53 protein-coding genes and 1 riboswitch (1 of these 54 running past the window's edge) are annotated in these 56,423 nt (G+C 53.7%); of the genes, 18 read left to right on the top strand and 35 right to left on the bottom strand.

Annotated features, from left to right (window positions below; all coding sequences use genetic code 11):
* Window positions 1-862: 862 nt before the first annotated feature.
* Window positions 863-1,096, bottom strand: coding sequence for a glycerophosphodiester phosphodiesterase family protein (locus BMZ81_RS14380; protein WP_091128768.1), 234 nt, complete (start codon window positions 1,094-1,096; stop codon window positions 863-865).
* Window positions 1,097-1,464: 368 nt separating this feature from the next.
* On the opposite strand from BMZ81_RS14380, the gene BMZ81_RS03705 reads away from it, so the two are divergent.
* Window positions 1,465-2,757, top strand: a complete 1,293-nt coding sequence (locus tag BMZ81_RS03705; RefSeq protein WP_091128766.1) for an IS30 family transposase — start codon at window positions 1,465-1,467, stop codon at window positions 2,755-2,757.
* A 241-nt stretch (window positions 2,758-2,998) separates the two neighbouring features.
* Window positions 2,999-3,787 carry a hypothetical protein gene (locus BMZ81_RS14215; protein ID WP_242942558.1) on the top strand — a complete coding sequence of 263 codons (789 nt, stop codon included), beginning with the start codon at window positions 2,999-3,001 and terminating at the stop codon, window positions 3,785-3,787.
* A gap of 603 nt (window positions 3,788-4,390) precedes the next feature.
* Here the strand turns inward: BMZ81_RS14215 and BMZ81_RS03695 are convergent.
* Complete coding sequence (locus tag BMZ81_RS03695; RefSeq protein WP_091128761.1) at window positions 4,391-5,755, bottom strand: vWA domain-containing protein; 1,365 nt, start codon at window positions 5,753-5,755, stop codon at window positions 4,391-4,393.
* A gap of 289 nt (window positions 5,756-6,044) precedes the next feature.
* Here BMZ81_RS03695 and BMZ81_RS03690 point away from each other — a divergent pair, with 289 nt between their 5' ends.
* The 5 genes from BMZ81_RS03690 (at window position 6,045) to larA (ending at window position 11,978) form a co-directional block, all read left to right on the top strand.
* Window positions 6,045-6,779: a hypothetical protein gene (locus BMZ81_RS03690; protein WP_091128759.1), complete on the top strand. Its 735-nt coding sequence runs from the start codon at window positions 6,045-6,047 to the stop codon at window positions 6,777-6,779.
* A 225-nt stretch (window positions 6,780-7,004) separates the two neighbouring features.
* The gene (locus tag BMZ81_RS03685) at window positions 7,005-8,282 is read left to right on the top strand and encodes an FAD-dependent oxidoreductase (protein ID WP_347498046.1); all 1,278 of its coding nucleotides are present in this window, start codon (window positions 7,005-7,007) and stop codon (window positions 8,280-8,282) included.
* 636 nt (window positions 8,283-8,918) lie between these two features.
* On the top strand, window positions 8,919-9,050 hold the full coding sequence (locus BMZ81_RS14360) for a hypothetical protein (RefSeq protein ID WP_278308869.1): 132 nt from the start codon (window positions 8,919-8,921) through the stop codon (window positions 9,048-9,050).
* A 559-nt stretch (window positions 9,051-9,609) separates the two neighbouring features.
* A complete protein-coding gene (locus tag BMZ81_RS03675; RefSeq protein WP_091128751.1) occupies window positions 9,610-10,710 on the top strand; it encodes a C45 family autoproteolytic acyltransferase/hydolase in 1,101 nt (366 codons plus the stop codon).
* 11 nt (window positions 10,711-10,721) lie between these two features.
* Entirely contained in the window at window positions 10,722-11,978 is a 1,257-nt protein-coding gene (gene larA / locus BMZ81_RS03670; protein ID WP_091128746.1) for a nickel-dependent malate racemase, LarAH6 family, read from the top strand.
* A gap of 51 nt (window positions 11,979-12,029) precedes the next feature.
* Here the strand turns inward: larA and BMZ81_RS03665 are convergent, their stop codons facing one another.
* A complete protein-coding gene (locus BMZ81_RS03665) occupies window positions 12,030-13,703 on the bottom strand; it encodes a formate--tetrahydrofolate ligase (RefSeq protein WP_207645604.1) in 1,674 nt (557 codons plus the stop codon).
* A gap of 363 nt (window positions 13,704-14,066) precedes the next feature.
* Window positions 14,067-14,636 (bottom strand): DUF3793 family protein, encoded by a 570-nt coding sequence (locus tag BMZ81_RS03660; RefSeq protein WP_091128744.1) that lies wholly within the window; start codon window positions 14,634-14,636, stop codon window positions 14,067-14,069.
* Window positions 14,637-14,848: 212 nt separating this feature from the next.
* Here BMZ81_RS03660 and BMZ81_RS03655 point away from each other — a divergent pair, with 212 nt between their 5' ends.
* Entirely contained in the window at window positions 14,849-15,316 is a 468-nt protein-coding gene (locus BMZ81_RS03655; protein ID WP_091128742.1) for a metallophosphoesterase family protein, read from the top strand.
* 85 nt (window positions 15,317-15,401) lie between these two features.
* The gene (locus tag BMZ81_RS03650) at window positions 15,402-15,827 is read left to right on the top strand and encodes a hypothetical protein (protein ID WP_091128739.1); all 426 of its coding nucleotides are present in this window, start codon (window positions 15,402-15,404) and stop codon (window positions 15,825-15,827) included.
* A gap of 102 nt (window positions 15,828-15,929) precedes the next feature.
* Here BMZ81_RS03650 and nifU read toward each other — a convergent pair whose 3' ends face one another.
* The 7 genes from nifU to dapA form a co-directional block, all read right to left on the bottom strand.
* Window positions 15,930-16,373: a Fe-S cluster assembly scaffold protein NifU gene (gene nifU, locus BMZ81_RS03645; RefSeq protein WP_091128737.1), complete on the bottom strand. Its 444-nt coding sequence runs from the start codon at window positions 16,371-16,373 to the stop codon at window positions 15,930-15,932.
* A 13-nt stretch (window positions 16,374-16,386) separates the two neighbouring features.
* The gene (locus tag BMZ81_RS03640; protein WP_091128735.1) at window positions 16,387-17,574 is read right to left on the bottom strand and encodes a cysteine desulfurase family protein; all 1,188 of its coding nucleotides are present in this window, start codon (window positions 17,572-17,574) and stop codon (window positions 16,387-16,389) included.
* Window positions 17,575-17,756: 182 nt separating this feature from the next.
* The gene (locus BMZ81_RS03635; RefSeq protein ID WP_091128733.1) at window positions 17,757-18,572 is read right to left on the bottom strand and encodes a M15 family metallopeptidase; all 816 of its coding nucleotides are present in this window, start codon (window positions 18,570-18,572) and stop codon (window positions 17,757-17,759) included.
* Window positions 18,573-18,696: 124 nt separating this feature from the next.
* Window positions 18,697-19,647, bottom strand: a complete 951-nt coding sequence (locus BMZ81_RS03630) for a ComEC/Rec2 family competence protein (RefSeq protein WP_091128730.1) — start codon at window positions 19,645-19,647, stop codon at window positions 18,697-18,699.
* 163 nt (window positions 19,648-19,810) lie between these two features.
* Window positions 19,811-20,506 carry a 2,3,4,5-tetrahydropyridine-2,6-dicarboxylate N-acetyltransferase gene (gene dapD / locus BMZ81_RS03625; protein WP_091128728.1) on the bottom strand — a complete coding sequence of 232 codons (696 nt, stop codon included), beginning with the start codon at window positions 20,504-20,506 and terminating at the stop codon, window positions 19,811-19,813.
* A 16-nt stretch (window positions 20,507-20,522) separates the two neighbouring features.
* On the bottom strand, window positions 20,523-21,242 hold the full coding sequence (gene dapB, locus BMZ81_RS03620) for a 4-hydroxy-tetrahydrodipicolinate reductase (protein ID WP_091128725.1): 720 nt from the start codon (window positions 21,240-21,242) through the stop codon (window positions 20,523-20,525).
* Window positions 21,239-22,126 (bottom strand): 4-hydroxy-tetrahydrodipicolinate synthase, encoded by an 888-nt coding sequence (gene dapA, locus BMZ81_RS03615; RefSeq protein WP_091128724.1) that lies wholly within the window; start codon window positions 22,124-22,126, stop codon window positions 21,239-21,241. The genes dapB and dapA overlap by 4 nt, the downstream gene beginning before the upstream one ends.
* Window positions 22,127-22,232: 106 nt before the next feature.
* A riboswitch (Lysine riboswitch) is annotated at window positions 22,233-22,402 on the bottom strand.
* A gap of 175 nt (window positions 22,403-22,577) precedes the next feature.
* On the opposite strand from dapA, the gene BMZ81_RS03605 reads away from it, so the two are divergent.
* On the top strand, window positions 22,578-23,678 hold the full coding sequence (locus BMZ81_RS03605; protein WP_091128720.1) for an amidohydrolase: 1,101 nt from the start codon (window positions 22,578-22,580) through the stop codon (window positions 23,676-23,678).
* Window positions 23,679-23,860: 182 nt separating this feature from the next.
* On the opposite strand, the gene BMZ81_RS03600 is transcribed toward BMZ81_RS03605, so the two are convergent.
* From BMZ81_RS03600 to BMZ81_RS03575, 6 genes are all read right to left on the bottom strand, one after another.
* Complete coding sequence (locus tag BMZ81_RS03600) at window positions 23,861-24,997, bottom strand: pyridoxal phosphate-dependent aminotransferase (protein ID WP_091128718.1); 1,137 nt, start codon at window positions 24,995-24,997, stop codon at window positions 23,861-23,863.
* A gap of 169 nt (window positions 24,998-25,166) precedes the next feature.
* Entirely contained in the window at window positions 25,167-27,173 is a 2,007-nt protein-coding gene (locus tag BMZ81_RS03595; RefSeq protein ID WP_091128715.1) for a molybdopterin-containing oxidoreductase family protein, read from the bottom strand.
* A gap of 75 nt (window positions 27,174-27,248) precedes the next feature.
* A complete protein-coding gene (locus tag BMZ81_RS03590; RefSeq protein WP_242942557.1) occupies window positions 27,249-29,096 on the bottom strand; it encodes a CvpA family protein in 1,848 nt (615 codons plus the stop codon).
* 289 nt (window positions 29,097-29,385) lie between these two features.
* Window positions 29,386-31,842: an ATP-dependent Clp protease ATP-binding subunit gene (locus BMZ81_RS03585; protein ID WP_091128713.1), complete on the bottom strand. Its 2,457-nt coding sequence runs from the start codon at window positions 31,840-31,842 to the stop codon at window positions 29,386-29,388.
* 36 nt (window positions 31,843-31,878) lie between these two features.
* Window positions 31,879-32,388: a UvrB/UvrC motif-containing protein gene (locus BMZ81_RS03580; protein ID WP_091128710.1), complete on the bottom strand. Its 510-nt coding sequence runs from the start codon at window positions 32,386-32,388 to the stop codon at window positions 31,879-31,881.
* A 182-nt stretch (window positions 32,389-32,570) separates the two neighbouring features.
* Window positions 32,571-33,023 (bottom strand): CtsR family transcriptional regulator, encoded by a 453-nt coding sequence (locus BMZ81_RS03575; RefSeq protein WP_091128709.1) that lies wholly within the window; start codon window positions 33,021-33,023, stop codon window positions 32,571-32,573.
* Window positions 33,024-33,301: 278 nt separating this feature from the next.
* Between BMZ81_RS03575 and BMZ81_RS03570 the strand changes: the two genes are divergently transcribed.
* From BMZ81_RS03570 to BMZ81_RS14355, 4 genes are all read left to right on the top strand, one after another.
* On the top strand, window positions 33,302-33,475 hold the full coding sequence (locus BMZ81_RS03570; protein WP_091128706.1) for a DUF362 domain-containing protein: 174 nt from the start codon (window positions 33,302-33,304) through the stop codon (window positions 33,473-33,475).
* 97 nt (window positions 33,476-33,572) lie between these two features.
* Window positions 33,573-34,307: a tRNA1(Val) (adenine(37)-N6)-methyltransferase gene (locus tag BMZ81_RS03565; protein ID WP_091128704.1), complete on the top strand. Its 735-nt coding sequence runs from the start codon at window positions 33,573-33,575 to the stop codon at window positions 34,305-34,307.
* Window positions 34,304-35,134: a 16S rRNA (cytidine(1402)-2'-O)-methyltransferase gene (gene rsmI / locus BMZ81_RS03560; RefSeq protein ID WP_091128702.1), complete on the top strand. Its 831-nt coding sequence runs from the start codon at window positions 34,304-34,306 to the stop codon at window positions 35,132-35,134. The genes BMZ81_RS03565 and rsmI overlap by 4 nt, the downstream gene beginning before the upstream one ends.
* Window positions 35,135-35,146: 12 nt before the next feature.
* The gene (locus BMZ81_RS14355; RefSeq protein ID WP_278308868.1) at window positions 35,147-35,272 is read left to right on the top strand and encodes a hypothetical protein; all 126 of its coding nucleotides are present in this window, start codon (window positions 35,147-35,149) and stop codon (window positions 35,270-35,272) included.
* A 401-nt stretch (window positions 35,273-35,673) separates the two neighbouring features.
* On the opposite strand, the gene BMZ81_RS03555 is transcribed toward BMZ81_RS14355, so the two are convergent.
* On the bottom strand, window positions 35,674-35,916 hold the full coding sequence (locus tag BMZ81_RS03555; protein WP_091128700.1) for an AbrB/MazE/SpoVT family DNA-binding domain-containing protein: 243 nt from the start codon (window positions 35,914-35,916) through the stop codon (window positions 35,674-35,676).
* Between the two features lie 171 nt (window positions 35,917-36,087).
* Here BMZ81_RS03555 and BMZ81_RS03550 point away from each other — a divergent pair, with 171 nt between their 5' ends.
* Together BMZ81_RS03550 and BMZ81_RS03545 are read left to right on the top strand one after the other, a co-directional pair.
* Window positions 36,088-36,672, top strand: coding sequence for a spore maturation protein A (locus BMZ81_RS03550; protein ID WP_091128697.1), 585 nt, complete (start codon window positions 36,088-36,090; stop codon window positions 36,670-36,672).
* Entirely contained in the window at window positions 36,669-37,190 is a 522-nt protein-coding gene (locus BMZ81_RS03545; protein WP_091128694.1) for a spore maturation protein, read from the top strand. The genes BMZ81_RS03550 and BMZ81_RS03545 overlap by 4 nt, the downstream gene beginning before the upstream one ends.
* A gap of 43 nt (window positions 37,191-37,233) precedes the next feature.
* On the opposite strand, the gene BMZ81_RS03540 is transcribed toward BMZ81_RS03545, so the two are convergent.
* The 4 genes from BMZ81_RS03540 to BMZ81_RS03525 form a co-directional block, all read right to left on the bottom strand.
* A complete protein-coding gene (locus BMZ81_RS03540) occupies window positions 37,234-38,142 on the bottom strand; it encodes a GerMN domain-containing protein (RefSeq protein ID WP_091128692.1) in 909 nt (302 codons plus the stop codon).
* Complete coding sequence (locus BMZ81_RS03535; protein WP_091128690.1) at window positions 38,139-39,491, bottom strand: sensor histidine kinase; 1,353 nt, start codon at window positions 39,489-39,491, stop codon at window positions 38,139-38,141. Before BMZ81_RS03535 ends, BMZ81_RS03540 begins: the two co-directional genes overlap by 4 nt.
* A gap of 64 nt (window positions 39,492-39,555) precedes the next feature.
* Complete coding sequence (locus tag BMZ81_RS03530) at window positions 39,556-40,230, bottom strand: response regulator transcription factor (RefSeq protein WP_091128688.1); 675 nt, start codon at window positions 40,228-40,230, stop codon at window positions 39,556-39,558.
* On the bottom strand, window positions 40,227-40,610 hold the full coding sequence (locus BMZ81_RS03525) for a ComEA family DNA-binding protein (protein ID WP_207645603.1): 384 nt from the start codon (window positions 40,608-40,610) through the stop codon (window positions 40,227-40,229). Before BMZ81_RS03525 ends, BMZ81_RS03530 begins: the two co-directional genes overlap by 4 nt.
* Window positions 40,611-40,728: 118 nt before the next feature.
* Here BMZ81_RS03525 and BMZ81_RS03520 point away from each other — a divergent pair, with 118 nt between their 5' ends.
* The gene (locus tag BMZ81_RS03520; RefSeq protein WP_091128683.1) at window positions 40,729-42,105 is read left to right on the top strand and encodes a D-alanyl-D-alanine carboxypeptidase family protein; all 1,377 of its coding nucleotides are present in this window, start codon (window positions 40,729-40,731) and stop codon (window positions 42,103-42,105) included.
* Window positions 42,106-42,154: 49 nt separating this feature from the next.
* Here the strand turns inward: BMZ81_RS03520 and BMZ81_RS03515 are convergent, their stop codons facing one another.
* The 5 genes from BMZ81_RS03515 to spo0A form a co-directional block, all read right to left on the bottom strand.
* Window positions 42,155-42,703 (bottom strand): hypothetical protein, encoded by a 549-nt coding sequence (locus BMZ81_RS03515; RefSeq protein ID WP_091128682.1) that lies wholly within the window; start codon window positions 42,701-42,703, stop codon window positions 42,155-42,157.
* Between the two features lie 12 nt (window positions 42,704-42,715).
* On the bottom strand, window positions 42,716-43,156 hold the full coding sequence (locus BMZ81_RS03510; RefSeq protein ID WP_091128679.1) for a cell wall hydrolase: 441 nt from the start codon (window positions 43,154-43,156) through the stop codon (window positions 42,716-42,718).
* Between the two features lie 324 nt (window positions 43,157-43,480).
* Window positions 43,481-44,617: a glycosyltransferase gene (locus BMZ81_RS03505; RefSeq protein WP_091128677.1), complete on the bottom strand. Its 1,137-nt coding sequence runs from the start codon at window positions 44,615-44,617 to the stop codon at window positions 43,481-43,483.
* A gap of 207 nt (window positions 44,618-44,824) precedes the next feature.
* Entirely contained in the window at window positions 44,825-45,106 is a 282-nt protein-coding gene (locus BMZ81_RS03500) for a TIGR03905 family TSCPD domain-containing protein (RefSeq protein WP_091128674.1), read from the bottom strand.
* Window positions 45,107-45,610: 504 nt separating this feature from the next.
* Window positions 45,611-46,381: a sporulation transcription factor Spo0A gene (spo0A, locus tag BMZ81_RS03495; protein ID WP_091128801.1), complete on the bottom strand. Its 771-nt coding sequence runs from the start codon at window positions 46,379-46,381 to the stop codon at window positions 45,611-45,613.
* 315 nt (window positions 46,382-46,696) lie between these two features.
* Between spo0A and BMZ81_RS03490 the strand changes: the two genes are divergently transcribed.
* Window positions 46,697-47,260, top strand: a complete 564-nt coding sequence (locus BMZ81_RS03490; RefSeq protein WP_091128673.1) for an NUDIX hydrolase — start codon at window positions 46,697-46,699, stop codon at window positions 47,258-47,260.
* A gap of 41 nt (window positions 47,261-47,301) precedes the next feature.
* Here the strand turns inward: BMZ81_RS03490 and spoIVB are convergent, their stop codons facing one another.
* From spoIVB to BMZ81_RS03450, 8 genes are all read right to left on the bottom strand, one after another.
* A complete protein-coding gene (gene spoIVB / locus BMZ81_RS03485) occupies window positions 47,302-48,360 on the bottom strand; it encodes a SpoIVB peptidase (protein WP_091128670.1) in 1,059 nt (352 codons plus the stop codon).
* A 189-nt stretch (window positions 48,361-48,549) separates the two neighbouring features.
* Window positions 48,550-49,698, bottom strand: a complete 1,149-nt coding sequence (ftsZ, locus tag BMZ81_RS03480) for a cell division protein FtsZ (protein WP_091128668.1) — start codon at window positions 49,696-49,698, stop codon at window positions 48,550-48,552.
* Between the two features lie 185 nt (window positions 49,699-49,883).
* Complete coding sequence (locus BMZ81_RS03475; protein ID WP_091128667.1) at window positions 49,884-50,648, bottom strand: cell division protein FtsQ/DivIB; 765 nt, start codon at window positions 50,646-50,648, stop codon at window positions 49,884-49,886.
* 39 nt (window positions 50,649-50,687) lie between these two features.
* Entirely contained in the window at window positions 50,688-51,977 is a 1,290-nt protein-coding gene (murA, locus tag BMZ81_RS03470) for a UDP-N-acetylglucosamine 1-carboxyvinyltransferase (protein WP_091128664.1), read from the bottom strand.
* Between the two features lie 65 nt (window positions 51,978-52,042).
* Complete coding sequence (gene murG / locus BMZ81_RS03465) at window positions 52,043-53,182, bottom strand: undecaprenyldiphospho-muramoylpentapeptide beta-N-acetylglucosaminyltransferase (protein ID WP_091128662.1); 1,140 nt, start codon at window positions 53,180-53,182, stop codon at window positions 52,043-52,045.
* A 45-nt stretch (window positions 53,183-53,227) separates the two neighbouring features.
* Complete coding sequence (gene ftsW, locus BMZ81_RS03460) at window positions 53,228-54,451, bottom strand: putative lipid II flippase FtsW (protein ID WP_177187183.1); 1,224 nt, start codon at window positions 54,449-54,451, stop codon at window positions 53,228-53,230.
* Window positions 54,452-54,510: 59 nt separating this feature from the next.
* A complete protein-coding gene (mraY, locus tag BMZ81_RS03455; RefSeq protein WP_091128660.1) occupies window positions 54,511-55,497 on the bottom strand; it encodes a phospho-N-acetylmuramoyl-pentapeptide-transferase in 987 nt (328 codons plus the stop codon).
* Between the two features lie 136 nt (window positions 55,498-55,633).
* Window positions 55,634-56,423 carry the 3' portion of a UDP-N-acetylmuramoyl-L-alanyl-D-glutamate--2,6-diaminopimelate ligase gene (locus BMZ81_RS03450; RefSeq protein ID WP_091128658.1) on the bottom strand. The gene runs 659 nt beyond the window's last position, so 790 of the gene's 1,449 nt are visible here — the last part of the coding sequence; its start codon lies off the right edge, out of view; the stop codon is at window positions 55,634-55,636.

Below are 56,423 nucleotides of genomic sequence, written 5' to 3'. Positions count from 1 at the left end.
AACAACAGCGCTTTATAGGGGCGGAAGACTTTCAGAACTGGAGAAGAATACGGAATGGCGTTGAAGCGGTTCCTTCCATTTTGCGCAACTGCTATCATGTTGACGATATGCCGGTACGGGGGAAGATCCCTGGTAAATTCTTCTTTGGAGCCAAAATTTCAGCAATCAATTTTAGAAAGCTGCTTCGGCAACGAAGGGGCTTCTATTGTTGTACCTGCAACCCACTTCTCACATAGAGTACGGCGAAAAGGCCCCCAAAAACACGCCGAAGATTTGACTGCTTTCGTATTTAGAGGCGGTCATTTTTTGTTTTATAGCTCCTGATGGTGAAAATACTTACTTTTGACCCCAACATCAAATTATTATACCAAACCTAATTGTTCCATTCAATAAAAAAGTGATAGATACAAAATCTCTTGCTGACAGCCTGCAAACCATTGATTCTTCCGAGTTTTGTCAGATCCTATAATTACTTAAAAAGACCGTCGACGTTTGTCGACGGTCTTTTTAATCTGGAAGCATACGTGCATATTGGACGGGTGACCCAAGAGTGGGACTATACCGTACAAAAATGGCTGGCAGAGGCCAGCATGGACAAGCCATGAAAAAAGCCCTTCCCGGTTTGGGCAATGTCATTGAGTCAAGCTATTGAGCGTATGCGAAAGGGCCCTCCCGTTTTGAGGGGGCGGCTCTTTGAATATATAGCTTATCGTGCTTTATGCGGATCTGCTCGATAAATCTTATTTCGAATTTCAAAAAGTCAGGTATACAGATGTTTGACAAATCTCGAATTGTAGACACCCCCTAGTCCAATGCAGCGCACTACGCAAAATGCTCATTTTATTCGTGACATATTCCTCCATTATTTTACATTCTCATCAAAAAAGATTTTGCGGATCGCATTTAACAGCCGGCTATCCCATCTCTGCATGGCGTACTGCTTAACCAGTTTTGGGTTGTCCGCGACAATGCCGTCGACCCCGCACCGCAAATTTTTCTCAATGGTTTCTAGCGAATTCGCCGTCCAGCCACATATCTCTTTTCCTTGACTATGAACCAGTGCAACCATTTCTCTAGTAAGCACAGTCGTCTCCACGCTGAATGCGTCAACAAAATCAATATTATACTGGTTGGCTCAATAGAAAAACTAAATTCCGGTTGGAAGGTCGGTCGGGCTGAAGTTAATTTTGCAAAAAGATTCCCGGAAGTAACTCTTGCAAACATTTCCACAGCCCTTGACGTGGTTCCAACGGTACCTTACAATACAAATGCTTTACCTATGCGCAGGATAGGGCAACGCTGAGGAGCGACCTGAGCGGCACATAGGGTTTGCGGGAAGGCAGCATCTTAACGGGTGCTGTCTTTTTGCTGCCTTCCCGGAAACAAAAACGATAAACCTCGGGGTTTAAGGGGCAGAGCCCCTTCGTCTTCTCCGGATGACAGCAGCGGAAAATGGAGAAAACCATGGCCAAGAATACACATTTGACCCTCAGCGACCGGATCGCTATTGGGGTTGGGCTCAGAGGGCGAAAGAGCTTTTCTTTCATTGCCACAGAACTTGGAAAAGATCCTACAACCATTTCCAAAGAAGTCCGCACACACATCAAGTTGAAGCAGGCTGGAGGATACAACCCGTGTGTTGTCCGCAAGGATTGTAAGCACTACGGCGATTTGTGCAACCCCTGCAAATTCGCTTATGGGAAGCCATGTCACTCCTGCTACAAGGCCAAATGTTTCGAGGCCTGCCCAGACTTTCAACCGACCCAATGCGCCAAACTGAGCAAGCCTCCGTATGTCTGCAACGGCTGCCAGCAGCGCACCAGCTGCAAATTGGAGCGTCATGTTTATGAAGCAAAATTTGCTCAGGAAGAATACGAAGCCACTCGCAGCGAGTCCAGGCAAGCCTTTGCCGTAACACCAGCTGAGCTTGACCGAATCGACCGCATCATCTCACCGTCCATTAAACAGGGGCAATCCATTCACCAGCTCTGCGTGAACAATGCCGACGAAATCATGCTGGATGAGAGAACCATCTACAACTATGTGGATGCCAGACTTCTATCCGTTGGGAATATTGATTTGCCCAGGAAGGTGCGCTACAAGGTGCGTAAGAAAAAGCCGGCAATACGGGTAGACAAGCAGTGCCATCTGGGCAGAACCTATGAAGATTTTCTGGAATACACCGCAGTCAATCCGGATATTCCGGTCGTGGAAATTGATTCCGTAGAGGGGCGCAAAGGCGGCAAGGTGCTGCTGACGGTGTTCTTCCGCAGCTCGAACCTTATGCTGGCGTTTTTAAGAGACCGAAACACCGCACGGTCTGTCACAGAGGTTTTTGAATGGTTGTATGAGACACTTGGTCATGAACAGTATTGCTGTCTGTCCCCAATTATTCTGACGGACAGAGGAAGCGAATTCACTGACCCTGTGTCCATTGAATGTACCGAATTTGGAGAGGTGCGAAGCAGAGTTTTTTATTGCGATCCCCAGCGTTCCGACCAAAAGGGCGGATGTGAGGTTACTCATGAATTTATCCGCCGGATTCTTCCGAAGGGTACATCCTTTGACTCTTTGCAGCAAAGCGACATCCTGCTCATGATGAGCCACATGAACTCCTATACGAGAAAGAAGCTGAATAACCAGTCTGCACACCGGTTGTTCAGCTTCTTATACGGCGAAACCATTCTGCCGTCCCTCGGCATTCAGGAGATCCCCGCAAACGATATTAACCTGACACCCCGCCTGCTCAAGAAGTAAAAACAAGCTGCCGTTATTCGGAATATATCCGGTTTCAGGGGTGGAAGTAACTTTTGCAATCCACCTCGTACTTGACGGCCCCGCTTTTTCTTTTGCCTTGCTTGCTTATGCCGCTCCTTTTAGAGAATTGATGCTGCAGGCGCGCGAATGTTTAAGGACAGCGCAGTCGAGCTTCAAACCGGATAGTCATGCCGCCGAAGCAATCAATGTCACAGGAAAGATTTGAGAAGTGTACCATGAGGTGAGCGAGATCGGACTTCTCCGGAATGCCGCAGAAAATTATGCTATCCTCAAAGAACCTGATTCTTTTTTCTCCGTCTCTGTTAAGATATCTTATGGCAATGCCGAACCTAACGATAATGATGCACCCGTAATCGGTTTCAAAGCAATCCACACCTCTATGGTAGACGTAGTAATATCTGATCCGTTTGAAGTCCGCTATGCAAAGCCGCTTTTGTACGCATTGGGAAATACAATCGTTTTCCAGTGTCACAACCCACGGAGTGCTCTTCGCGCAAAGTGCGAGTTTACCAGCGCGGCACTTTGCGCTTGCTGTGTTGATGAACGCAGTCACCGGACAACTCCTACAGGGCTCTATGCAAACAAGCAGAATAAACGCAATGGAATGGCTTTCGCCTGGATTGAGTGTCCCGATTGGAATCCCATCCTGTGGATTCTCATCAACTGCTTCTCCACCGTTTTTGACAGTGGAGCCTGGCTTATAGCAAAGCCCCTGAGGGACATTGTCGTATGCAACCACATCTGTGAGCGTCTCCTTTCCGGGATTGGATATGGTCACGGTATATTGGATTTCTTCACAGCGGCGGTACACGGAATTTTTATTGGCGCATTTTGTGACCGCAATCCTGGCATTGGCCGGAATTTGCCTGACAATGCAGCTTCGCAAGCCGCTCATGCCGTATTGGCAGCAGCCTCTGCAATCCGTATAGCAGTACCTGACGCGGGCACAGTTTACAAGCTGACAGGATGCGCCGAAATTGGCGATGACTGCATATGTCAAAACGCTTGACTGTCCAGCGCCCAAGCGCCCCAGAGAGATTCCGGTTTGCAGTGATTCACCCGGCCCCGGCGCCGGGTGAATCGAATCCGGTATCACGGCCGCCCCCTCCGGAATGTCATCAGAAATACAGACCATATCCAGCGAGACGGAAGAATGGTTCGTAAATGTCACCGTATAGGTAACTGTATCCCCGGCGCGGACGGCGGAGGGGTTTGCCTGCTTTTCCGTGCTGGTCCAAAGGCAACCAGGGAGGCAGCTGCTGCATCCACCAATTGCCCGGCAGGGTATCTCAACCGGAACGGACAGCCGTGCGGCCTCATAGTGCCTGCATGGTGGAAGGGTGATTGTGGATACAGGGCAGACGCAAGCAAGGCCACTGTCGTCCATCACAGTTCCCGGAGATAAGGATAACCCTCCACTCCACTGGGTGACGTCATGCATGCAGGGCTTCCCTGTGGGCAGCAGTGTGATTTTATAGCACAAATTAGCAGCCCCAGCGTTGCTGCAAGTTTCGGAATGATTCCATGGAACGTTGTTTGACAAGCGTATTGACCTCCTTTCAGAAAAGGGAACGGGATATCCCGTTCCCTTCTCCGCGTTTTCCAATCAGGATTATTCCTGCGCAGCCACCACAGCAGCGGGACAGCAGGAAAAGTCGTTATCGATATAGTGCGCCATAAACTTTGCCTGCAGCTCACGCTCCGCACAAGGCTCTCTTCCGTCATCCGGCAGGATAAAACGGATGCAGGTGACAAGCACATCGGAGCAAGTTTGACGCGTGTGGGCCGGAATGGTAAATGTCTTCATGCCCCGTGGGACCGTTACGCCGTTTTCCACTTCCGTCAGCACCACTGCCAGCGCAACCCGCCTGCCAGGGCAGATGTTCAGGAGGTTGACATCCAGCTGTAAAATGCGCCCGGTATCCTCCAGAGTCAAGTCACTTGCGTCAAACTCCACGAAGTCCTCGCAGCCTTCTACGGTGACATTCACAGGCTCCGGGCAGACATCGGCCGGGAAGGTCGGCTCACAGCTCACAAACACAGCCGGGTTGCCAAAGGTGACCGCGTTCCCCTCTGTATCCGTGTAGGTGAGGGCCTGATCCACATTCTTTGTGCCCGTTGTGTCGGCGATATGCTGGATGGGGAAGGTCACGGTCGCGCTCTCGGTGGCGGTGGCGCCAAGCTGATCGATGGACCAGCGGAAAGACGTTCCCGTCAGCAGCGAAATCGTTCCCACCGAGGCAACCGGCGTACCTGTAATCACAAAATCCGGATTGAGCGCCTCATTGATGACGATATTTGTCGCCCCGGGAACGGTGATATTGGCCGCCAGATCGGCAAAGATCTGGTCAAGTTCTGCGCTGGTCGGCGCAATAGCCACGTGAGTGATATCCGGGTCGGTGGCCCAGTCTCTGAGCGCATTCTCGTCGATTCCCGTATCGCCGATAAGACCGATCACGTAAATGGTAATGCCCATGGCTCTGGCTGCCGCTGCAATGTGCGCAGGATCCGGCCCCGCTGTGGTCACACCATCGGTAAACATCACCATAACGCGGTTATTCGTGGAACCGCTCAGCAGGTTTGTTGCCTGTGTGAAGGCGTCTCCATGGTTCGTCGATCCGTCGGCCACCAGCGCGCCCGCGGCTGCCTTGAGTGTTGCCACCGACGTGATGAGGCCAGTATCCTGTGTTGCCGTCCCGTCAAAGCTGACGATTCCGATATGGCTTCCAGAGCCAATCTGATCGGGTGCTCCGCCGGTCGCACCGGCAATAATATCAATAAAGGTGTCTACGCCGCTCTTCAAGTCAGTGAGGGGTTGCCCCGCCATACTGCCGGAACGGTCCAGAATCAGCACAATGTCTGTGGGATTGCTCACAATGTCCGGCGCCGCGGTCATGCCAATCGTCACATTCAAAGAGCCGCGGCAGGGAATGGTGGTAATGCCGCCGATGGACTTGTTTGAGCTGATAATACCCATATATCGAAAACCTCTTTCGCATTGATTCGAGCGTTGCCGCTCAGTATCAATATACGCTTTACCGGATCTTTTGTTTCTTGTAAGGCCATGGGTAAGGTTCCATCCGAACTGTCAAATTTTATGCGCCGCAATTTTTGTGAGTTTTTTCGTTCCAATAAAGCATCAGGCGGCAGATATTCTCCGCCACCGTTTTATTTGACTTTTCCATTCGCTTTATCTATACTCATTTCAGGGAATAAAGAACATATGTCTTTGGGCAGGCACGCCCGGCTTTGAGAGGCTGATTTTATTGGAAGCACTTTGGATACCTAATGATTTTCTAAGTTGGCCAATTTTTTGTGAAGCAAGCTCCTCGGTAGATATACATATCTTAAATCGTGCCTATGAAATTTGGGAGCATGCCAAAACGCTTATCGAGCAAGGCCAAAACAGTTTCAGCATGAGCGATGGCATTTTGAATCTTAAGCGGTGCCTAAACCAAAGGATTCGGGCCATTAAAGCGCTCTATCCCATTGACAAAATTGAGTTTCCCGGAAAGCTAAAAGGCGATTTTGAGTTATTTGAGTTTTATGGGCTTGCAAAGCCGTTTTTGCTCAAAAATCTCTTGGATATTCGGAATGCTATTGAGCATAGTGATGCTCCACCGCCGTCTTGGGAACGGTGTCGGGAGTTGCTGGATATTGTTTGGTATTTCCTGAAGTCCACGGATGGACTAGTGCGCAGCGTAAAAACTGATTTCTATTTTGAAGAATACTTTGAGTCCCCATATTCTATTATTTTTGAGATGGATTACCAGCCACATCGACAATTTGCATTTTGGGGATGGTTCCCGGCCGATCAGGTTTTCAGAGAATATGCCGTCAGCCGAGTCCCAATAAACGCGCATTCTGTTCGGACTGCAGAACAATTATCCAATAAATTTCAGAAAAACCGCTTAGATACGGATTTGTGTATTGATGGTTTCTTTAAGATGGATGGTCTTCTTTATTCCAGAATCATTAAACGCTGCTTCAATGCGTATTGAACGTTCCATCATTATCTGTCATTATTTGAATTTGTTTTCAATTTGTCTTTTTGCGAGATATGCCTGCGTATTTGCAAAGGAGTCCGTGAAGGGCTCCTTTTTCAACATGCAGTCTCTTTTTCCTCTTCATTATTTTGGTTTCTGTCATCATAATTTTTCTCCATCCGCACATACTGATTTACGGTGATGAATATGGTAAATTCTCTATGGGCGGACACCGTGTCAATGCCGGCTTTTCCACACCTGGAACATGATACGAAAACAGATGTACTGGTTATCGGGGGTGGATTGGCCGGACTTTTATGCGCCTATACGCTGGCACAACGCAGCATGAACTATTTGCTTATCGAATCGGACACGATATGCAGTGGGATCTCCCGAAATACAACCGCAAAGATCACATCCCAGCATGGGTTGATTTACAACAAGCTAATTCAAAATTTCGGGGTGGACCTTGCCCGTATGTACTGGGAGGCAAACCAGGCAGCACTTGAAAGATACCGCCATCTTTCTAAAGCGTTTCCATGTGATTTTGAAGCCCAGCCGGCTTATGTGTACTCCATTAAGGAGGCGAATGTGCTAGAAAAAGAGATGCATGCTTTGGAACAGATTGGCGCAGGAGCCGAATACGTGGACACGCTGCCCCTCCCCCTTCCGGTTACTGGCGCTGTCAAATTTGAAAATCAGGCGCAATTCCATCCTCTGCAGCTTGCGGCGGGTATCTCCCGGAATCTGAACATTCGGGAGCACACAGCCGCCCGCGCTTTTGAGGGGAATGTTGTCCTCACCGATTACGGAAAGATCACCGCCTCCAAAATCATTGTGGCCACACACTTCCCTCTTATCAACAAGCATGGCGCTTATTTTATAAAAATGTACCAACATCGCTCCTATGTGCTCGCTTTGGAACATACGCCGGAATTGGATGGCATGTATGTAGACGAAGCAAAAACCGGCCTGTCTTTTCGCCGTTATCAGAACCTCCTGCTTCTTGGTGGAGGATCACACCGTACAGGAAAGCAAGGCGGAAACTGGACGGAATTGCAATCGTTTGCCCGAACTTATTACCCGGACGCACAAGAGCGATATCGCTGGTCTGCACAGGACTGCATGACATTGGATGCTGTCCCCTATATTGGGCAATACAGCAGAAATACTCCCAATCTTTATGTTGCAACAGGTTTTAACAAATGGGGCATGACCTCCTCCATGATTGCCGCCACGCTTTTAAGCGATATGGCCGAGGAAAAGGAAACGCCCTATGCGGCCGTTTTTTCTCCCTCCCGAACGGTTTTGCGCCCTCAGCTCCTGAGCAACGTTTCCTCCGCCGCCGTAAATTTGCTTTCCGTATCCAAGCACCGCTGTCCTCATATGGGATGTGCTTTAAAATGGAATCCGCAGGAACACTCTTGGGACTGTCCCTGTCACGGTTCGCGTTTTACGGAGGACGGAACGCTCTTGGATAATCCCGCCACGGATGATTTGAAGCGGAATGAATCATGAAAAGGAAGCAGGTACGAAGCCGCCATTGTTATGTCTGATCCAGAAGCTCCAGAACCTTTTGGTTTTGGAGCTTCTGGAATCATGCGATGTTCCAGCTGGCAGCCATGGAACGATTCCGTTCTTGGATGCACCCGGCAGTACTGGGTTAAGCCTTATCCGCCAGCGAAGACCGTCTTTCATTCATGGGCGGCTTTTTATTGCCTACGGCTTACTGTCACCAACAGAACCATCGCCCTTCAGCTTGTGATATACCTTTAGATCAGGTCCGTTTGTTCCGTTGATAATTGGCTTTACGGGTTCCTTCCCGTGCTTGGCCTTTCCCTGAATCTCCGGAACCGGTGGGACGTCATTTCTTGGCTTTGTATGCGTCCAGTCCGGCCGTGCCATTCCTCGTTTCGCCATGTTATCACCTCGAAGGCAGTTTGCCCGGTAAAAATGCTGATATGCGCTAACCACCTTCATATTCTCTTTTCAAGCAGAACGATGCAGCAGGAAGGCACCGCCGCATTCGAAGGGCGCCACAAAAGGGAAACCGCCCCCAAGTGAGGGCGGTCTGAAGCTGTCAGCGCCGGCCACGCGGCGGTCTAGATTCCGGACGTTCTTCCGGTAGGCGATCCATAGGCGGACGGCCTGCGGGTGGACGACCTGCGGGTGGACGGCCTGCGGGTGGACGACCTGCGGGTGGACGGCCTGTGGGTGGGCGACCTGCGGGCGGACGGCCTGCGGGTGGACGGCCTGCGGGTGGACGGCCTGCGGGTGGACGTATAACTGGTGGGCGTATGAGTGGCGGACGTATAACCGGTGGGCGTATAAGTGGCGGACGTATAACCGGTGGAAGCACCACTGGCGGAAGCGCAGTGGGTGGAATTACCTCCGGCGGCATCGAAGCAACACTGATTGCGCTGATCTGCGGTGGTATGCTGTTGGTCATGATGCCATTGTACCAAATGAGAATCAGTTCACCGGGATGGAACCAACGCGCATCCGGAGTATTCACAAGAACTCTTTTTCGGCTTTCCAAATCCAGTACGAGCAGCCGCTCCCACTGTACATCTATCACGACGGCTTGCATGAGCATATTTAGCACCTCCTATTGCACACTACAGCATATGCCGGTGGCCTGCAATCAGGGACTGTGCAGCGTATCGTCCTCCTTTCTCATCTCAATCCTTTCTCATGGCAGTTGCCGTCTTCTGGTTTTTCGGATCTACCTTGTGGAAAACTATTGAAATCTTTTTGTAAACGCGTTATTTTGAAAGTAGAAATTCTTTACTCCCCGGCTTCTGCTCTCGGCAGATGCGGACATTACAGATTAGGAGTGACCATTATGAATATCCCTCCCCCTTTCCCCATGATCCATGTCTCCGGTTCCCCCCATGACATCGGTTATCAGCACGGCAAGCTGGCTCAGCCGCAAGTTCAGGCATCTGTTGAAAATTACCAGCGGATGTTTCTTGACTACTCAAGCATCACCTGGGACACGGCAAAGGATTATGCCCTGTCCTTTATCCCTGCCATTGAAGCTTATGACCCCGATATTATGGAGGAAATCCGCGGCATCGCAGAGGGCTCTGGTTTCTCTCTTGCGGAAATTCTGTGTTTAAATGTCCGAAGTGAAATCGTTCTGCAGGGCGCGCAGGTTGCCTCACATCTGGATGGCGGCTGCACCTCCTGCGCATTCACGCCGTGGATCACTGCTCATCAGGAAACCCTGCTTGCACAGAACTGGGACTGGAAGCTGGCGGAAAAAGCAGGCTGCATTCTGCTGCATATTCAACAGGCGCATAAGCCGGATATTTTGATGATTACGGAGGCCGGTATTGTCGGCAAAATAGGATTTAACAGCGCCGGGGTCGGGGTCGGTCTGAACGCTTTGGCCTCCGATAAGCGGATAGATGCCCAGACAGTTCCCCTTCATATTGCATTGCGCGGTGTTTTAAACAGCCATACGCTGTCCGATGCCATCCAGGCAGCCGGGAAAATGCCGTTGGCCTGCTGTGCCAATTTTATCATGGCCAGTGCGGCCGGCCAGGCTGTCTCCATTGAAATCGGCCCGGGAGATATTGATGTCCTGTATCCGGAATCCGGCTGGATTGCCCATACCAATCACTTTTATGGCCCAAGAATGGCTGCTCTTCGGGATACCGGCCGTATTACCACGCCGGATACATACCTGCGGCTTGGCCGCATACAGGATCTGATTCGACACCGGGCCAGTGATGCGATCACAGCGAAGGATATCCAGGAAATGCTCCGGGATCACATGGGGTATCCGGACAGCATTTGCCGTCATGAGGATCTGACGGAGCCAGAGGAAAAGCGGATGAGCACAGTTTTTTCCGTGATTATGGATCTGGACCGCCGGGAAATGCTGTTCGCACCGGGCAATCCCTGCAGCTGTACCTACCAGTTGATCCGGCTTTCATGATGGCGGCCGATATGAAAATAGAACTCGGTTTCGGGGACGGCGTTCAGACCGTCTCCCTTCCCAGCGAAAATGTTCTGGGTATTCTGGCGCCTAAAGCAAGTTCTCCCGGCCTAACCGGTACGGAGGGGGTGCGCCGTGCCCTGCAGGCACCCATTGAAAGCAAGCCGCTCCACCAGCTGGTGCGGCCAGGGATGCGCATTACCATTGTCACCAGTGATATCACCCGCCCCTGCCCCAGCCATCAAATTCTGCCAGCTATTTTGGAGGAACTTTCCGCCGCCGGAGTTTCAGACGCGGACATCACTGTCATTTTTGCTTTGGGGAGCCACCGTCCGCAGACAGATGCGGAGCAGCGAAAACTCGTGGGCGATGCAATTTACACGCGCGTTCGCTGTATTGACAGTGATCCAAATGACTGCCTCCATCTGGGAATTACCTCCCGCGGCACGCCAGTTGACATCACCCGCACAGTTGCTGAGGCAGATTTCAGAATTTTGCTGGGCAATATCGAATACCATTACTTTGCCGGATACTCCGGCGGTGCAAAGGCAATTATGCCAGGCGTTTCTACCCGGGCCGCCATTCAGGCAAATCACTCCATGATGCTGCATCCAAACGCTTGTGCAGGGGTACTGGCGGGAAATCCGCTCCGGGAGGATATTGAAGAGGCAGCCGCCATGTGTGGCGTGGATTTTCTTGTAAATGTGGTATTGGATGCCCATAAACAAATTGTCCACGCCGTGGCCGGGAACGTCGTTGCCGCCCATCGGGTTGGCTGTGCTTTTTTGGACACTTTATACCGCGTGGAGATTCCAGCCCTTGCTGATATTGTCATCGCTTCTCAGGGCGGTGCTCCAAAAGACTTAAACCTTTACCAAACACAAAAAGCTCTGGACAATGCGATCCATGCGGTAAAACCCGGCGGAATCGTCATTTTGATGGGTTCCTGCCGGGAGGGCTTTGGCGAAGCAACCTTTGAGGATTGGATGCTGCGGGCCACCCGACCTGCGGATTTGATGCAGTGGGTACAGGAGCACTTTCAGCTTGGCGGTCATAAGGCTGCTGCAATTGCAATGGCGCTGCAGACCGCTGATATTTATCTGGTTTCCGATCTGTCCCCCGAGCTTGTCCATCGTATTTTCCTGCAGCCGTTTGCGCATGTACAGGCCGCAGTACAGGCTGCACTTGCTCAAAAGGGGCCGCATGCTTCCGTCCTAGTGATGCCATACGGCGGATCTACGCTTCCACAGTATTGCCCGGCCACATGAGAGAAGGGAAGGAGCCCCGCAGCGCTGCTGCGGGGCTCCTTCCCTTCTCCATTAAAAAAGTCCGGAGATCCTTCCGTTTTCATCCACATCGATTTTCTCTGCAGCAGGGACTTTGGGCAGGCCCGGCATGGTCATAATGTCGCCGGTCAGCGCTACCAGAAATCCCGCTCCGGCAGAAACTTTCAGGTTGCGCACAGTAATTTTGAACCCTCGCGGGGCCCCTAACTGTTTTGCATCATCCGAGAAGGAGTACTGGGTCTTGGCCATACAGATGGGCAGGCGATCAAAGCCCAAATCCTGCATTTGCTGGAGCTGCTTTTTTGCATTGGCTGTCAGAATAACGCCATCAGCATGGTAGATCTTTGTAGCGATGGCGTGGAGTTTTTTCTCAATCGATGCCTCTTCGTCATAGCAGTAGCGGAATGTGTTTGGCTCTTGGCACAAACGGATCACTTCTTTTGCCAAAGCCCTGCCGCCTTCACCGCCCTTTGCCCAAACCTCGGACAGCGCCACATTCACACCGAGCTGGCGGCATTTGTCCTCCACCAACTGCAATTCTGCCGCCGTATCAGACGGAAGTGCGTTGATAGCCACGACGCAAGGCAGGCCGTAGACCTTTGTCACATTCTCCACGTGCTGCAGCAGATTCGGAAGCCCCCGCTCCAAGGCCTCCAGATTTTCCGTATTCAGTGCATCCTTAGGAACTCCCCCGTGGTTTTTCAGTGCCCGTACAGTCGCTACCACAACAACGGCATCCGGATGGAAACCGGCAAAGCGGCATTTGATGTCCAAAAATTTCTCTGCACCCAAATCCGCACCAAAGCCCGCCTCGGTGACGGCATAGTCTCCCAGCCGCATCGCCATTCGAGTGGCAGTAATAGAGTTGCAGCCATGTGCAATATTGGCAAAGGGCCCGCCGTGAATCAGGGCCGGCGTTCCCTCCAGTGTCTGAACCAGATTGGGCTTCAGTGCATCCTTCAGCAGCGCTGTCATCGCACCCTCCGCATGAAGATCATGGGCCGTGACCGGCCGGCCGTCATAGGTATAGCCAACAATCATACGTCCCAGACGGGCCTTCATGTCCATCAGATCGCTGGACAGGCACAATACTGCCATCACCTCAGAGGCAACCGTAATGTCAAATCCATCCTCTCTCGGGCATCCGTTGACTCTTCCCCCAAGTCCGTCCACAATGAAACGCAGCTGGCGGTCATTCATGTCTACCGCACGCTTCCATGTAACGCGTTTTGTATCAATGCCAAGCGTATTTCCCTGCTGGATATGGTTATCCAGCATCGCCGCCAGCAGATTGTTGGCTGCGCCAATGGCGTGAAAGTCCCCGGTGAAGTGGAGGTTGATATCCTCCATGGGCACTACCTGCGCATACCCGCCGCCAGCAGCACCGCCTTTGACGCCGAACACAGGGCCCATGGAGGGTTCCCGCAGGGCTACCACCGCATTCTTGCCGAGCCGCCGCAGTGCGTCGGCCAGTCCCACTGTTGTAGTGGTCTTACCCTCGCCGGCAGGCGTTGGATTAATCGCTGTCACCAAAATCAGCTTTCCGTCAGGCCGTTTGTTCTCCCGCAGCAGCCGGTAATCGACTTTGGCCTTATAAGTTCCATACCGCTCCAGATAGTTCTCACTGATTCCGGCCGTTTCTGCAATCGCCGAAATGGGCTGCAACTGGCAGGACTGGGCAATTTCGATATCAGATGGAATATGCATCATGCCGCCTCCGTTTTTCGTTATCCTGAAATCCGGCCTAAGCCGGTCCAAACAACTTTATTTCCTTTTTAAGCCGTTTTCTATGAATATAGCACAAATTTTTACAGAAAGAAAGAGGCGCTTTCAAAAAAGTACTACCTTTAGAATGCTGTAGTTTTGTCGATAAGCACAAGATCGGGCTCTGTCGCAAATGCTGCGGGCTGTGAAGGGAAATTTTTCTCCCATTTCCCATTTCACTTGTGAATAGAGTTGGCCCTTGGGCGGCCGTGATGCCGTCCAAGGGCCATTCGGAAAAGGAGTATCCGTGAAAGCAAAAAAATTGAACAGCACTTCGAAACTGTCTGTCTCCCAAAACATTCCGTCTCAGGCAGCCACAACCAGCCGTGCCAGGGGAATGCCTTTTCGAATCCGCTCTTTGTAATCCGCCATACAACGGCGATAACATTCAAAGCGTTTCAGGGCCGCTGCAGGGTCGCCGTAGACCTTCCAATACCCACAGCAGACATAGTTCCGGCCCCGGTTTTCAATAAAGCCAACCACATCCTCCAGCGGATATCCTAAAAACACCCCGATTTCATGGGGGTATTCTCGTTCCATGCAAAGCCGGTCAGACAGCTGCCGGAGAATCCCATCTATGCCGCATTCCAGTCGATATCCCTGTTTTTGTAAAAACGCTTGGTTAGATGAATCTGCAAGAATCTGGTGAAGCCATTGGGCTCGATAGAGATAGAGCATATAGGCTCCTGTCTGCCCGCATACCCTTAGGATTCGGAGGGTAAGGCCGGAAGTGGCCAGATCCTTCCTTAGGCCGTCCACCGCTTCCTTGCCGGGCCGTTCCTCACCGGGTTGATAGCGGAACAGACTTGCAGGCTTCACGCCTGCCAGCGTCGGTGCACATTGTTCAACCAGTAATGTCTCCAGTGTCCGTTTCATAGTGTTCCTCCATCTCCGTTTTTAGTTAGCTTTAGCTAACCGCAAGGGTAAAAGTAACGGGCATTTGCACACCCTTGCAGTTAGTTTCATCTAACCACTTTTTATATTACCATCCCATTTCTGCTTTGTCAATTCTTTCTTCATTTTTCTTGTGATTGCGAAAATATTCCAAGCAGTGTATACTGAAACCATTCCAACAGGAGGCACTTTCTATGAAGCTTCTGATACTCTCTGATTCCCACGGCCATATTTCGCCCATGAAGCGGGCGGTGGAGCTGGTCTCTCCAAATCTGATTATCCATCTGGGGGACTGTTGGCGGGATGCAGAGGTTCTGCATGAGTGCTTCCCAGCCACGTCCTTGCTTCAGGTGCCTGGCAACTGTGACTACCGGCCGTCGGAAGCAGCCGAGAAGCTTCTTTGTCTGCAGGACAAGCGAATCCTTCTCTGTCACGGCCACACTTACGGTGTCAAGCAGTCCATGATGGCGGCGGGTTATGCGGCGGAGGAGCAATCTTTGGATTTATTTCTATTTGGCCATACCCACCGTCCTTTCTTGGATAAGCGCGGCAATTGTCTCTTTTTGAATCCCGGGAGTATCGGAGATTCTCTGCACCCCTCCTATGGACTCGTTACCCTCCTGGACGGAGTTTTGGACGCTCACCCCATGCCGTTGATCTGAACAGAGCCTTTGCTTGCCAAATGTGCGCAAACCGTGTATACTATTTCGTAGTTCCCTTTTCCTGCCGGTATAGAAGGAGGCTTATATGGCAATTTCTTACTTTTTTGGTGCGGCTGCAGGTGGTTTTGTACTGATGGCTGCCATCGGTATTCAAGCACTGGTGGCATTGTTTTCCTCTATACCCTTGGCCAGACGCCGAAAAAAAGAGTGCCCTGATTTTGATTTGAAGCGGGCATACCGCCGTATTACGCAGGTAACAATTTTGGTTTCCGTTCTCATCATCGTGATTACCGCACTGGTCATCCGCTTTACCTCCACTGCACCTGCTGTTGGATACCTCTTCGGCATGATTTTGGCCTTTGTCATGAGCTGGAAGCGCATGTCGCCCAATAACGCACAGAATCAAAAGGGATTTGAAGAGGCCTACGCCGACTGTTATCCCTCCTCCGATCGGAGTCCGGATGATGCATCTTTGGAAGACCCTGAGGACTCCGCCAATCAACATCAATAAATCGTAAGATTCCCCGGGGCGCTCCGCGCCCCGGGGAATCTTACGATTTATTATCCTTTCCGTCGGTGCACAGCTGTACGCCGCCATATATCCAGCGTTCTCTCATGCATCATGTCCACAGGTTTCACAGTGGCCTTCGCAGGCCTTCAGTTCATCGCCATAGGAAATTCCATTTTTGTCATAATAGTCCCTGACTGCCGCCCGAACAGCCTCTTCCGCTAGTACGGAACAGTGAATTTTGTGAGCAGGCAGCCCATCAAGCGCCTCTACTACCGCCTTGTTGGAAAGCTGCAGCGCTTCTGTAATCGGCTTACCTTTGATCAGCTCCGTGGCCATCGAACTGGTAGCAATGGCACTGCCGCAGCCAAAGGTATTGAATTTTACGTCCGTAATCACCTGGGTGTCCTTGTCCACCTTGATATACATTCGCATGATATCGCCGCATTTGGCATTGCCCACCTCGCCGATCCCGTCGGCATTCTCCATCTTTCCCACATTTCTCGGGTGTTGAAAATGATCCATCACTTTATCACTGTATAATGCCATCTTGATTCTCCTTTCAAATCAAATGGGGTTTCTGGCCCCGTTCCAGTTCATCCCACACCGGAGACATGTCCCGCAGATAAGAAACAATACCGGGCACTGTCTCCAAAATATAGTCAATCTCCTCCGGTCTGTTATATTCACTCAGGGAGAGGCGCAGCGATCCATGCGCGACCTCATGAGGCCGTCCCAGTGCCAGCAAAACATGGCTGGGATCCAGGGAACCAGATGTGCATGCAGAACCGGAAGATGCCGCAATTCCCTTTTCATCCAACAGCAAAAGGAGTGATTCTCCCTCGATTCCCTCAAAGCAGATGTTCACATTGCCCGGCAGGCGGCGCTTTGCATCTCCATTGAGGATGCTGTGTGGAATTTGCGTCAGGCCTGTAATCAGCTTGTCCCGCAGCGGCGTCAGGTAGGCCGCGTTTCTCTCCATATTGACACATGCCTCATCAAATGCGGCTGCTGCGCCGCAGATTCCCGGAATATTTTCTGTTCCGGCCCGCTTTCCGCGCTCTTGGGCGCCGCCATAAATGACGTTTACCAAAGGAATGCCTCTTTTCGCATACAGAACGCCTACTCCCTTTGGTCCATGAAACTTATGGGCTGAAATCGAAAGCATGTCAATCTGCATGGCCTCTACGTCAATGGGCAAATGCCCCGCAGCCTGCACAGCGTCTGTGTGAAACAGCACTCCCGCCGCACGGCAGACGGCACCGATTTCCGAAACAGGCTGAATCGTACCAATTTCATTGTTGGCAAACATAACACTCACCAAGCAGGTATCCGGCCGAATCGCCTCACGCACTTGTTCGGCCGTCACTACCCCGTCGGCCGGAATGTCCAGCAAGGTAACTTCAAATCCTTCCTTTTCCAAAGCCTGCAGCGTATGCAGAATTGCATGGTGCTCAAATTTTGTGGAGAGAATATGCTTTTTGCCCTTTTGGGCTCCCAGGGCGGCCGCTGACCGCAATGCCTGGTTATCCGCCTCGCTTCCGCCGGAGGTAAAGGTAATTCCCCGCGGGTCCGCATGCAAATGGTGGGCAAACAGTTCCCGGGCAGCCTCCAGCTTTTCCCCCGCCCGCTGGCCGGGCGTGTGAAGGCTGGATGGATTCCCGTAAATCTCCTGAAAGCAGGGCAGCATCGCAGCCAGTGCAGTGTCGCTGGCAGCGGTGGTGGCTGCGTTATCCGCATAGACGTTCATAGGTATCCTCCAATTCCCATTCGTTTACTATGATATAGTTATCTCACACGATTTCATAGTTGTCAAGTAGGAATTTGGATTTTTATGAGAAAACCACGGCAGAAGGTACCTGCCGCGGCTTCTGGTGGTTTTGATTTGTATCAGTCGCTCCCCGCAAACGGTTTTTCCTTTTGCGTCATCCCCTAGGAGGGCATCGTTTCCGGCAAAGCCACATTAGATTCTGTGCGCTCCTCCGTTGGGGCGCCCTCCCCCTCCTGTATCGGCGTTTGCAGATACTCCTCCAGGCACTGTCCACTTTCATGCATAGCGGCCGCCGCCTCTTTGCCCACATAACGATAGTGCCAGGGCTCATACCCAATGCCGGTAATTTTCCCCTTGTCAGAGGGATAACGAAGGATAAAGCCGTACCTCCAGCTGTTTTCCATCAGCCACTGCTGTTCCGCCGTCTGCTCTTGCTTCTCATCCAAAATTTGATAGGAACTGGCCACAATGTCCAAGGCCAGGCCCGTCTGGTGCTCGCTGGTGCCAGGAACCGCCACCCAGCGGCCAGCCTCTGTTTGTGCCTCCTCTTTTTTATATCCCACTGCCCACAGCCTGGCCACTTTATTGTTGTACAGCCGACTTTGGGTGGCCTGTGTACGGTAAGCAGAACAGACAATCGGATGCAGCCCTTCTGCCAGGCAATCCGAGAGCATATCATTCAGTTCCTCATAAATCCGGGCGTCCACCCGCATGCCATTTTTTAAAGAGGCCAGCTCCACTGTAAACTCCTCTGGCAGCGCATTCCACGGGTTCACCAGCAGCAACTGCCAATTTGTATCAGCAGCCTTTTCCGAAGAAGGCTCTGCCGCATGTTCAACCAATGCGGCGGAATCTGCCTGCGCAGGAACCTTCCCTATCGCTTCTGCAAACACCGTGGATGTCAACATTGCCCCTGCCAGCAGCAGTGCAGCGCCGTGTTTCATTACAACTCTGGACATAGCTTCCTTTCCAGCCATCCGGAAATGGCCACACTCCTCCAACAATTTCTTGTATGTTATCGTACAGGCTTTTCGCTGCGAAAACAAGGGCCTTTTTGTAAACAATACAAAAAGGCCGGCCTGAGGCCGGCTCTTAATATGCTCATTCAATCGTCAGACGGACTGTTTCGTGATAAACCGGATCCACTAGCCCGGGAAGGCTGACTGCATCAGTAAAATAAAGTTCAGGCACCATCTCCTGCAGCAAAGATACAATGTACGGATGCGGCCGTTCATCCGGTCGGCCGGCTGCCACGCAGACCACTGCCGTCTTTGGCTGCAGCAGCCGCAGCAGTTTCCGGGTGGTGGAAGAAAGGGATGCGTGGTGAGGGACTTTCAAAATATCGCAGGGGGTGGCGGTAGCTGTCTCCCACATGTGGGCATAAGCATCGCCGCCCAAAACAATCTCCCGGCCATGATAATACAGACGCTGGCGCAGACTGGAAACATTCATGGATTTTCCCCAGTGAATCAGATCATAGCCATTCCTTTCTCCCTGGAATGCACGGTCATAAACCAACTTCTGTCGGGGATAAAGAGCCGGTTCACCAAAGAGAATATCCATGGACAATTCCTCCGTCAGGCGAAGAGTTTCCGTCCGGTCACCCACCAGTTCCGTTACCTGTCCAATCCGGCCGGGATGCTCCCGCAGTGCCGCAGCATACATGTCCACACACCGCAGCAGGTTCCGTGCAGCCTTCACCAGTCCATTGTCCCCATCCGGGTTCAATGGAACAGCGTCCGCTGGTGGCACATAAGTTGTCAGCAGCTCTCCCACCGTCACAGCCTCCAGCACCCTGCTCAGACCTCCGATGTGGTCCCGGTGAAAGTGCGTCAGAAGCAGGGCATCCAGATGCGTAACTCCGTTTTGTTTCAGGAAATCCCCTGCATAGATGCGGCAGGATCGCTCGTCTTTCAATGGCGGATGGTCGTCCCGCTCCAGGCAGTCATGGCCGCAGTCCACCAACATAGCAAACAACTGGCGCTGTGCGTCCATTTCCCGAATTAGGATAGAGTCGCCATTGCCGACATTGATAAAGTCCAAAATCAGCATGCCCTCACCCCTTGCAAAATGGTTGGTATTACGATACCACACCTATTCCACCATAGCAATCAGAAATAACCGTTCTTTTCCACCAAATTTCAGGTTGAAATTTTGGTATCCGAAAAAATTCCCCGCCGCATGTCCAATGCGGCGGGGAATTCACTTTATTTGATTACAGTTTTCGCAGGGCGTCCACCAGAGCCGTTTTGCTCTCCGTCTTGGCGTCCTTCATCTTGACAATGCGGGCAGGGCTGCCCGCCACCACGGCATTTTCGGGCACATCCTCAATGACCACCGCGCCGGCGGCCACCACAGCATTTTTACCGATGTGCACACCCTCGATCACTACAGCGTTAGCACCAATCATCACACCGTCCTCCACTATAACGGGGGTTGCGGACGCTGGTTCCACTACACCAGCCAGCACCGTGCCGGCGCCAATGTGGCAGTGGTCTCCCACCATGGCCCGTCCGCCCAGGATTGTACCCATGTCAATCATCGTACCCTTGCCGATCACAGCGCCAATGTTGATCACAGCGCCCATCATAATAACGGCTCCTTCTCCAATCTCAACCTTCTCGCGGATAATGGCGCCCGGTTCGATGCGCGCCTTGACCTGTTTCAGATCCAGCAGGGGCACGCCGGAGTTGCGGCGGTCGTTCTCCACTACATAATCCACAATTTTGTCCGCATGGTCCTGCAGGACAGCCGCCAACTCTCCCCAGTCACCGAAGACTGTGAAGCTGTTGCCGCTCCCGAAAACCTTTGCCGAACCAAAATCCACAGGGCCTGTGGTATTTACATAGAGCTTGACAGGGGTTTTCTTCTCAGAATTTGCAATATAATTGATAATCTCCTGGGCGTTCATACGATTCTCCTAACGATTATTCTCCAAACAGGATCTTTTGCAGGTCATAGACCCCGTTGGGCCTTCCCGGCAGCAAACGGGCCATATGCAGTGCTCCGTTTACAAAAATCTGGCGGCTGGCAGCCCGGTGGGTGATTTCAAACTCCTCGTCCGGACCAAAAAAATGGACGGTATGCGTGCCGGCTACAGTGCCTCCACGGAGGGCATGGATCCCGATCTCCTCCTTATGCCGCTTTCCGCAGTTGCCCTCCCGACCGTAGACGGGGGTCAGCTCGTGGTGCGGGTCAATGGCCGTCAGCAAAAGCTTTGCCGTACCGCTGGGGGCATCCGCCTTCTGATTGTGATGGGTCTCTGTAATCTCAATATCAAAATCCGGCTTCAGCACCCCGGAAACTGCCTGAAGCGCCCGGACAAACACCGCCACACCCAAGGAGTAGTTTGCGCTCCAAAGTACAGGGGCACTGGTCCCCAATGCCTCCAGCTCTGCCTTCTCCTTCGCAGTGTATCCGGTGGTGCCGGAGAGAAGCGCTGTGCCGGTGCGGCGGATATAGGAGCAAATTTCCGGCAGGGCCTCCGGGCGTGAGAAATCAATGACCACGTCGGCCACCTTCCCCACTTTTCCAAGCTGATCCAAATCCTGATGCCCGAATGCAGCCACCACCTCGTCGCCGGCGGCCTGAGCCGTCTCCTGAATCAGTTTGCCCATTTTCCCGCGGCCAATGAGCAGGATTCTCATACCAGGCCAACCTCCTGCAGTGTGGCCCGCAGCACAGCTGCGTGCTCCCCGCTCATCTCACACAAGGGCAGACGCATGGGGCCAACATTCAATCCCATCATATTCATGGCGGCCTTTACCGGAATGGGATTCACTTCAATAAAAAGATCATTCATCAGCTTCAAATACTTCAGGTGGTTCGCCACTGCCCGGGCCTGGTTGCCGCCCAGGAAATCCTTCACAATCTCGTGGCACATCCGTGGCATCACATTGGCATAGACGGAGATCACGCCGCTGCCGCCAACACTCATCAGCGGTACGGTGATGTCGTCATTGCCAGAGTACAAAGCAAACTCCGGCCCGATGCAGTGGGCGATCTTCATGGCGTAGCTCATATCGCCGGAGGCCTCCTTGATGCCGGTGATATTGGGGTGCTGCGCCAGCTTTTCCACCACGCTGACCGGAATGGAGCAGCCGGTACGGCCGGGGACATTATACAGGATGCAGGGAATGTGAACCCGATCCGCTGTCTCGGCAAAATGGCGGTACATTCCCTCTGGGTTGGCTTTGTTGTAATAGGGAGCGATCAACAGCAGCCCATCCGCTCCCATGTCCTGGTACTGGATGCTCTTCTCTATTTGGGTGGCTGTGCAGTTGGATCCGCTGCCCACGATGACAGGCACCCGGCCGTTTACCACCTTAATGGTGTGGGCCACCACGGCCGCATCTTCTTCATGACTCATCGTGGGATATTCGCCAGTCGTACCCAGAGTCAGAATTCCATCCGTTCCCTCGGCAATCTGGCGCTCCAGCAGCTGGGTCAAAACCTCAAAGTTGACGCTTCCATCCTCGTGGAATGGGGTAATCATGGCGACGATGGATCCCTGCAGATGTTCGAATTTCATGTTGAGTGTCCTCCATACTTTTCGTTTTTCCGGTTTTAAAATAAAAAGTCGGTAGAGACACGCCCCTACCGACAGCCCTTTCACGCGAAAAACGTGGAGTTTTCTGTAAGCGGATAGCGCACCTGCGGCATCTTCACCGCAGACAGTCCCGTGGGTGTTTCCCACGGCCCCACCTTCCATCCACGCCTGGATGAAAAGTTCGGCGGACTTGCCCTCCCCACATTCACAGCCTGCCGGCTCCTGTGGTTCCATCGCATCCGCGCCTCTATCTCATTTTTGGTTATCATACCACCTTCCTCCTTCCGTTTCAAGAGACAATTTGAAAAAAACGGCAGTCTTTCCAGCAATTCTCTTGTTGAAAGCACCAAAAAAGTGAATTCCCCTCTGTTTCCCTGAGGCCAGCCGTGCTATAGTACAGTCAGTTATTGATTTACTGTCAGGAGGTCTTTTCATGTCTGCCGTTGTATACCGCCGTGCGCTGCACCAAATTCCGGAGCTGGACAACCAGCTGCCGGAGACTATTCGATATGTCAAATCCGTTTTGGAGCCGCTGGGCGGCAAAGCTTCCTCGCCTATTACCGGCAGCGTTTGCGTCTTCTTTGACGCCGGCCGCCCCGAAACCGTCGCCTTCCGGGCAGATATGGACGCTCTTCCGGTGGAGGAAGCCACTGGCCTGCCCTACGCCTCTGAACATCCGGGCTGCATGCATGCCTGCGGCCATGACGGCCATACCGCTATGGCGCTGGCGCTGGCAGAGTATGTCTCCCGGCACCTGCAGGAGCTGCCCCGAAACGTTCTCTTTCTCTTCCAGCCAGCCGAGGAAACAACCGGCGGTGCCAGGCAGCTGTGCGAATCCGGCATTCTGGAGCAGTACCGTACCCGTCGTATATTCGGATTGCACCTGTGGCCCGGTCTGGAGGCCGGAACCATTGCCTCCCGTCCTGGCCCCCTGATGGCCCGGTCCAACGAGGTCACTATTACGGTGGAGGGCAAAAGCGTTCACCTCTCCCGGGCAGCGGAGGGCCGGGATGCTCTGACGGCAGGCATCGCCTATCTCGAGCGCGCCTATACCATGATGGACGCCCTGCCGCTGGACCAGCCCCGGGTGCTGCGGTTCGGCAAGATGGTGTCCGGCACCGTCCGCAACGCCGTCAGCGGCCGCACGGTGCTGGAGGGAAGCCTGCGAACCTACCGGGAGGATATCTTCCGTTTCTGCCGCCAGCAGCTCAAGGACATCGGCAAGGCTCTGGCAGCGGAGACCGGCTGTGGAGTGGATGTACATTTGAGCGATGGGTATCCGGCGGTCTGGAACCATGAGGAACTCTATCAGACTGTCTGTACCCGGCTGGGAGATTCTGCCCCTCAGCTCTTGGACAGCCCCGCTCTTGCGGCGGAGGATTTCTCCTTCTATCAGCAATACGTCCCCGGTATCTTCTTCTTTTTGGGTGTTGGCGATACGTCGGAGCTTCACGCGCCGGACTTTTCCTTTGATGACGAGCTGGTACTCCCGCGCGGCGTTGCGTTTTTGAAGAAGCTGGCAATGCTTGGGTAATAAGGCGGCGTCCATTATGTTTGCGGGCAGGCGGTTTTCTCCTGCCCATTCTGATTGGGCTGACCACGCTCCTTCTGTAGGTTCTGGCTGTTGGGCTGCCTTCCGGCCCACCGCCTGATTCAAGCGTTGAAGTTCTCATAAAACAAGCGCTGTGCCAGTGGCACAGCGCTTGTTTTATGAAATCACAGTGTCTTGATGAACGTTTCCACCCGATCCAGGCCCTCTTTCAGGTCGGCGTCGGAATAGCAGTAGGAAAGCCGCACATACCCCTCGGTACCAAAGTAGATGCCGGGAATCAGACCCACCTTACCCTCCTGCAGCATCTTTTTGCAGAAGGTCTCAGAGTCCATGCCGTACTTGGCGATGTTGATGAACATGTAGAAGGCGCCCTCGGGTTCCTGCACCTCCAGACCCATGCTCCGGAGGCGGGGATAGACATAGTCCCGGCGCTTGCGGAAGGTGTCCCGCACGTCGCTGACGTCCTTTTGCAGGGCCGCCACGCAGGCGGGCTGGACGTAAGAGGGAGCGGACACCACACTGTGCTGGTGGAAAATCTGCATCCGGTCCCGAATCGGGGCATCCGCCATGCAGTATCCAAGCCGCCAGCCGGTCATGGCATAGGGCTTGGAGAAGCTCTGGATGACAATGATACGATCCCGCATGTCCTGGAACTCCGCAAAGCTGTGGTAGTCCTCTGTGTAAATCAACTCCCGATACACATCGTCGCAGAACACAAAAATGGGCTTGTCCTTCAGAACCTCATGAATCCAGTCCAGCGTCTCCTTCGTATAAATGCAGCCAGTTGGATTATTGGGCGAGGTCAACACAATGGCCTTCGTCTTTGGTGTAATCGCAGCCTTCAGCGCCTCCGGATCCACCTGAAAACGGTTGTGTTCCGTGGGCAGCGGCACCGGAACGCCCCGCAGCAGCCGGGCCATGGATTCATACAGGCCGAATGCCGGCGTGGGGATGATGATCTCGTCGCCGGGGTTCAAAACGGTGGACATGCCAATGAATAGTCCCTCAGTGGCACCGATGGTAAGAATGATCTCCTCGGGCGCATAGTGCAGGCCATGGCGCTCCGCCTCAAATTTGGAAAGTGCCTCCAGCATATAGGGATAGCCGTTTCCGGGGGGATAGTGGGTGTCATTGGCATCCAGCGCGGCCTTTGCCGCCTCTTTCACCACATCCGGGGTGTTGAAATCCGGTTCGCCGATGGTCAGCGCACAGGCACCGGGCGTATCCCGCACCAGATAGGTAAACTGCCGGATGCCGGTGATTTCCACACCCAAAACGGCACTGTTCAATGTCAAGTCCATAGGTTTCACGCTCCTTTTTCCTAATGGAATTCAGTATATCCGCCTGAAAAACCATTGTCAACCGCTGTTTCCCGCAAAATTGCGCTTGGCAGTCGGGGCGTTTTCACCGCGGAGATGGGGATGGCGCAAAGCGGCCGCGCAGGACAGCCTTTCCGCACCACCAGCCGTATCAATCCGCTTTTCTCACGTCGATGGTATTGTCGTTCAGCGTAGTGGCCGCCCCCATATCGGACAGCCGCTCATGGTGCAGGGCATTTACCAGCGTTCCTCCGTCAGCAGCCGTATAAATACCTGGTACAGCAGCGCTGCCCGCTGCCACAAGTTCGGTCACCTGCGCCTGGAAGGGCACCTCGGCCAAGTCGTTGAATGCCGTCACGCGGTCTCCATCCCGAATCCCCCGGGCAGATGCATCCCGGGGGTGCAGCAGCAGTATTGCAGCCCCCCGCTTTTCCACCAGTCTGTCCCGTTCCAGAAAAATGGAGTTCAGCGTATAACAGCTGGGAACTGCCACCAGATGCAGCGGAAATTCCCCGCCGTAGGGCGGAATATATCGGGGCACCGGATCCGGAAGCGCCTCGTTGACTATCATAATTTTTCCCGCTGGTGTTTGAAATCGGAGATGATCTGCAAACGGAAGGGAGATTGTGCCGCCCCGTCGGAGCGTCTCCCGCTGTTCCGGAGAAATGTCCTTCAGCCCCGGCGCAGGATGAGCCAGCAGTTCCTGCAGCACTTCTTCCTCCGTGCGGCGGAAATACGGCTCCTCATAGCCCATGGCCTGCGCCAACAGGCGGAAGGTATCCCAGTTACTCCTGCTCTCCCCCGCTGGCTCGATCAGCCTTTTTGCCGTTGCCAGCGTACAGTAGCCATAGGAAGTATAACAGTCCGTCTGCTCCACCGAGAAGGTGGCCGGCAGCAGAATGTCCGCATACCGGGCGGTATCCGTCAGGAACCGCTCGTGAACAACCGTAAACAGATCCTCCCGGACAAGCCCCTGAAGAAGCCCTGTCTGATTACAGACGGATCCTACCGGGTTGCTTCCATATACGTACAGGCTCTTTACCGGTCGCTCTGTCTGTGTACCGCAGAGTGCAGAGGCCAGACAGTTGATGTTCACCTTCCGTCCCGGTGTCCGGCGGAAATCCGGCCGGGTCACCAAGGTATCGTCTATGTAGTCGCCCCCAGTTGGATTGCAGCCACAGAAGCCGCCGCCCGGCCTGCTCCAGGCGCCGGTATAAGCGGAGAGGATGGTAATCAGTCTGGTGGTCATGCCGCCGTTTCCCATGCGGGAGAATCCGCTTCCCAGCAAAATCGCCGGGGCCTTTGCCGCGGCATATTCCTTCGCCAGAGCTTCAATCTGTGCCGCCGGAATCCTGGTAATTTTTTCGGCCCAGGCAGGGGAATACGCCGGAAGAGTCTTACGAAACATCTCATAACCATGGGCATATTTCCGTAAAAATGCTTCGTCCGCCAGGTGCTCCCGCTCCAAAACATGCATCATTGCCAAGGCCAGCGCCCCGTCTGTCCCCGGGTGGATCAGCAAAACCTCGTCGCAGTAAGGCGCCATATCCACAGCACAGGCCTCCACCAGCACCACCCGCTTGCCGTCCCGCCGGGCCTGCAGTACCATCGGCATGGTCTGGAGGCGGGTAGCCTTTACGTTGCTGCTCCAAATCAGGAGGAAGTCGCTGTCTGTCAGCTCCCGGGGATCCAGGCATCCGGTCTTCCCCATCACCGCCGCATAGCCAGCGCTCTTGGCAGAGGAGCAAAGTGTCTTCACCAAAGTACAGGCTCCCATGCGTCCAAAAAAGGCATCGCCGCACTTGCGTTGGATCACACTCATTACGCCGGAGTAGTACAGAGGCAGTATTGCATCTCCACCATCTTCCTGTAAAATCGTTTTCCACCGATCTGTGATCTCCCCGACAGCCGCCTCCCAGGAGATAGGTTCAAATTTCCCCTCCCCCTTTTTTCCTGTCCGGCGCATGGGTGTCAGAAGCCGCGCCGCCGAATGGACAGATGCCTCATACTCCCGCATTTTTTCACAAATTATGCCTTGATTTGCCGGGTGGTCCTGGTCGCCGCAGATGCGCAGGATTCGTGTTCCGTCCGTCTCAGCCATAAGGCCGCAGGCGGTTGGGCAGTCATAGGGACAGATGGTTTTCTGCACGGTTATCATGACAACTTCTCTCCTCGTAAAACGGCCCGGCGGCAAATGTGCCCCGGGCTGTTTTGATCATCATTTTTCAGTTGCTCAGGCCGCTGATTGAGCACCGGGCACTTCTTTCGCAGCCGTCTCGCGATCTGATTCCGACGGAGTCCCCCGCTCTGTAAGCGTAAGCTGGTCGTCGCCTTCCAGTCTTGGGAACCGGCTGATCCCAGTCCCCGTGAGAATGCTGCCGCTGTCGCCCGTACGGTAGGTGAGCACTACGCTGTCCCCCACGTTCAGAATCACAGCCTGCGGATTTTCCGCCGCACTGACGGCATAGAAAGTGTCGGCGTTCTCCAAGCGGAAGAAATAGAAGGTGTTGCCGTCCAGAACGGCACTGCGGATCTCCGCAACGATACCGCTGGTCTCCTCCTGGTCGCCGGGAATTACCTCGGCCTCACCGGTATCAATCAGCCCCTCATGGGCCAGAGACTGACGGTAATTGGCCTCGCACTCTGCCACAGTGCCGCCGGTTTCCACGATGTTATAGCGCTGAACATTCACCATTGCATACATCTTCACCAGGCCGTCCGCACCTTTTAATGACATGAAATACGTAGGCTGGTCAGCAATGTTCAGCAGCAGTGGGAAGGTGGCTTCGTACCGCATCTGCTGCACCTGGCTCTGGGCCGAGTCCATTGCAGAGGTTTCCGTAGCACCGGCAATCGTATAAAAATGCGTCTCTTTTGTCCGTTGGTTGGACAGGATAAAGCCGATGTTGGATTGATCTGAGGTCACTGAGGTAACACCGGTATACATATAGACGTCATCGTCGATGGCGATATAGTTCCAACCCTCTGTGGTCAGCGTCACATCCCTCTGGCCGAACATGGAGTTCAAAAAACCGTTATGGTACATACCATAATAGTCATACTGTTCCATAATAATGTCATAGGAGTACACCCGGTCCACCCAGTTGGGAACTTCCTCGTAATAGATGCTCTCTCCGGTGACGGCGTTTACCAGTACCGCGCCCTTGATATCTGTGCCGCCGAAGAGACCGATGGTTTTGACGATCCGGGAGCAGACCCAGTAGGGTGTTCCCTCCTCATCGATTTCAAACACAGGATCGTCAAACATCATGGTGGGGTAATGAAACCGCAGGTGGCGGTATAAGTTCCGACCGAAGTGCTCGGCGGTGGTGTATTTCATTCCATCCTCCAGGCGCACCACCTCCGCCTCCTGGGTCACCATGTCGATGACGAGATAGGCCGGCAGGCCTTCCGAGCGGTTGGTAAACCACTTAATGAGATCCCCATAGGCCAGGGACGTTACCCGAACCGGGCGGCCCTGATAGTTGATCTGGGTGTAGGTGGGCAAAATCTCAAACTGGGATACCATATCGGAAAGCTCACCCAGCTTCCGGCTCCCCAGCCGTGCGGCAGAATCAGCGTCCAGCATGGGAATTTGGTCATAGCTGATTTCCTCCACCTCCGCCGTGAAATCACCGCTCTGAATAGGCAGCAGCTTACTATAGCTGCCCGCCCGGAGTACGACCCAAGAGGAAATCGCGCCGATGGCAATCGCCGCGATGAGGGCAATCACCACTACAAATGGAAGCGTGCATTGTTTTTTCACAAAGTGAAAATATCCCTTGGCCCCATCTCCCTGAAAACCGGAGGTCAATACCGCGCATACACAATAGACCGCGCACAGGAGAAAAACGAACACGTAGAATTCCTCGGCATGGAAGTTCAACGCCGGAAGCTCCAGATAAAAATATCCCAAGCCAACCAGCAGTGTCACGCCAACGTTAATCAAAGTCCGCGTAAAGGCGTTGCCAATCGCCTTGCGGGGCTTATGCGCTTTCTTGGGCGGCGGTGTAAAGCCGCCGGTGCCTCCCTCCTGAAATCCACCGGAATTGAAGCCGCCGAAGTTAAATTGGAACGGCATGCCATCTGCTCCTCTCTTTTTCATTCAGACAAAGTATTGTATTATCATAAAGGAAATATGTGAACAAATCAAGTTTTCCCGTACATCTGTAAATTTTAGATCTGCGCTTACTCAGGAACTCAGTCCCCAGAGTGGCGGAAACAGTTTACAAAAATGTGGGAAAGCCGGGCCAACTCCCAATTCTTTTTGGTTCCTTCCACCTCCCATATCGGGTTTTTGGAAGCAGCCTTTCCGTCTCGCAGAAAGCAATCCCCGCCTCTTTTATGGAAGGGGCGGGGATTGCTTGTGTTTACTTTGTCACCAACAGGCGGTCATCCTCCACCGTCAGCTTGGCGGTGTCGCCGGCCTTCAGCGTGCCGTCCAGCATCCGCTCCGCCACGACATCCTCCACCTTGTTCTGGATCGCCCGGCGCAGGGGCCGTGCTCCGTATTTTGGATCAAAGCCCTCCTTGGCCAGCTCAGCCACAGCCTCGTCGCTGGCATCCAAGTAAACGCCCATGGCCTCCATCCGGACAGAAACTGTTTTCAGCATCCGGCGGGCAACCTCCTGGATATTACTCTCCGTCAGGGCGCGGAATACGATGATGTCATCAATCCGGTTCAAAAACTCCGGCCGGAAAGTCTGGCGCAGTTCTGCCATAACCGTCTCCTTTGCACGTTCAAAGGTCTTTTCCGCATCAGGCGCATTACGCTCCTCCTCCGCAGAGAAGCCCAGCTTGCTGCTGGCAACGGTCAACGCCTTGGCGCCGATGTTGCTCGTCATGACAATCACCGTATTTTTGAAATCCACAGTACGCCCCTGGGAGTCGGTGATTCGGCCGTCATCAAGAAGCTGGAGCAGCACGTTCCAGACATCCTCATGGGCCTTTTCAATCTCATCAAACAAAACCACGGAATACGGCTTTCTGCGGACCTTTTCCGTTAACTGGCCGCCCTCGTCGTGACCTACATAGCCGGGAGGTGAGCCGATCAAACGAGACACTGTGTGCCGCTCCATATACTCAGACATATCAATGCGGATCATGGCGTTCTCGTCTCCGAACATGGCCTCTGCAAGGGATTTGCACAGCTCCGTTTTTCCAACGCCCGTGGGGCCCAGGAACAGGAAGGAGCCAATGGGCCGCTTCGGATCTTTCAAGCCCACGCGGCCGCGGCGAATCGCCCGGGCCACAGCTTTTACGGCCTCCTCCTGACCAACAACCCGCTCATGAAGCTTCTCTTCCATATGCAGCAGCCGCTGGCCCTCATCTTCTGTCAGGCGGGTCACCGGTATTCCAGTCCAGCCAGACACCACAGCTGCAATGTCCTCTGCAGTGACCGGGCGGTGCTGTGCGTTGTTCTTCCGGCGCTTCTCCCGCTCCATCTCTACCTGATCCTGATAATCCTTTTCGATATCCCGCAACTGGGCGGCCGTCTCATAGTCCTGCTTGGAAATGGCCGCCTCCTTATCCTTTGCCAAAGCGGCGATCTTCTCCTCCAGGCTCTTCAGTTCGGGAGAGAGTTCCTCTGTCTCCAGACGGACACGGCTGGCTGCCTCGTCCATCAGGTCAATGGCCTTATCCGGCAGGAACCGGTCATTGATATATCGGGCGGACAGCGTCACAGCCGCCTCCAGCGCCTCGTCGGTGATTTGGAGCTTATGGTGTTTTTCATACCGCTCCCGCAGGCCCTTCAAAATCTCCAGAGAGGCCTCCTGACTGGGCTCGCCCACCTGTACCGGCTGGAACCTGCGCTCCAGTGCAGCGTCCTTTTCAATATACTTCCGGTATTCGTTCAGGGTTGTCGCGCCAATCACCTGAATCTCTCCCCGGCCCAAGGCCGGTTTGATGATATTGGCAGCATCCACAGCCCCCTCCGCAGAACCAGCGCCTACAATCGTGTGTAGCTCGTCAATGAACAGGATCACATCGCCCGACTTTTTGACCTCTTCCAGAACTTTTTTGATTCGCTCTTCAAACTCGCCCCGGTATTTGGTACCGGCTACCATTCCGGAGAGATCCAACGACAGCAGTTTCTTATCCAGCAACTCGTCCGGCACGTCGCCAAGGACAATCTTCCGGGCCAGTCCCTCTGCAATGGCGGTTTTGCCCACGCCAGGCTCGCCAATCAGGCAGGGGTTGTTCTTCGTCCGACGGGACAGGATCTGAATGACCCGCTGGATTTCCTCGTCCCGTCCGATGACCGGATCCAGTTTTCCGGCTCGGGCGTCTGCCGTCAGATCCCGGGTAAATTCCCGCAGCGTCTTGGTCTTGCTGCCGTCCTCCTTGGAAGCGCTTCCGGCCTTGTTCTCCGGTGCGCTGCTTCGCGGGGTCTCACTGATTTTCTGCATCAGTGCCGTGTACAGGTGCCTTGCATCCACACCGGCAGTGCGCAGAATCCGGACAGCCATATTGTTGCCCTCTCGCAAAAGCCCTGCCAGCAGATGCTCCGTGCCGACATAGTGGTAACCGCCCCGCATGGCGTCCTCCACAGCGATCTCCACCACCCGTTTGGCACGGGGGGTGAGCCCTTGGGCAGGGTTGCTGCCGGGCAGGCCCGCTCCCACGCTCTTCTTGATAATCTCCACAATCATATCATCTGTCAGCCCCGCCTCAGTGAGGACGGTGTGGGCAAGGCCCTCATCCTCCCGAATCAGGCCAAGCAGCAAATGCTCGGTACCCACGTAGCCGTGGCCAAGATCCCCAGCTGCTTCTTGGGAAAGCCGCAGGGCTTCTTCTGCCCCGGGCGTAAACTTATTTTCATTCATGGTTCTTTACCTTCCTTTCTGTTGGAAAAGGCAGTTTTATTGACTCTCCTTCTGCTCCTTATGCTCTGCCTCCAGCTCCTTGATCTGATCCCGGAGTTCTGCGGCCCGCTCAAAGTTCTCATCGTGAACCGCCCTCTTCATCTCCATTTTCAGTGCGTTCATCTTACGCATATAAGCAAAGCGGCTTTGCTCTTCCTTCCCTACCAAATCGTTCTTTTTCTCCTCCGTGGCCTCCTCCCGCTGAGCAGGGGCCGCCCCCAGAGCAGGCATATCGCTGAAAAAGTCGTCAAAGGGGTCTTCCAGCATTCTGTTCATCCGCCCCATCAGGTTGGGGATGGGGGAGAAGAAGTCATCCAAGAAGCCGTCTCTAAACAAGCCGCCGCCAAAGAAATTCTGCATCATCCGCTGGTTATGGGCCGCAATCCTCTGGGAATATCCCAGCTTCTCCGCACATTCACTGCAAAGATGCTTCTCTTCCACGTGGCCGTTGATGTTGCTCTGGTATACAAACGTAACTTCATTCTTGCCGCAATTCTCGCATTTCATAATCGATTCCTCCTATATACTGCATATAATTTACAAAACAAACTTCCGCCATTCTCCGCCGTGCAAGTTCCCGCGCGCTTTCCGTAAGTGCCCGGTTCCTTTTTGTACGCGGAAAAAGTTGTCCTCCGCCGCCTTTGGCGGTGTTCATCGGCAGCCATGCTCCTCTGGAGCAAATCCAGTTCTCATACTTGCAAAATCAGCACCTGCTTCATAATGTCTGCCCGAACCGTATCCCGAATCTCTCGCGGCACAGCCCCCAGGGCCCTGTCTCCCACTGCAGCCAGCAGTGCCCGGCCCGTATGTTCCTCCAGCGCACCCGCTTGCACCAAGTTGGAGAGAATTGCTCTGGCTGACGGAAGATCTACCTGATCCCCCAAGGAATTCATCACATGCATCATCAGCGTTTGCCGATCTACCTGTACCCGGGTGATGCGGATGTATCCGTTGCCGCCCCGGCGGCTCTCCACAATGTAGCCGTGCTCCGGTGAAAATCGGGTGGACATTACATAATTGATTTGGCTGGGCACACAATTAAAGCGCTGTGCCAAATCGCTGCGCTGAACCTCCAGGACGCCATCCTCCGATGTCTCCAAGCTCTCCTGAAGAAAGCTTGCAATCAAATCTGAAATACCCACTTGGCACTCAGTCCTCCCTTAAAAGTCATTTGACTTTGACTTTCTTTAATCTTTGTTCTGCTTGTTAGTATAGCACAGCTCTCTCATTTGTCAAGCACTTATTCTTGACTTTCTCTGACTATTTTGAAAACAAATTATGAACGCTGAATTTGGTAAGGCTCCGGTTTATCATTTCCCCTGATTTTTCATGAAATTTTTGTTATTGCTTTCACATTGTACTTGCTTTTTTATGGATGTGTGGTAGAATGACAATACAAATTCTTATGGAGGTGCTTCCCATGGCTTACAAGATTACCTCTGCGTGCGTGAGCTGCGGCTCCTGCGCAGACGCCTGCCCCGCCGGTGCCATCAGCCAGGGCGACGATTCCTATGTGATCGACGCTTCTGCCTGCCTGGACTGCGGTTCTTGCAGCGACACCTGCCCCAATGGTGCCATCGTTCCCGCTGAATAATTGATTCGCAGGAATACATAAAAGTCCCGCAAGCGGTGGCTTGCGGGACTTTTACTTTTGTTTTATAATGGGATATCAGGCAGGAAGGGAGTACGGTATGGAGCGCAGTGATTGTCTCTTTGAAAACGGATATCGTTATTTTTATGATGACAGGCTCTTTCCTCCAGGGACGGACACGTTCCTATTATCCGCTTTTCCATGCCTGACAGCTGGCTGCCGCGTCTGCGATCTGGGCAGCGGCACGGGGCTTCTGGGGCTTTTGCTTGTTCAGCGGCAGCCCAAATTAGCCGTCACCGGGGTAGAAATTCTCCCTGACGCCGTGCGTCTGGCGGAAAAAACGGCCGCATTTAACGGCTTAGCAGATCGGCTATCTATCCGTCAGGGGGATCTCCGGGATGCACGCAGATTATTTCCCACCGGCAGCTTTGATCTTGTGGTATGCAATCCGCCTTATTACCCTGTCGGTACAGGTCGACTGGCCGAGGGCGCAGCCTTGCAAACCGCCCGTTCAGAAATCAGCTGTACATTGGAGGATCTCTGTACAGCCGCCGCCTGGCTGCTCCGCTGGGGCGGCAGCTTTTGCCTGGTCCATAAGCCGGAACGGCTGACAGATCTGCTGTGCGCCATGCGGGCCCACGCCATGGAGCCAAAGCGGCTACGCATGGTGTGCAAAACCGCAGAAGCCGCGCCTTCCCTTCTTTTGCTGGAGGGCCGCCGCGGCGGGAAGCCGGGACTCCGCATTGATCCGCCTCTGATTCTGCAAAACGAACTCGGCAGGCCTACAGCAGAAATGAACGCCATCTATTTTCGAACGCAGGAGGACATGCCATGATCGGCATTTTATACCTGGTAGCCACCCCTATTGGGAATTTGAGCGACTTCTCCCCACGCGCCGTTGAAACACTGCAATCCGTGGATTTCATCGCAGCTGAGGATACCCGCGTCTCTATCAAGCTGCTGAACCATTTTGACATCAAAAAACCGCTGGTCAGCTATCACGAGCACAACCATGTCTCCGCCGGGCAGGCGGTTCTCGCCCGGCTGCTGGATGGAGAATCCTGCGCCTTGGTAACGGATGCCGGTACCCCGGCCGTCTCCGACCCCGGAGAGGATTTGGTGCGGCTGTGTGCCGATAACGGCATCACCGTTATCTCTATCCCGGGCTGCTGTGCAGCGGTCAATGCCCTGGCTGTATCCGGCCTGGCCACCGGGCGCTTTGCCTTTGAAGGTTTTTTAACCGTCAACAAAAAGAGCCGCCGGGAACGCCTGGAATTGCTGAAAGGCGAAGAGCGCACCATGATTTTTCATGAGGCCCCCCACAAGCTGCGTACCACACTGAATGACCTCTGTGCCGCTTTTGGTCCGGATCGAAAAATCGCCCTGTGCCGGGAATTAACCAAGATCCACGAAGAAACCCGGCGCTGTACCTTAGGAGACGCCGTGCTGTATTATCAGGAAAATGCCCCCAAGGGAGAATATGTGCTGGTGGTTGCGGGTGCAGTGCCACAAGCCCAAGCCGCTGTTACGCTGGAAGAAGGCGTGGCCCAGGTTTTGGCGCTGAAGGAACAGGGGCAGCGGCTGAAGGACGCCGTCAGAGAGGTCGCAGAACACACGGGGCTTTCCAAGAACGAGCTGTATGCCGCCGCATTGGAGAAATAGGGGGGCCTTGCCATGAATGGATGGACTTTGAAGGAGAGCCTGGCAGTCGGCCTTTCCTTTTTTGCAGCAGTGCTTGCCACAATTGCAGCAGCCCGACGGTTGCCCTGTGGACGGACGCTGCAATTTCCGCCCTTCTGACCCTGTTCTTGATGCCAATGGTTTGCGGTACCGCCATTGCATACGTTCTCAGGAAGGGAGGCCACTCTCTGCGGGTGGCCGCAGCTGCCCTGGCGGCACTTGTCCTTCTCCTCTTTGTTCTCACAAAAAATAATTCCGCCACGACCGGATTCCTCAGCAGGTTCGCCGGGCACTACAATTGGGAAGCAACCGGCTTTTATCTGCTTCTTCGCCATTCTTACCCTCGGCGGAATGCTGGCCGGCTTTGGGATCGGCCATTTCGTCCGGCAGTGTCAGCACAAACGTTAAGGCCGCACTCCCTCCTTAATCGAACGAAAAGAGCCTCGGAGCCTGTTAACCCAGGTTCCGAGGCTCTTTTTGTCTTGTAAACACGCTGCTTCTACGATAGTCACACTCCGTATTTACAGGCTTTTCAGCTCTTTTAAGCATTTGGGGCAGACATTTTTCCCTTTGAATGTCTCAATGTCTTTGGTGCTGTCGCAAAAAATACAGCTGGGTTTATATTTTTTCAGAATGACAGACGAACCTTCCACATAGATTTCCAATGCATCCTTCTCTGCGATATCCAGTGTACGGCGCATCTCAATGGGAAGCACAATACGGCCCAATTCGTCAACCTTTCTTACAATGCCCGTTGATTTCACAATCGTTCTCCTTTTAACTCATATTTCGTCCTTGGCGCGAAGATGACAATACCACAAACTGTCATTATTTGTCAATTGATATTCCAAAAGTTTAAAAGTAATTTCATAAATACAGTGCCGCTTTGAAGCGGTGCAGTAAGGATTTTCAACATATTATAAGGAGTGAATCTCATGGCAATGACGTGGGTTTGGACTGGTATGGTCCTTCTCTCACTGGTTTTCGGACTGGCTACCGGTAATCTGGATGCCGTGGCCAACGCCGCTTTGGAAGGTGCAGGTTCTGCAATTGAACTGAGCATTTCCATGGCCGGTGTCCTGTGCCTTTGGACCGGAGTTATGGAAGTCATGAATGCCTGCGGCCTTTCTGACCGACTGGCCAAAGCATTCCGCCCCCTTTTGCGCCACCTGCTGCCGGAAGCCAGCAGGGACAGCGAAACGCTGGCAACAGTCTCCGCCAATGTTTCTGCCAATCTTCTCGGCCTTGGCAATGCGGCAACCCCGCTTGGAATTCGTGCTGCCCGCCGGATGGCCCGCGGCTGCGGCGGCGTGGCCAGTGATGAGTTGTGTCTTCTTGTGGTGTTGAACACCGCCTCCATTCAGCTGATCCCCGCCACCATTGCCTCTGTACGGGCGGCCAGCGGTTCTCAGTCCCCCTTTGACATTCTTCCCGCAGTGTGGCTCTCCTCTGTGCTGTCTGTGGCTGCCGGTATTTTCATGGCCAAGTTGCTGGCCAGAGTGGGGAGGCGGCAGAAGTGAATCTCAGCTCACTGGTTATCCCGGTATTGCTGGCAGCTGTTGCTGTCTGTGGTCTGGGGCGAAAGGTGGACGTATATGCCGCCCTGACACACGGTGCAGAGGAGGGCTTGACCGTTCTTCTGCGCATCATTCCGGCGCTGGTAGGCCTTCTTACGGCTGTGGCGATGTTTCGTGCTTCTGGGGCTATGGACTGGTTTTCCAGCTTATTCGCACCGATACTGGACTTTTTGGGCGTTCCTCCGGAAACTACGCCGCTGATGCTGGTTCGTCCGGTTTCCGGCAGCGGCGCCTTGGCAGTCGGCACAGATTTGATGGCCACCTATGGCCCCGACAGCTACATTGGCCGAGTGGCCGCAGTCATGCTGGGCAGCACGGAGACCACCTTTTACACCATTGCCGTCTACTTTGGATCCGCCGGCATTGTCAAAACCCGCCACACGGTTCCTGCTGCCATCACTGCAGATCTGACGGGTTTCATCGCCTCAGCCTTTGCCGTCCGGCTTTTTTTCGGCACATAACCGCGCAGCAGGGCACCCCATTTGGGGTGCCCTGTCCATATAATTATTCACCGGCAGCTCCCCGCAGAGGAAACGTCCCAAAGTGTGCGGCAAGTTCCCCGTCTACCAGGAAGCGGACCTCCGCCACGGAGTCTAAAGACTGGATGGAGCGCTCCAGCACACGGACTGCCAACTGCAGAGCAGCCGGTTCTTCCACCACTTGCAAAGCTGCGGAAGAAAAATTGACATAACAGATATCCTCCTCCAGCCAGACAGACTTTGCCTGAAATCCATCCGGCAAGGCCGAGGACAGTCCACGGATCTCCGGTCCTCTTTCCAGCGCTTTCACCACTGCCCCGACCTGGGTATCGCCCTCGTACAGTTCCAGCGTCTGTTCCTCTGGCGTCAGGCCGCCGCTCTCGTTCAGGAAGTACAGGGTGGCCGTTACTGTGCCGACCACATCCTCTGTACTGGAGAGCAATACATCTCTGGCCGTGAAAACCTGTTTGTCCCGGTAGGCCAGCTCCTGCCCCCGAACGGTAATGCTGACGCTGGAAATTGTCTGGAGCTGCGTTAGCGTCAGCGTAATGGCATAATCTGCCATTGTCAGCGCCACACCAGAGAGCGTACTGTAGGGCGCCGACAAATCCACGGTGGCCCGGTCGCCTTCCACCGTAACAGAGAGCAGTGTTGTCCCTGCTGGGATAGTGCTTTTCAGTGTAGTTTCGTCCAGTGGACCTGCAAGCAGCTTTGTCACCAGAGCCTCTGCCAACTGCTGCGTTTCAATAATCCCGTCGTTCTCAATGCGAACCTCCTCTGCCCGGAGCGCATCTCCCCCCGGCACGGTATTCAAATATGCCTCCTGAAAATAGAGCGCATAGGTGTTTTCCGCCCGGTCGTTTGCGGCCATATAAGCACAGCCTGTTGCCAGCAATAGGGTGCCCGCCAGAAAAGCCGTCAGCAATTTTCTCACGCGCCCCCACCTCCCTGCGATCTCCAAGGCCAGCGGACAGTGAACACCGCGCCGCCAGCCAAACGGTTGGCAGCCTCTACACTGCCGCCCCGTTTCTGCACGGTATCCCGGACAATGGAAAGTCCCAATCCGGTGCCGCCGGCCGCCCGGGAGCGAGCCTTGTCCACCCGGTAAAACCGCTCAAAAATCTTTGGGATGTCAGCCTCCGGGATACCGGAACCGTTGTCTGCCACAGAAAGGACCACCTGTTCTTCCTTTCGGCGCAGGGAGACTTGAACGCTGCCGCCGGCGGCACTGTATTTTACCGCATTATCCACCAAATTGTAAATCACCTGGTGAATCTCATCCTTTGTCGCCAGCACCGTACAGCTTCCCGCCGCTTCATAGGTCAAGTCCACATTCTTCTCCTGTGCCACCAGGCTCATCATCCGCATCGCCTGTTCCAGCACCGGCAGGACATCCACCACCACCGGCGTCTCCAGCACGCCGCTGTCCAAACGGGTCAAGCGCAGCAAATCCTCCGTAATGCGGGAAAGGCGCTCCGCCTCCTGTCCAATGTCCGCCACAAACTCCCGTGTCGTCGCCGGGTCAATGTTGTCTGTCTGCAAAATAGAATCTGTCAGCAGGCGGATCGCTGCCAGGGGTGTTTTCAGCTCATGGGAAGCATCCGACACAAAGCGCCGCCTGGCATTTTCCGTAGTTTGAAGGCGATCGGTCAGGCTGTTGAACTCTTGACCAATCTGGGCAATCTCATCCCGTCCACGGATATTTGCCCGGTGGCTGTAAGCTCCCTCCCGCACCTGACGGATAGCAGTCAGCAGCTGGCCAATTTTTCTTGTCAGGGCCCGGGACAGCAGCACACTCAGCCCTAATACCACCACACCGATAAAGATTGACAGGCGCATCAGGTTGCCCTGCAGACCCTCCAGCAGTGCCGCCTGCTCCGTGTCATATTCATAGGCATATACGGCGCCGATGATCTGGTTTTGATACAGCACCGGCGAGGAGGCCCGACTGCGAAATGCCCTATTTTGATAGCGGCAGGTAAAGACATCGTTGCCAAGCAGAGCTTGTACAATTTCGGTGTAAACCGCATATTCCCCCACAGCGCTTCCTGTTTCCCTGGTATCATACAGGACTTTTCCCGCGCTGTCCGTCACCAAGATGCGGGAGAGTCCCGTCTCCTCTACCACCGCCATAGCCGCCGCTACGTTCTCTTCATCCAACCGTTCCAGCCCGGACAGAGAATAGACCATTACCGAGACACTGTTTGGAAGCGTTGTCTCCTTGGCCCGGAATACCAGATCCTCCGACACCAGCAGCGGATACGTATTCAGCAGAAGCAGCACGGCCGCAATGACAAGGATGTAGCTAAGGCCAAATTTAAACTGTAAGCTATTCCATGCAGCTCGTTTATCCCTTGAAATAGTACCCCACTCCCCACTTGGTCAGGATATATTCCGGCTCCGCCGGATTTTTTTCCAGCTTCTCCCGCAGCCGGCGGATATGCACATCCACCGTGCGGTAATCCCCGGCATAGGTATACCCCCAAACCACGTTCATCAGATTCTCTCTGCTGTACACCCGGCGCGGATTCCGCATCAGCAACTCAATGAGATCGTATTCCTTGGCGGTTAAATCCACTGTTTTTCCGTCCCGAATCGCCACGCGCTCCTCTGTGTTCAGGGACAGGTTTCCCACCGTCAGAACCGCCCCCTTGTTCCGCTGGACACCGGCCCTCCGCAGCAGTGCCCGCACCCGCGCCTTCAACTCCAGAATGTTGAATGGCTTTGTCAGGTAATCATCTGCGCCACATTCAAAGCCCATCAGTTTATCTGCATCCTCACTTTTTGCCGTCAGCATTATAATGGGCACGTTGGAAAACTCCCGGATTCGCATGCATGCCTCCAGTCCATCCACCTCCGGCATCATCACATCCAAAATGATCAGATCAAACCGGCCATTTCTGGCCAGTTCCACGGCGGCTGCCCCATCATAGGCACACTCCACCTCATACCCCTCGTTTTCGAGGTTAAATTTCATGCCCTTTACCAGAAGCTTTTCATCATCCACTACTAAAATTCTCATTTTTTATTCTCTCCGTCCACGGTAATCCAGCCATCGAGCTCCGCCAGTTTCCCCTCTCCGATTCCCTTTACGTTCATCAGCGCCTCTACGCTTTCAAAGGGTCCGTTATCCGCCCGGTATGCCACAATGCGCCTGGCCAGTTCTTCTCCGATGCCTGGCAAGGCCACCAGATCCTTTTCTGACGCTGTATTGAGATTCAGCGGCGCGGTATCCGGCATCAGCTCCTCTTCCGGGATCTGAGTCTCAGCACTCATCATCACAGGCTCACTGCCGGCAGACCTGCGGTCCTGCCACGCCAGCGTCAGCAGTCCGCAGAGAAATACCGCAGTAATACCCAATAGAATCTTTTCCGTTTTGGAAGCTTTTACTTTGTTCCCCACTGTTGAACTCCCGCATATTTTTTGATATACTATTTTTATCTGTCGAACCATGTCGGCATCACCGACAGTGCGTTTGAAATCGTTTGAAGTATTATATCATAAATTGCAGGAGATAGATATGAAAACAAAGCGCTTTTTATCTGTTTTTTTATTGTTTACACTGCTGTTCAGCTTATCTGCTGTCCCTGTGGCTGCAGCGGATGAGCCCACCGTGCTGGAGGATCCCAATATTCTGGCCAAGGCCGCTCTTTTGATGGACGCCAATACCGGCACTGTGGTTTATGCAAAAAACGAGCATCAGGAGCTCTATCCTGCAAGCCTTACAAAAATCATGACGGCTCTACTGACATTGGAGGCTATTGACCAGGGAAAGCTGTCTCTAGAGCAGGAGGTTACGGCCTCTGCTTCTGCCTTAGAGGGCTTGTCCGCGGATGGCAGCTCCGCAGGTATCAAAGTCGGTGAGACCATGACGGTGGAAAACCTGTTGTACTGCATGCTGGTGGTCTCCGCCAATGAGGCCTGTGATATTTTGGCAGAAGCGATCTCCGGATCCGTAGATGCCTTTGTGGGCGCGATGAATGCAAAGGCAGAGAAACTCGGCTGTGAGAACACCCATTTTGCGAACCCAAACGGTCTCCATGACGCTCAGCACTATACCTCTGCTTGGGATATGTACCTGATTACGAAAGCCGCCATGGAATATCCGGAATTTATGACAATATGTGATACAGCTGACGTAGTGATTCCCGCCACGAACCTCTCTGAGGAACGACATCTGTACACCACCAATTACCTGCTCTCCTCTTGGCGTGTAATTGGCTACCGCAACAAGGAGGCACACGGGATCAAGACCGGCTCCACCTCCGAGGCAGGCCATTGTCTAGTGTCCTCCGCTGCCCGCGGCAGTCTTCATTTTATCAGTGTGGTTTTGGGCGCGGAGCGTGTGGAGGAAAACGGCGTGGGCAACGTCCGGAGTTTCTCAGAGACCACCCGCCTTTTCAATTGGGGCTTTGACAACTTTGCCTATCAAACAGTACTGGAAAACGATGAGATCATCAAGGAGGTGGCGGTTTCCCTGTCCAAGGTGGATCACGTCACCGTCCATCCTGCTCAGGAGATTGAGGTTTTGCTCCCTAAAAACCTGGCGGCAGCGGATTTGGAGCGGACAGTCACACTAAAGCAGGATCCAGTGGAGGCCCCTGTGGCTGAGGGCGACGTGCTCGGCACCTTGACACTCAGTTATGGCGACACCGTGTACGCCACGGTGGATCTGCTGGCTCTAAATGCTGTGGAAACTTCCAGGATGCTTGTTTTTTGGCGGGACGTGCAGTTGTTTTTTGCAAAGCCGGTTGTGCGGGTCCTCTTCCTTGTGATGGTGGTGTTGATCGTCGCACTTATTCTTTGGAAGCTGACTCTGGGCCGGAGACGTTACCGATATGGCCGCAGCGTCTCCAGGCGCAGCGGCAGCGGCTATCGTGGGCGCCGCAGAAGATAAGAAAACCAAACAGGAGAGGCAACGCTGCTGCCTCTCCTGTTTGTTGTTTTCAGGACCCCGTCTGATTCCAACCGTTCTCCCGCAAAATCGTATTGCACAGTTCCCGCCGCTCCGTATCGTAAAATTCTATAAATTTCAGGGAGTAGTAATCGCTGACAATATAGCGGTCCCGGCTGGCCTGGTAAATGGTCAGATAGTCGTTTCCCACATCGTACAGGACTCCCTCCCAAGAAACCATATTCTGGGTCCCCACCAGGAAACTGGCTACGATGTAGTTTCCCACATTTCTTGAAAGCATTGCTTTAAGCGATCCCAGACGGGCCTCCTCTGCAGAGATAGGCGCGTCAATCACTTCCACGGACAAACGATTCCGCAAATCCAGTTGGTTGCCGCTTTCTATGGGCCGTCCGGCCTGCTGTCCCATGGGCAGTGTGCCCCCTGAAACCGCAGGGGATTCCATATGCTGAGGATAGCGGGGAGTCCTCGCCTCTCCGCCGGCTCCCATCCCGTTATTGATCTCCCCTTCCCAGGCCTCCTGCTCCATGGACATTGGACGGCCTGACGGGGAAATCACGTTGTTGTTTTGAAAACGCATCATGCTCAACACCTCTTAAGTCTTATAATAGGCACTGGTTGGATTATAAAAGCAGTGGTCACCGATCCGTGTCTGCCAGTAACCCACGTCAGACGGAAAATTGGATCGGCACTTTGGGCCAAAGGGGTTATAAAACCACAGAGATTCCGCTACATCCGGCAAGCGATTGCCCGCAATGGCCCAGTCCGCAATATCGTAATGGATTTGCTCTGGCCGCATATTGTAAATATTCTGGGGATTATAGGCACCTCCCTCTGTCTCGCTGGCGCAGACAAACTGTCCGGGCTGCATAATAATCTTTCGGATGCTGCCTTGGCCAACCCGGGCATACTCACCGCCGGTGGCATGAACCCGATTCATCACCACACCAGCCACTGCTTTCATACCAGTTTCGCCCTCTCCGCCCGCCTCACATTGAATCAGCCGCGCCAACAATTCCCGATCAGAATATGCCATTGTCTTCTCACTCCTTCGTCGGGGCATCATCGTCGGGGCAACATCCATTCTGACCCGCTCCCCACTTCTGCTGGAAACGTCTCACCTTCTCTTGCCCCCATTCTTCCTACCAAGCCCGCTTTGCTGTGTTTTGGCGGGATTCTTTTGTATGAAACAACATTCTTTTTACTTTGCTTTCAATTTTTGTGTGTCCCGCTTCCGGCAGCTCCACCTCCCGGAAATCTGCTGGAGATATGTTCATGGAAACGATGAGTTCCGGCTGGAACACTCATACCAGTCTATGCAAAGACGCGGCAGCCGGTGCGGCTGCCGCGTCTTCTAATTTTATACCTGTTTTTGTTCATCAATAGCCTCTTGGAACATTCCTTCCGCCAGTTCAATGGACCGCTCCAGGGTATACTGCTTGGCATGTTCGGCATAGCGGTGCTCCATCTTTTCCCGTTCGGCCGGATGTTCTATCCACCAGTCGATTTGCTCTGCCAAGGCCGCAGCATCTCCCGCCGGAAACAGACTCCGATCGTCCAGCGCAAACTGCGGTGTGGCAGACCGGGGAGAATTAGCAATCACCGGTACAAGGCCACAGGCAAAGGCCTCCATGCAGCTCATCGCTTCTATTTCCGCATCTGAAGTGTGCACGTATAAGTCACACATATGTAGAATCTCAATCAGACGGGATGGCTCATAAAAGCCCATCACAACAGGATTCGGAAGTTCCTTCTCCGCCAGATGGCGGTATTTCTTTTCCAGTGGTCCCTTGCCGGCCAGAATCACTTGGATCTCCTTGGCATGGCGGCATTTGGAGGCTGCCTCAATCAGTACGTCCTGGCGTTTTTCCCCGGCATACCGTCCAACCATCAATACGTTGAACATTCCCTGCATCCAGTCTTCTTTCGGGCGTTTTCCATAGATATACTGCGGACTGATACCATTGGAGATTACATGAAGCTTGGCGGTATACCCATGCTGACGCAACTGTTCTGCAATCATGTTGCTTGGGCAGTGAATGTGGGTAAAGCGGTTAAAAAAGCTGTCCCGGAAGCGGTTGTACACAAAGTCATTCACCCGTTTGTTATTTCCCATGTGGAGCGTAAACGTGATATTCTCCGGTTGGCAGTGGAATGCTGCCGTATGTGGAATTCCAAGCTTTTCCACATGCCGCAGCCCCATGACCCCCAGCGGAGAGGGCATCATGAAATGTACGACATCCGCCCATGCCGCCGCCTTTTCAAACACATGACGGTTTGGAATAGCCAGCCGCATCCCTTGGCTGGTAATCAGGTGTTCCACAATGGGAAAAAATTTCATCTGCCGGACTGCATATTTGTAATCTGCCGGCTTGCCAGTGGCAATCACCCGCACCTCATTGCCATGCTCCTTCAGGGCCATTGCAAAACGGCGTGCACTGATGGTCGTGCCGTTATTGGCGTCGTCAAACTGGTCGATAACCAATACGATTTTCATAAGGCTAACCGCGCTTTCTTCATGTTTCTGTCAACGATTCGATTGATGTTCATATCGTTTTATTATATCATTTTTTCCATCTTTTGTCCACAGTCCTGTCGCCTTCCCTGCCATGTACGAGGCAGGGGGCAACTCTAAAAAGTCGAGATATGACCCGTACGCAAGCCCGGCTCCTCATCCTGCATGATAAAAAAAGGCACGCGTTTTTCACGCGCGGCCTTCTTTTTGTCCATCTCCTGTTTTTTGCAAAACCGCTTCCAGGCCTTTGGCCAGCTGATCCGGGCAGGACGTATTTTTAAATCCGCAGCGGATCCCCTTCAGCCGGTGGATGGCCTCTGAGGCAGGCATTCCCTGCACCAGCTTGGAAATTCCCTGAAGGTTTCCGCTGCAGCCTCCTAAAACCTCCAGGTTCTGGATTACGCCCTCGTCATCCACTTCCACCTGCATCATTTGTGAGCAAACACCCTTTGGGCGAAATGAATAGGTCATTGTTTCTGATCTCCTTTTTATTTTCCAGAACAGAATACCATAACTGAATCAAAAAGGCAAGCAAAACCCCCGATATTTGGCAAAATCCCACAAGGTCAACTGGGACAGCTCCTTTTTTATCCAGCTTGTTGCAGGTGCTATTGGGCGGAACAGCATCACCTTTGCATATCAAACTGGAGGGCAACGCCTTCCCCAGCCAAAATATCCAGCAGCATCCAAGAATAATACCAACCGCAGTGCGCCCGCAGCAGTGTTCAACAGCCTATATTCATTGAATTGTGCTCATATACCCTGATATAAGCGTTTATTGAGCATACGCCCCTATTTTCCATTTTTACAAAAGCACTCTCGATTCACTGAATTTTTCAATCCAATCAATCGAGAGTGTTTATTGCTGTCATCAAAAGATTTACCAGCTTAAGCTTGACCTTTCATGCGAACTTCGATAAAATTTTGCTATGGCTTCACTTTCGTCCATTCTTACAGCCCTTGTAGAACAGGGCATCAAGCATGAGCAGTCTTCTGTCCCCGCTGTTCCAGTACCAGACGGTCTGCAATCATGGCGATAAACTCGCTGTTGGTGGGTTTCCCCTTCGCATTGGAAACGGTGTAACCGAAAAATTTTTGGAGCGTTTCCAAATCGCCCCGATCCCAGGCCACTTCAATGGCATGGCGAATTGCACGTTCCACTCGAGAAGGCGTGGTATTGAACCGCTTTGCTACCTCAGGATAAAGTACTTTTGTCACTGCGTTGATCACATCCATGTCATCCACTGCAATCATAATTGCCTCTCGCAGGTACTGATATCCCTTGATATGCGCCGGGACACCAATCTCATGAATGATAGACGTCACCAGATTTTTCAATTCGGCCGGATGTTGTTCGGCTGCCGCTGCCGGTTGTCCAAAGGCCGCCCGCATTCGATCCAGAAGCGTCTCTTTTTCATACGGCTTCCCGAGGAAATAGGCAGCTCCTAATTCCATTGCCTCCGCCACAGCCCGGTCGCTGCAAAAGGCAGAGAGGCAAATTACTTTTGGCGTCCGCTCCCCTATCATCTTCAGTTTTTTCATCACACCGAAACCGTCCAGCCCCGGCAAGATCACGTCCATCAGAATCAAATCGGGTTTCTTTTGCTCGACCAACTGCAAAGCTTCCGTTCCATCTCCCGCGGAACCCACTACCATGAATTCCCCTGTCTGATCTATCTCCTCCCGCAACAGCATGCGGAATTCTTCATTTGCATCTACCAGCAATACAGTTCTTCTGACATCCATGTTTTCCTTGTCCTTTTCCAGATTTTTGAAATATGCTGAAATGGATTTCCCGGTATCCAGGATCTTTCCCGCGCGGTCAGAATCCCAGTTCCCCTTTACGACGGATTCATGAAGCTTCAAATCACGTTTTCTATAAATTAGCATAAACGGACATGTTTTGCAACACAAAACTGTAAATAAATTCCAAGAATCATTCGACTCTTTTTTCGTGACTTGCCTGAATTCCTTCTGCTTCAAGGGGTTCCCGAAACTTTTTTATTTCCTTCTACTTCCAATTGTAATAAACTTATTATGATAAGAGAAAGGCGGTGCAGGATGGATATTTTGGAATCCTTACATCGATATCAGCCTTGGAATGAGCAGGAAGCGCGGGATCGGGAGGAGATTCTGCGGCGGCTGCTCAATGGTGAGCCGCTGTATACCCGGGAGAATGCCTCTGCCCACCTGACAGCCTCCGCTTGGGTGACGGATGCCAGCCATACGAAAGTGCTTATGGCTTATCACAACCTATACCATTCCTGGGCGTGGCTGGGCGGCCACGCGGATGGGGAGAAGGATTTGCTGTCCGTGGCTATGCGGGAAGTGAGGGAGGAAAGCGGCCTCTCTTTCGTAAAGCCGATAACACGTGAAATTTTTTCTTTGGAAATTTTGACTGTGGACGGCCATGAAAAGCATGGCAGCTATGTTTCCTCCCACCTGCATCTAAACCTCACATATTTGTTGGAGGCAGATCCAACGGCACCTGTCCGCTGCAAGATAGATGAAAACAGCCGCGTAGGCTGGTTTCTCCTGGATGATGCGGTTGCCGCCTCTTCAGAACCTTGGTTTCAGGAGCGGATTTACAAAAAGCTGAATGCAAAATTGCTTCAACTATCTTAAAAATTTGCCGGCGTCCACTTCTGGACGCCGGCAAGCTTGTATTATGCCGCAGCGCTGCTGTCTTCCAGCATATTTTCTAGGAAAATTCCATAACCTTTGGTTGGATCATTCAGCAATACGTGTGTCACGGCGCCAACAAACGTCCCATCCTGCAAAATGGGGCTTCCGGACATTCCTTGCACAATGCCGCCAGTCAGGGCGAGCAGCTCCGGATCCGTGACGGAAATCACCAAATCCCTGCCATCCGCAGCATGATCGACTACTTTTAAAATTTCAATCTGATATTCTTTTACTGCATCTCCCTGCACATTGGACAGAATCGTGGCATCTCCCGGGTGAACTTGGTCGGAATCCGCCACAGGGATGGCATCTCCCATCTGCTCCACCAGCTCGCTGGCGGCCACTGTACCAAAAATACCGCTGTTGGTGTTTGCATACAGCTCGCCGATGTCCCCGCTTAGATCAAAATCTCCCCGCAGCTCTCCGGCCTCGCCTACAGTTCCCTTTTTCACCGCTTTTACTGTGGAGGGCAGAATCGAGCCAGCGGAGAATGGCATCAGCAGCGCAGTATCCGCATCCGTAATCCCGTGCCCCAATGCGCCAAAGGCACCGCTTTCCGGGTCGTAAAAGGTCATGGTGCCAATGCCGGCCATGCTGTCCCGAATCCAGGCACCAATGCTATACGTCCCCATTTCATTCTGTTCGGGAGAAACACAGAGTGTCATGTTTTTTCCCTCCCGCCGTACCTGTAAATCCGTTTCCTCCTTGCCGTTTTTTTGCAAAAGGGATTGGAATTGCTCTGTGGAGGTCACAGAAACACCTCCGCATTTCACAATTACATCTCCCTTTTGCAAACCGCATTCTTGTGCAGGTGTACCGCCGTCTGACAGCTTCACCACCAGCACACCTCTTGCAAACAATTTGATGCCAACGGTGTGTCCCACTGGTACCAGCATCCGGGCGGAAGCAGAGTGGTCCGTTTCGGCAATCATGGTTTCTCCGGCGGCCTGTGCCGGTACCGCGGCACACAAAAAAAGTGCCAAAAGCAGCGCTGCGCCGCCCCGCAGCCCGTTTTTTGCCTTTTGAACGTATTCATACATGCAATCACCCCTTTCTGACGTACAGCCGGCAAACACAAAATTTGTCGGCAACGCTATCTTCTGCGGAAGAAAGTAAATCACGCCTTGCAAAAAGCGGAAGTCCCTCCATAGCAAAGATTGTCAATCGGTCAAAGCAGGGAATTGAAAAACCCCCGCAGGTAAAAACCTGTGGGGGTTTCCATTTTTTAATCAATCTCGTTTGTTAAAAATTTTAAAAATATCATCAAAAGGATCCTCATCCTCCGGCTCCGGCTCCGGTGCCAAGGGCTGCGGTGCCTTTACGGCGGCGTGCTGCTGGGGATCTGCCTCCCCAGATACATCGGAAACCATGCCGGCGGACGTACCGGTCTGTACATTCGGCATCTTTGGCAGCTGTGCTGGTGCCTTATCAAATCCGGTGGCAATTACGGTGACCCGGATTTCGTCATCCAGCGTCTCGTCGAAGGTAGCGCCAAAAATGGTAAGCGCATCTGGATGGACAGCCTGCTGCACCAGAGAGGCCGCCTGCTCCACTTCTTCCAGCCCGATGTCCATGGATCCGGTAATATTGATCAAGACGCCCTTTGCCCCCTCGATAGAAGTCTCCAGCAGGGGACTGGAAATTGCCATCTTGGCAGCCTCCTCGGCCTTGCCTTTGCCAGCCGCCCGGCCGACGCCCATATGAGCCATACCGGCGTTTTTCATAATGGCAGTGACATCCGCAAAGTCCAGATTGATGAAACCGGTATCCTTGATGAGGTCGGAAATGGACTGCACTGCCTGGCGCAGCACATCATCGGCAATTTCAAAAGCATTTGCAAAGGTGATCTTTTGATCCGTAGCGTGCTTCAATCGCTCATTGGGAATAATCACCAGGGAATCCACCTTATCCTGAAGCTCGGCAATTCCCGACTCGGCCGCCCGCATCCGGCGGGGTCCCTCAAAGCCAAACGGCTTTGTCACTACAGCCACCGTCAGAATATCCATCTCCTTGGCAATCTCCGCCACAATGGGCGCACCGCCGGTGCCTGTTCCGCCGCCCATACCGGCAGTGATGAATACCATATCCGTATTCTCCAGCGCCTTGGCAATCTGGTTGCGGCTCTCCTCGGCAGCTTTGCGGCCAACTTCCGGATCTGCACCGGCACCCTGGCCATGGGTCAGTTTTTCGCCGATCTGAATTTTATAGGTCGCGCTGGAGGTATTCAGCGCCTGCTTGTCCGTGTTGACAGCCACAAACTCCACGCCCTTGGCGCCGGAACGAACCATGCGGTTTACCACATTGTTGCCACCGCCGCCGACGCCGATGACCTTAATATTGACCACGGTCTCGGGACCGGTTTCCAAACCAAATGCCATGTTGGTGCCTCCTACTATCATTTGTGGGAAAGGGGAAAATCTCCCCTGGATTTCGCAAGATACAGTGGTTTTATGTATTTAGTTTATTGTATGACACTTTCCACGCCCGGTCAAGAGTTCCGTTGCCTTTTCCCACACTTTTTTATACTGAAAAGAAGAGGCAGCAGTCTGCCTCTCCCTTTTCGTCAATCTTCGATAAAATTAATACGCCCGTCATCCCGGACCAGTTGAATCGTACCGGTCTGGTTGGTCTCCAGTTTTCCGATCACGACCTCAAGCGCCCGGAGTTTGTAGGCGTAGTCAGCCCCATAGGGCATCTCTACACGAAAACGTCCGGCATACTCCATCGTGAGCACCGACAGATCTTCTAAATGAATGGCATCTACTTGATCCAGCATTTCGGATTCCTCCAATGCCGACAGCAACTCCAGCAAGCTGCTTTGCTGGGTTGCATACTCTGTGGCCAATGCCATCGGTGTTCCAACTGACGGTGCCAGAAGCTGGCAGCCATCAATCACCGGGTACTGCTGTGCCGCAGGGATCTCCTTCTGATCCACAATCTTTCCGCTGGGACTCATGATCCAGGCGCTGCCGTCCTGCACAATTGCCAGCGGCTGCCTGCACTCCTGCACCACCTCCACCAGCAGCGTGTCTGGCAGTTTACGGTTGATACGAATCCACTCAATATAGGGCAGCTGTTCCCGGATGCGATTTTGCACGTCGTACTTGTTCAGCAAAATCAAATTGTCTCCCCGCTCCACGCCGGTGGCCTCTGTTACCTGTTCCTCCGTGTATTGCTCTGTCCCGGTAACGACGATGACATCCACCCGGAAAAACAGTGTCAGGGCCAGGATTACCGCTGTACAGATCACCAACATAGACAGCAGCTTATAGAGGAAGCCCATGCTTCCCCCTCTTCGCCGCCGGTTGGAATGTCTGCGTCTGGCCATTCGTTTTCTCCTAAGTTTTGATTTCTGTCTGCCGAATTTCTATCTCTGGCGCCTGTCAGGGTTCGAATTCTCGGGACTCTCCACCCTGGCGATATCGGCGCCCAACGCCTGCAGATCCCTGGCAATATCCTGATATCCCCGGTCAATGTGACCGATTTCTGAGATATGGGTATCGCCCTCTGCCGCCAGGGCGGCCACGCACAATGCCGCCCCACCTCTCAAATCCGTACACCGCACCGGTGCGCCGTGAAGCGTCTCTACACCGGTGACCACTGCCACACGGCCGGACACCTGAATTTCTGCCCCCATACGGACCAGTTCGTCCACATGCCGGTAACGATTTTCAAAAATATTTTCTTCGAATACAGTTGCGCCCCGGCTGCGCAGCAAGGCCGCCATTAAAATTGCCTGGGCATCTGTTGGAAAACCCGGATAGGGTGCCGTTCTTACCGTTCTCACTGCCCGCAGCCGCTTCCGGCTGGCGCAGAGAATACCGGAACTGTCAGAGACAATCGTACAGCCTGCCTCCCGCAGTACAGCGGTAACCGGGGCCAGATGCCGCTCCTCAGCCCCTCTGAGAAAGATTTCTCCGCCAGCCGAGGCCGCTGCGCAGAGGTAGGTTGCCGCTACAATCCGATCCGGCATACAGCCATAGACGCATCCGTGAAGCGATTGCCCGCCCTCTACCGTAATGGCAGAACTGCCTGCTCCGGAAACCTTTGCGCCGCAGGCGTTTAGGAAGTTCTGGAGATCCACAATTTCCGGTTCCCGCGCAGCGTTGGAAATCACGGTAGTCTCTGACGCCCCGCAGGCAGCCAGCATCAGGTTTTCCGTCGCCCCTACGGAGGGCAGGCTCAGCAGAATTTCCCGTCCCCGGAGCTCCGCCGCTCTGCAGTGGAGAACGCCGCCCTCATCTGTGATCTCCGCCCCCAAATCCCGCAGGCCGGAGAGATGCAGGTCAATGGGGCGTGGTCCCAGCTCACAGCCGCCCGGATAGCTAAGATCCGCCCTGCCGCATCTGGCTAAAATTGCTCCCAGAAAAATGGCAGAGGATCTCATTTCCCGCATTAGTATATCAGAAATTTCGCAGCGCTTCAAGGCAGCCGTATCGACAATCAGGGTGCTTCCCTCCCACTGCGCCTCGCAGCCCAGATACCGCAGAATCCGGATAGAAGCATCTACATCCCGCAGATGCGGGCAGCCCTCCAGCACCACTTGGCCTCGTGCCAGCAGCGTTGCTGCCAAAATCGGCAGTACGCTGTTTTTCGCCCCCTGGACCGTCACCGAACCCCGCAGACAGCCGCCGCCTCTCACCAAAAGCTGGCTCATACACGTTCCCCTCCGTAACCTAAGATGGTTCAACAGTCCATCCTATGGGCACAGGGAAACGATGGTTACTGTGTAATTTCCAGCACGGTCTGGTAAATCCGTTCCGTTGCGTCCCGGATTCCCATGGATGCCATAGCTTTTTCCATAGAAGCCATGCGCGGCGCATCATGTAGAATTCTGCACGCCTTTTGAAATAGGATCTGACCGGTAGCCTCCTTCTCCAAAAGCACATCAGCGGCACCGGCATTCTCCAACACCCGTGCATTTTTTTCCTGATGGTTGTTGGTCACATACGGGGACGGTACAATCAGCGCCGGGACACCCAGCACCGTCAGCTCGCTGATGGTTGATGCACCTGCCCGGCATATTACCAGATCTGCGGCCCGCATGACAGGGGCCATATCATAAATATACTCCCGCAATTGGATCGCTGGATGCATGTTCACATCCATTTTCTTTTCCTGCAGCATCTGCAGCATCACTGGGTATCCGGCTGCCCCCGCGCCATGAATATGGTGAAAGGGCTCCTTTGCCGCCTCCAGCACTAAGAAGTCCGCCATCTGCCGGTTCATACCGGAAGCCCCCAGCGATCCCCAAAAGGAAACCACCAAGGGTTTTCCATCGTCCACGCCCACCTGCCGCTTAGCCTCCGCCTTAGTCAGCCGCAGGAAGCCGCCCCGTACCGGTGTGCCGGTAACAACCACTTTCTCTGGGTGCTTGTAGTGCTGGCGGCACGCCTCAAATCCAACCATAATGCGGTCTGCAAAAGGCTCCAGCATCTCTGTGGTGAGTCCCGGCACCATATTGGATTCATGAATTGCCGTGGGAATACCCGCCTTGGCAGCCGCCTTCACCATTGGAAAGCTGGCATAGCCGCCCGTGCCAATCACCACATCCGGACGGAACTCCTGTAAAATCGCACGTGCTTCACCGGGCGCCTTCATCAGATTTTTGATGGAGACCAGATTATGCTGAATCTCCTTTGGCTTGAAGGAACGGTGAAAGCTGGAGATGTGGACCGTACGGAATGGGTATCCCGCTTTTGGAATCAGATTTTTTTCCAGTCCCCGTTCCGCTCCTACAAAGAGGAATTCCGTATCGGGAGCCTTTTCATGTATTAAACCTGCCAGCGCCAAGGCCGGATTCACATGCCCCGCCGTTCCGCCGCAGGTAAACAGCACGCGGTGCAGTTTGCTCTCTTTCATAACTCCGCTTCCTCGCTGATTCAAAAATGGCTGCAAAGGCCGGGATCACCCGGCCTTTGTCGGTTTCATCTGTCTTGATACGGACAGCACAATTCCCATCTCTGCCAACTGGATGGACAGGGCGGTTCCTCCATAGCTGAAGAATGGCAGGGAAATACCCGTTGTGGGCAGCAGTCCCGTCACCACACCGATGTTTAAAAATGTTTGAAGGCCAATTAAGGTGGTGATGCCCACTACCAGAAGGCTTCCAAATCTATCGCGGGCATGGAGGGCAATCCAATACCCCCGCAGAATGAGCGCCGCGAACAGCAGCATGATAATGGCAGCGCCAATCAGTCCCAGTTCCTCGCAGACAATTGCAAAAATGAAGTCGTTATGCTCCTCCGGCAGATATAAAAACTTTTGGCGGCTCTTGCCCAGTCCAACACCCAAAAGGCCGCCGGAGCCAATGGTCAGTAGGCTCTGCGCCAGCTGGTAGCCCTTGCCCTGGGCGTCCTCCCAAGGGTTGAGCCAGTAAGTAATCCGGGAGGTATTGTAGCCGATGACAAAGAGCACCACATAAACCATTCCCAGCGCGGCACTGAGCGCCGCGCCGACCCAGCCCCAGTGGATTCCTCCCACCAGCATGAGGGCTGCACCCGCGCCCATAATCAAAATTGCGCCGGAGAGATGCGGCTCCAGGCCTACCAGTACCGCCAGCACCACCAGAATGATGGCGAAGGGCGCAATGCCATACCGGAAAGTGCGCATTTTGTCTTTTTTCTTGGAGATGCTGTCAGAAAAATAGATCACCACCGCCACCTTGGCAATTTCGGAGGGCTGGAACCGGAGCGAAGTGCCCCGAATACCCAGCCAGCGGGTAGCATTGTTTGCGCTGAGCGCAATGGGATTGTGCGGAATCAGCACCAGCACAAGCAGAATGATGGAGAGAAACAACAGCGGTTTTGCCAGTGCACGGAACCGCTGGTAGTTGATTTTGCCGATCAGCAGCATAGCCGCCACGCCCATCACTGCGAAAATTGCCTGCCGGTAAAAATAGGCCATGGGGTTTCCGGACTCGTAATAAGCGGAGGGAAAGCTGGCGGAAAGCAGCATAATCAGCCCAATCCCCGTCAGCAGCAGCACCAGCACAAGAAACGGCAAATCAATGGGCCCCTTGGCCAGTTCCCGGCTCTCCTGCTCCCGCTGGCTCAGTTCTTCCTGGCGCTGCTGCCGGGCCAGGGCTTCTTCCCGGCTGATCGGCCTGCGCCGCCGCTGCTGTTGTGCCATATGCTCCCTCCTTGCAAATATATTCCAGGTGTCCTTCTCCGTTCCTTCAGTCGCTGGACTCAGTAGCGCCCTTGAATTCCAATATACGCAAGTGCGCAGCACACCAGCGTGATGGCAGAGAATACAGTCACCAGCTTTGCCTCGCTCCACCCGGAGAGCTCCAGATGATGATGCAGCGGCGCCATTTTGAAGAACCGTTTGCCGTGAGTAGCCTTGAAATAGGCCACCTGAATAATGTCGGACATCGTCTCCGCAATATAGATGATGCCAACCGGAATCAGAATCAGCGGCATGTCAAATGCAAACCCCAGGGCCGCCACGGCACCGCCCAGAAACAGACTGCCCGTATCGCCCATGAACACCTTGGCGGGGTGGTGGTTATACACCAAAAAGGCTGCCAGTCCCCCCGCCAGCGCCGCCGGGAACAAAGCCTGGCTTCCCCATGTGCCCCAGAGGAGCCCCACTACGGAGAAAAAGGCCATTACCACCAGCGTCACGCTGCCCGCCAGACCGTCAATTCCGTCTGTCAGATTCACGGCGTTCACGCAGCCCACAATGACAAAAGCCGCAAAGATCAAATACACAATCCAGTTGACCGTCCATGTAACGTTCAAAAACGGAACCCACAGGTCGTTGGTCAAAAGGCCTTCATATCGCATCAGGCACAAAAAGCCTACGGCCGCCGCCAGCTGCAGAATAAACTTCTGCTTGGCGGTCAGGCCCTCATTCTGGTGCTGGCGCACTTTACGATAGTCATCCACAAAGCCGATCAGCCCGAATACCAGCGCAAACAGATACAGATACAGATGGAAGAAATCCCCGCTCAGCATCCGCGGCCATCCCAGCACAAATACCGTCACACCCGCGCCGATGATAAACATGACGCCGCCCATTGTGGGAGTCCCGGCCTTGGACTGATGCCAAGTGGGACCGTCTTCCCGAATTTCTTGGCCAGCCTTCAGCTTTCGCAGCTCCGGAATCAGAAACCGGCCGATAAGCAGCGTCAGGACGAATGCCCCCGCCGCCGCGTAAAGTGCTTCTTTCATGCTGTTTTTTCTCCCTCTTCTTCTTTTTCCGGGCACAGTTCCGGCGCTTTGGCAGCATTCCCACTGTGTGGGAAGTTTGTGGTTTATCCGGAGGGGCGGCGCAGGGCCTCGGACTTGCCCCGAAAGCGCCGCCCGGTTATCCCTGTTTTTTCAAATATGCCGCCACAATCTCGCGTTCATCCATATGATGCTTCACATGGTTGATCTCCTGGTAGGTCTCATGTCCCTTGCCGCAGAGGGCAATGACGTCTCCCGGCTGTGCATGGTCCAGGCAGTAGTGAATCGCCTCCACCCGGTTTTCCACAACGACATACGGCACTGCGGTGCCCTCCAGGCCGGGCAGGATGTCGGCGATGATGGCAGCAGGCTCCTCTGTGCGTGGATTGTCAGAGGTCACCACTACAAAATCAGCCAACTCTGCCGCGATTTTTCCCATCTTGGGCCGCTTGGTCCGATCCCGGTCCCCACCGCAGCCAAACAGCGCCACAGTCCGCCCCTTGGCAAACCCTTTCACTGTAGACAGCACATTCCGCAGACCGTCAGGGCTGTGTGCATAGTCAATCAGCACAGTATATGCTTTTCCGGGCGTTGGAACCACCTCTACCCGTCCTTTCACGTGGGGAACGCCGGCCAGCACGCGGGCACTGTTTTCCACCGAAATTCCCAACGCCAGCGCGGCACCCAACACATCCAGCGTATTATATACCATAAATCCGCCGGGAATGCCAACCTTTATTGGGACGCGCCGTGAGTTTACGACGGCGTCAAACATGACACCGCTGGCGCTGAGGGAAATGTTTTCCGCACGCAGGTCCGCCCCCTCACGCTCTCCATAGGAATATTTCCGGCAGGCCGCTCCCTCCATCAGCCGCTCTGACCAGGGGTCATCGGCATTGTATACGCCCACATCACAATTTTGGAACAGG

The sequence above is a fragment of the Oscillibacter sp. PC13 genome (genome assembly GCF_900115635.1).
In the GTDB taxonomy this organism is placed as follows: domain Bacteria; phylum Bacillota; class Clostridia; order Oscillospirales; family Oscillospiraceae; genus Oscillibacter.
The sequence above is the reverse complement of the archived record's forward strand: the minus strand, read 5'-3'. Positions and strand labels throughout refer to the sequence as shown.

Excerpts from the sequence above, each read along its gene's own strand:
- BMZ81_RS03705 (WP_091128766.1), top strand. The coding sequence starts at position 1,465 with ATGGCCAAGAATACACATTTGACCCTCAGCGACCGGATCGCTATTGGG.
- BMZ81_RS03695 (WP_091128761.1), bottom strand. The coding sequence starts at position 5,755 with ATGGGTATTATCAGCTCAAACAAGTCCATCGGCGGCATTACCACCATT.
- BMZ81_RS03685 (WP_347498046.1), top strand. The coding sequence starts at position 7,005 with ATGCCGGCTTTTCCACACCTGGAACATGATACGAAAACAGATGTACTG.
- BMZ81_RS03675 (WP_091128751.1), top strand. The coding sequence starts at position 9,610 with ATGAATATCCCTCCCCCTTTCCCCATGATCCATGTCTCCGGTTCCCCC.
- larA (WP_091128746.1), top strand. The coding sequence starts at position 10,722 with ATGAAAATAGAACTCGGTTTCGGGGACGGCGTTCAGACCGTCTCCCTT.
- BMZ81_RS03665 (WP_207645604.1), bottom strand. The coding sequence starts at position 13,703 with ATGCATATTCCATCTGATATCGAAATTGCCCAGTCCTGCCAGTTGCAG.
- BMZ81_RS03660 (WP_091128744.1), bottom strand. The coding sequence starts at position 14,636 with ATGAAACGGACACTGGAGACATTACTGGTTGAACAATGTGCACCGACG.
- BMZ81_RS03655 (WP_091128742.1), top strand. The coding sequence starts at position 14,849 with ATGAAGCTTCTGATACTCTCTGATTCCCACGGCCATATTTCGCCCATG.
- BMZ81_RS03650 (WP_091128739.1), top strand. The coding sequence starts at position 15,402 with ATGGCAATTTCTTACTTTTTTGGTGCGGCTGCAGGTGGTTTTGTACTG.
- nifU (WP_091128737.1), bottom strand. The coding sequence starts at position 16,373 with ATGGCATTATACAGTGATAAAGTGATGGATCATTTTCAACACCCGAGA.
- BMZ81_RS03640 (WP_091128735.1), bottom strand. The coding sequence starts at position 17,574 with ATGAACGTCTATGCGGATAACGCAGCCACCACCGCTGCCAGCGACACT.
- BMZ81_RS03635 (WP_091128733.1), bottom strand. The coding sequence starts at position 18,572 with ATGGCTGGAAAGGAAGCTATGTCCAGAGTTGTAATGAAACACGGCGCT.
- BMZ81_RS03630 (WP_091128730.1), bottom strand. The coding sequence starts at position 19,647 with ATGCTGATTTTGGACTTTATCAATGTCGGCAATGGCGACTCTATCCTA.
- dapD (WP_091128728.1), bottom strand. The coding sequence starts at position 20,506 with ATGAACGCCCAGGAGATTATCAATTATATTGCAAATTCTGAGAAGAAA.
- dapB (WP_091128725.1), bottom strand. The coding sequence starts at position 21,242 with ATGAGAATCCTGCTCATTGGCCGCGGGAAAATGGGCAAACTGATTCAG.
- dapA (WP_091128724.1), bottom strand. The coding sequence starts at position 22,126 with ATGAAATTCGAACATCTGCAGGGATCCATCGTCGCCATGATTACCCCA.
- BMZ81_RS03605 (WP_091128720.1), top strand. The coding sequence starts at position 22,578 with ATGTCTGCCGTTGTATACCGCCGTGCGCTGCACCAAATTCCGGAGCTG.
- BMZ81_RS03600 (WP_091128718.1), bottom strand. The coding sequence starts at position 24,997 with ATGGACTTGACATTGAACAGTGCCGTTTTGGGTGTGGAAATCACCGGC.
- BMZ81_RS03595 (WP_091128715.1), bottom strand. The coding sequence starts at position 27,173 with ATGATAACCGTGCAGAAAACCATCTGTCCCTATGACTGCCCAACCGCC.
- BMZ81_RS03590 (WP_242942557.1), bottom strand. The coding sequence starts at position 29,096 with ATGCCGTTCCAATTTAACTTCGGCGGCTTCAATTCCGGTGGATTTCAG.
- BMZ81_RS03585 (WP_091128713.1), bottom strand. The coding sequence starts at position 31,842 with ATGAATGAAAATAAGTTTACGCCCGGGGCAGAAGAAGCCCTGCGGCTT.
- BMZ81_RS03580 (WP_091128710.1), bottom strand. The coding sequence starts at position 32,388 with ATGAAATGCGAGAATTGCGGCAAGAATGAAGTTACGTTTGTATACCAG.
- BMZ81_RS03570 (WP_091128706.1), top strand. The coding sequence starts at position 33,302 with ATGGCTTACAAGATTACCTCTGCGTGCGTGAGCTGCGGCTCCTGCGCA.
- BMZ81_RS03565 (WP_091128704.1), top strand. The coding sequence starts at position 33,573 with ATGGAGCGCAGTGATTGTCTCTTTGAAAACGGATATCGTTATTTTTAT.
- rsmI (WP_091128702.1), top strand. The coding sequence starts at position 34,304 with ATGATCGGCATTTTATACCTGGTAGCCACCCCTATTGGGAATTTGAGC.
- BMZ81_RS14355 (WP_278308868.1), top strand. The coding sequence starts at position 35,147 with ATGAATGGATGGACTTTGAAGGAGAGCCTGGCAGTCGGCCTTTCCTTT.
- BMZ81_RS03550 (WP_091128697.1), top strand. The coding sequence starts at position 36,088 with ATGGCAATGACGTGGGTTTGGACTGGTATGGTCCTTCTCTCACTGGTT.
- BMZ81_RS03530 (WP_091128688.1), bottom strand. The coding sequence starts at position 40,230 with ATGAGAATTTTAGTAGTGGATGATGAAAAGCTTCTGGTAAAGGGCATG.
- BMZ81_RS03520 (WP_091128683.1), top strand. The coding sequence starts at position 40,729 with ATGAAAACAAAGCGCTTTTTATCTGTTTTTTTATTGTTTACACTGCTG.
- BMZ81_RS03515 (WP_091128682.1), bottom strand. The coding sequence starts at position 42,703 with ATGATGCGTTTTCAAAACAACAACGTGATTTCCCCGTCAGGCCGTCCA.
- BMZ81_RS03510 (WP_091128679.1), bottom strand. The coding sequence starts at position 43,156 with ATGGCATATTCTGATCGGGAATTGTTGGCGCGGCTGATTCAATGTGAG.
- BMZ81_RS03505 (WP_091128677.1), bottom strand. The coding sequence starts at position 44,617 with ATGAAAATCGTATTGGTTATCGACCAGTTTGACGACGCCAATAACGGC.
- BMZ81_RS03500 (WP_091128674.1), bottom strand. The coding sequence starts at position 45,106 with ATGACCTATTCATTTCGCCCAAAGGGTGTTTGCTCACAAATGATGCAG.
- spo0A (WP_091128801.1), bottom strand. The coding sequence starts at position 46,381 with ATGGATGTCAGAAGAACTGTATTGCTGGTAGATGCAAATGAAGAATTC.
- BMZ81_RS03490 (WP_091128673.1), top strand. The coding sequence starts at position 46,697 with ATGGATATTTTGGAATCCTTACATCGATATCAGCCTTGGAATGAGCAG.
- spoIVB (WP_091128670.1), bottom strand. The coding sequence starts at position 48,360 with ATGTATGAATACGTTCAAAAGGCAAAAAACGGGCTGCGGGGCGGCGCA.
- ftsZ (WP_091128668.1), bottom strand. The coding sequence starts at position 49,698 with ATGGCATTTGGTTTGGAAACCGGTCCCGAGACCGTGGTCAATATTAAG.
- BMZ81_RS03475 (WP_091128667.1), bottom strand. The coding sequence starts at position 50,648 with ATGGCCAGACGCAGACATTCCAACCGGCGGCGAAGAGGGGGAAGCATG.
- murA (WP_091128664.1), bottom strand. The coding sequence starts at position 51,977 with ATGAGCCAGCTTTTGGTGAGAGGCGGCGGCTGTCTGCGGGGTTCGGTG.
- murG (WP_091128662.1), bottom strand. The coding sequence starts at position 53,182 with ATGAAAGAGAGCAAACTGCACCGCGTGCTGTTTACCTGCGGCGGAACG.
- ftsW (WP_177187183.1), bottom strand. The coding sequence starts at position 54,451 with ATGGCACAACAGCAGCGGCGGCGCAGGCCGATCAGCCGGGAAGAAGCC.
- mraY (WP_091128660.1), bottom strand. The coding sequence starts at position 55,497 with ATGAAAGAAGCACTTTACGCGGCGGCGGGGGCATTCGTCCTGACGCTG.